The following is a 57671-nucleotide window of genomic DNA, read 5'->3' as shown; positions in this document are numbered from 1 at the left end:
CCACCTACGGCGGGTCTGAACCGCTGACGTGGCGCGGGTAGGTCGGCTGCGGCGTGTATGTCGAATCCGTGGAGGTTTTCGGTCGCGCCGAAGGGCGGCCCGGCGGTGGTCCGGCCACCGCCGCGGGCGCGTTGCTGTGGCTGGGGCGATGCGGTCGGCTCGGCGGCTGGTTCCGCAGCTGTTCCTGCCCGTGTCTCGGCGTCGCCGAGTAATAGGGCGGCAAGTCGCTGGATGCCCTTGTAGAAGGTATTTCTGTGGTCCGGCCCCAGTATCCGCGCGACCTCACGCATTGGTTGGTTCTGCAAGAGCCGCAGCTCGATCGCTGTCTGCTGTTGTTCACTGAGTTCAGCGAAGTGGTGGTCGAATTCCGCTCTATTGTTGCGCAAGGCATTCTCGACCACCTGCAACGGTTGGTTCCCCGCGTCCGCTTCCAACAATTGAGCAAGGCGGAGAAGGGCAGCCCGTTGCATCACCTTGACCGCACTTACGTTGCTGTACAACGCCTCCGCAGTGGTCTTGAGGCTCTCCTCGCGCCGGAATCGGTGATCGAGGCAGGCCCGCTGAGTCTCGGTGAGCTCATCGATGCACCTTTCCAACGCGGGCCGATTGTTGTCCAACGCTTCTCGCACGATCGGCGGCAGCCGGTCGAGGATGAGACTGCGAGCCAACGCGGTCGCGATTTCGGCGGCGGGTACCTCGTGGACCACCGGCGGTTGGGCCGGGCGCGGTTTCTTCGCCGTAGCGGGCGGCTCGTCGTCACCGATGATGTGTCTTTGCTTGGCCACCGCGACAAGCGCCGCCCGATCGCCAGGGGTATCGAGCTTGCTCCGGATGCGTTCGGTGTAGGTGTACACGACGCGGGGCTTTATTTCATGCGCTTGCGCGATCTCAGCGGTTGTCCAGCCCGCCGCGATCATACGGAGTATTTCGGTCTCGACTTCGTTCAGGTCTCCTTGCCTCGGAGTACGTTCCCGGTGTGCCCCCGGCGCTGCGGGTGGGGCTGAAACTGTTGTGGAAGTGCGTGTTTCGAACCTGTGAGCAGACTCTTCACGAACCGACAGCGGCGAAGTGGGTAGCTGTGCGCGGATGCCTCCCGCGGCCGCAACCCCGACGGCGAATTCGCAGGCCGCACCCCAGACCACGTGTGGCGGAATCGGCCCGACCGATTTCACGCCGGCCGCAGCCATCACGAATCGAACAATACGACCTCTGCGATCGGATGAAAGGGCGTTGAGGCAGCGCCGGACGTCCGATGTGGACGCTTCGGCCCAGACCTGGATCAGTGGATCGGACTCCGCCAGACCGGCGCCCTGGATGACGAGATCCTGGATCCGCTGCCAGATCGCGGCGGCCTGGCGGTGCTGTCCCACAACATTTCCGGCGACGATCGAAACGACCCATTCCTCGATCCCCGTGTTGTTGTCGACCTGGGAGAACCGCTTGATCGCAGTCGCGCATACTTCTTCGGCGATCTCTTGCGCCGATGAGCGCCCGACGGCCCGATCAGCCAGCTGGAACACCTGCGCGCCGAATTGTGCACGAATGAGGTCGACCGCCTGCTCCGGATGACCTTGCGCGACATGCTGTTCGACCAACTGCCTGAGTTGCTCCGGTGTGACGTTGTCGGTCGCGGGCTGGTCGGCCCGCGCAGTCCACGGGGTGGTGCCATTGTCCGATTCCCTGCCGTGCGCGGCGCCAGATGGTTCGGGAGTGTTGGGGTCGGAGTCGCCGGGTGGCTTCGGCAGGGGGGATCCGATCCATTTATCGGAATAGCCGTATCCCGGATCGCCCGGGACGGGCGCGAGCGGATCGAACGCGGTGACCGGCAGCATGTCGCTTCCGAATATCGCTACGAATATCTCTTCTCCGTCGGGCCCGTCGGTTCCCCGAACGTATTCGTGCCATTCCTCCTTGCGGTCTGCCCGATCCAGCCGTTTCTTGTTCGCGTCGTAGCCGACGAGATCGCCTTCGTGGACACAAAGGTTCTGGTCGACCTCCATCACGGTCGCGTGCGCGCCCCAGAGATCGGGATGCTGGACCACCAGCACGGCTCGGGCATCAGCGCCGTGGGCTTTCACCAGATCGGCGGCCTTGTCGCGAGCTGTGCGCCGCTCTTCGGGGGCGAGTCCACTGTGCTCGTCATCCGACGTGAGCCGGTGCGGATGCCAACCGGCATTGGTCAATTCGGAGAATTGCCTGGGCAGGGCACCTTTGGGAGAGAGTGGTCTGTCCGGCATTGTCACCGGGACGCCTGCGAGCAACAGTTGGGACAGCACCCACATGAGACAATCTCGGGCGCCTTCCATCAGTGTTGCCAGCTCCGGGTCGTACCAGGACAGCTCGCGGTCGTCCGGGGTGTGCGATTCGGTGGAGCCGTCATGGATCCGAGGCGCTGTCGGCGACTGCGGTGTGGCCAGGTGACGCGTCAGATCCTGGTCCAACTCGGCCAGCGCGACCACTCTGGCGTCGTCCGGGGTACCGCTCGAATCGAGATGAATCCCGCCGAGCGTCGGTCGGCCACCGGGCTGCGCGGCGTAGTACTCGCGCATTCGGCGCAGCCCGATTACCAGGGATTTCAATCTCGTGACAGCGTCCTCAAGGTCGGAGTGCCCGATCCACATTCCCCGGGCGACTGGGCGGCCGGGGTTGATCCGCGCAGATGTTTCTATTCCTGCGGCCAGCCCGGTGATCCCCGCTGTTGCCGATTCCAAGGTCAGGTCACGGCCGGTCACTGTCAGGTGTACCTCGTCGGCGGCATCGACGTCACCGATGATCAATACGAACTCACCGGGACCGAACCGCAAGATCTGAACGGGCGGTTCCCCGGGCAGTCCGGCGGCGACCTCCTCGGCCATCATGATCGCGGCCACAGCGGCGTCGAGCCGCGCGTTGAGCAGATGAAGTGCGCGCACGGCGTCTTCTCCGGCGCCCTGCAGCGCTTCGATATTTCTGGCCGCGATGCGCTTCATGTCGGCGATGACCGCGCGCGCGTCTCGGTCCAGCCACCGGCCTGGCACATGGTTGAGGTCGACCCGCCCGGCCATCCGTCCGACCATATTCCACCGTTGGTCCCGGTTCAGGAAATGGAAGGCCTCCGTACCGAGAAGGTCGGAGTCCCAGTCGGATTCGCTCAGCAACTGATCCATTTCCAACATCTCGCGGACATTGGACACCTGTTCGGCCGTCGCGGCCGCGTCTCGGGCCCGAGACGTGCTGCCACCCGGCACTTGCGTCGGCAACACTTGCCGGGGCTGTGGTGCGGCGGTGAGTAGCTGATCGGCGATCTTATCGAGCCGGGCATCGAGATCGCGTATTTCCGCGCAGATCTGACGGAGCTCGACCGAGCTCGGTTCGAACGGCGGGTGCGGCTCGACCGGATCGAACAAGCCGAGTGCGGCGATGTCTGCCACCGTGCCGAGTCGGGCGCGTAGCCGCTCGCGCCGCGCGACCGCCGCGCCCCGCTGCCCGAGGAGCCGTTCGAGTTCGCCGAGCCCCGCGTTCAGCCCGGTGAGCTCGGCAGCCAGCGAGGTAAGCGTGGCGAGCTCGCCGTACCGTCGTGCGACCCGATGCCAGGGATCCTCCAACGGCACCCCGCAGAAATCGAAGAAGTCCACCATCCACATGCCCAATGCCGTTGGGGCCACGCCCAAGTGGTCTGCCAGCAGATCCCCGATCCGGTTCCGTTCGGTCTGCAGCGCGGCCGGATCATCGGGATCGAGATCGTATTTCTCGGCCAGCTCGTCAACGGTGCCCCACACCTGCATGCCGCGTGCCTCACCTTCGCGATCCGCCGCGGCGAACTTGCCGAGATGGCGGACTTCGGTCTGGAGTTCGATGACTCGTTCGGCTGCGGCCAGCAGATTCCTGGCATTGCGGAATTGGTCCAGAAAACCCTGCGCGATGATGTTGAGGGATTGCGATGGATCGGTGCCGAGTTGTATGGCCACCATTTCCGCGGCCAGATTGCACCTGGCGCGCAGCTGCTTCAAGTTTTCGGCGCCCGGCGCGAAGAATACTGCTGGATCGATTTGCAACTGCTCGGCCAGCTCGTTACGCCGGGCCACAGCTTGCTCGAGTGACGACACCAGATCGACGGTGCGGGGTGCATCGCCGTTGCCCTGGGGTGTCGCCTGTGCTTCGTGGGCGGCGGGTTCGTCCCATAGCTGGGCATAGGCCGCCGCATCGCCCTCGGACCGCGACTCTGTTGGAGTGTTGGGGCTCTCGGGCGCATGCCGGGCCGCGTCTGTGGGCTCCGGTGTGTTTTCGGGTTGGTTTCCCCGCGCCGCACCACCGCCGTCGATATGGACCTGTGCGCGCTCTTGCATCTGCTTCCACCGCGGCTGGCGCTTCTGCATTCCATCCCAGGGGTTGCCGTCGCGTCCGTCCCAGGCGGGGACGGCGTCTCCAGCTCCGATGAGGGGGGCACGCCGTGGTCTTTGCCTCGGTTCGGGTGTGGGGGATGTTTCAGTTGTGGCCGAACCGCTTTCGCCGTCTTCGGACGGGTTCTCCGGGCTTGTGGCCGCGGCTATCGTCGCGTCCCGTCCCTTGGTGCCCAGCTTTTTGGCGGCGCCAGCTAGATGGTGCTCTGCCGTGTGCGGCGCGATTGTCAGCTGCTGCCCGATAGCACGGGTTGATAGTCCACGTGCTGCCAGACCGACAACTTCGGCTTCACGGCGCGAAAGTTTTTCGATGGCTATTGAATTCAACTGAGCAGGCGTTTCGACCGGATCAGCCGATCCAGCAGACGAAGCGACCTGCGGATCAGTCGGTGCCTCTTGCTCGGGGGTCGTCGATCCGAGCTCTTCGGTGAGGAGACCCCGGCTTCGCGCTGCCGCGAGTATCTCGGCTCTGTCACCGGTTCCGAACTCGCGTGCGATTTTGGCTTGTCGCGCCTGCATCGCACCTAAGGAAATTCCGAGCTCCGCAGCGATTTGCCGATAGGTCATGCCCGTGGCGAGCAAACTGAGGATCTTCATCTGTTCTTCGGGCACCTTCGGGGCAACCGACGGTTGTTTGATCGGTTTATCCGCCGGGTCGTTGCCCAGAAGACCCAATGCGGGCCACTCCGAGTCCGCTGCTGGGGGGGTCGGCGTCGGCGTGGGCTGACTTGCGACGATGGCCCTTACCATGCGGCGGGCCAAGGCCGCGAGCCTCCCCACTTCGGCTGGCGTCGACCCGAGCTGCTCCGCCGCCTGTTCGCGGGTACGGCCGTCGACTGCGGTGAGCCACAGGACTGTTCGTAGATTTTCCGGCAGTGCCTTGAACGCGAGATCGATTGCGGAATCCCCCGAAAGCTCACTCGCCGGATTGCCCGCAGACTGGTCTGTCCAATGTTGAAAGCCACCCATGAGGAGCGGTTGGTCGGGACGATGGCGGAATGCGATTGCGGCACGGTGGACCGACACTGCCAAATATGCGCCGACGCTTCCCGTCGGCCCGCCACCCCGACGGATGGCGGCGAACAAGGCGGCGAAGCGATCGGCGACCACATCCTCGACGTCGGTCGGGTTACTGAGAATTTCCGCGGCGACGCTGGTGGCGAGTCCGCAGTAGTTCCTGTACAACTCATCGAAGGCCGCGACATCGCCCGATTGAACCGCAGCGATGCGCTCCCGGTCACGATCACGCTCCGCTAGCCATCGCTTGGGAATATTGGTGCCGGCCTCGTTCTCGGCCTGGCTGCTATCCGACTCACCAGCTCGGGCCAGCGCGTGCTCGGGATCTGTTGGCAGCGCCGCTGGCTCGGCGGGCGCGTGCATTTCGGTTGGGTGCGGTGTTTTCTGACGCTTATTCCATGGTGTCGCCGGTACTCGACACGCTGGTTCCCCTCCGCTCGATGGGGATACCGCCGATGGCGCGGCATCCGTATCGCCGTGCTTGCTCGGCGAGTCGACGGCCGCGTCCAGTACGGGTTGTTGGGAAGCAGCTGTGGTCTCGCTGGAATCGGTTGCGACGGACCCCGCCGACTCAGCCGCGGCGGCTCCTCGTGATTCCGAATTCTGTTGGTCTGCAACGGTGCCCGGTTCGGTGCTGGTGGGGTTGGTTTCCGATCGCTCGCTCGGCAGATCGCTCGAATAGGAGATACCGCCGTCGGACGCGAGCATTTCGGCGAGCGCGTCGATGTCTGTGACTGGTCCGGCCGTGCCCGTGCCGCTCGAGTCGGATCCACCGCCGTTGCCTCCGCCCCCACCAGTGCCCCCGCCTGCGGCCAGCGGCATCGCGTCCGAGAGCCCGGAGGGATCCGGATCCGACGATCCGACGGCAACATGCTCGGGCGCGGAATCCTCCGGCTCGGTGCTAGCGGGGGTGGTCGTTTGCCCATGCTCTGGCTCGGCACCACCTAGCGGCGTGTGGTCGGCAAACGGCTCAGTGGATGCCCGGTCGCTGGTATCCGCTGGGCCCGGATCGACTTCGCCCGGATATTTGTTCATGAAGACCCCGATGTAATGGGATCTCCAATAGTCGCCATATGACTGGTTCGTGCCGCTTCCGACTTCGTTCAGATCGTGCAGCTGGCCGATCTGCGCGCGGGCCTCATCTCTTGTTAGGACACCCTCCATGAGTTGTTCGTAAATAGCTTCGTAGTTACTGAAATTCGCGCCGCCGACTCGGATGTAGGGTCCGCCGTTGCGCTCGATTTCCCACAGGACTTCTATACCGAAAAGTTTGGCCTCACCTTCATCCAGCAGATGCAGAGCGACATTGCTCTCAACCCATTCTTCGACCGATCCGCCTTCGTAGGGAAGCTCGCGGGGCGGATTGTCGTAGGTGGCGTGGCCCACCTCTTCGGCGATGATCGATATCTTTGTTTTGCAGTAGTGCCCAGGCCGGTATTTTCCGTCTACGACGATCTGCTTGTTATCTCGATCCGCGTAGCTTCCTTCCCCGGCCGGGCCGTATTCGATCGTCCACCCTGCTTGGCGGAGATCGACCGTCCGCGCCGTGAGCGTGGGGGATTTCGCGGCCAGCTCGCAGACCTCGTCGCCGAGTTCGGGGAGGATCCTTCCTTGCGCCAAGAGTCTGTCGGAGTCGGAATTTTGTACGCCGGTATCCCGCCTATCCTTCCAATCCTCAGGGCGCTGAGCCTTCGCACCGCGAGCCCCGCCCACAGGCGGTGCCCCCTCCGTGTCTGTGCCATTCGGAGCCGGGTCGGCCGCCGAGTGGTCGGCAGTGCCGCCCAGGTAGCGACGGTAAGCGGTGCCATCGGTTGCGATAAACAATGCGTGCTGGCTACTGCGCAAGTTCAAGGGGAATGCGGACTCGGCGAGCATGCCTGCGGTGTCCTCGGGCACCCAGGTCGTTGTGTTCCCAGCGCCCTTCGGAGGCGCGGGGTTTTCGGGCGCGGGCGTCGTGGCGTCGTGTCGTGGATTCGATTGTGTGCCTTGGGGTGTGGCCTCGGCAACGGCCTGCTCGGCCATGAAGAGGTTCTCGATCGCATCGGCTAGTCGCCGGAGTTCCAGGTCGCTAGTCGCATCGGCCACCGCACGCAACTCCGTCAGCGGCTCCTCGACGGAGAGGTTTGCGGTCGGGCCCGGTTCCGATAGTCCGAGTAAGTCCGCCAGATGGCGATCCAGTTCTTCGCCCTCAGCAGCGTGTTGCTGCAGTACCGCAGGGTCCGCCCCCGCGGCGGTCGCGGCTTCGATTGCCTGAAGCTGTCGGAGCCGCAGTTCCATCCAGTCGACCAGGTGGTTCAGCTCTCCGGCCGCGACCACCGCCGCCAGGCCGTCTTCGTCGAGCCCGCGAATCCACTGTTGGGCGATGGCCACTACCCGCCGTACCCGCCCTGGTTCTACGAGATCTGTATCTGCGAGCACCGAGAGCGGATCTGCATCTGGGATCACCGCGACCACCGCGATCAGTTCGGTGAGCGCCGCGTCCAGGCGGGTATGCAGTTCGCGCAGGCCGGCGTTCGGATCGTCGGTCGGCCTGTCCGCAGGTGCCTCGGTCCCGGTGAGAGTTGCTCCGGACGCGGTCAGCCACGGATCGACCACTCTGGTGTGGAATTCCTCCATCGCGGCGGCGACCCGCTCCCCATCCTCACCGAGGACGACATCGGTGTATTTGGCTGTGATTACGTCGTTTTCGCGTGTGAGTACCAAGGTGATCCGGCCCGGCTTGCCGAAAATCGGGTTGATCGAAAACACGATCGATAGCGAGTCGTCCGCCGGAAGAACGGACGTGACGTGTACCCAGAACTGGGCGGTGGCCCCGGGAAACATTGTCCTAGCACCGAGAACAGTCGCGCTGGCGCTTTCGCCTCGATTATCGATCAGCGCACCGGCGTCGGGCGCGCCGACCGGGATCTGCTTTCGCCACAGCGCTCCCAGGATTGTGTCGGAGAATTCGAAAGGGATCCCGCTCTTGGTCATTTCGAATAGGCCCTGGGTGACGTACTTCATGTCCTCCGTTGCCTCCGGCAGTATCCCACTGCCGAAGTAGATGTGTACATCTCGGCCATTTACCGCGACCAACTCCCCGAATGCGTACAAGTGTATTTCGGGATCGTCAAATGTGCTCAATAGATCGATATGCCGCGCCGGCATCGTCCATTTGCCGTTTGCCGTGAAAAAGAAGACCTCGCCATCAGACCGCGTGGTATAGGCTGCGCCTTTGTCGTCGGTCAAGCCTTCAGCAGTGGTATGCACTCTGCTGCGCAGGTGCCGTATGGCCGCTTTCGGTCGGTGCAGGCGCCCTGGTATTTGCACAGTGTCGTATTCCGTGCGGTCTTCGGTTTCTGCGGTGGTTTTGGCACCGGTTGTCTTCTCCGCGGGATGGGTCGTATCGCTACCCGCACCGGTCTGGTGAGTAGCGGAACCAGGTGCCACGTCCGTATGAGCGGAGCCGGAAGCGGCGGTAGCCGGGGGGCGGTGAATGCGCGCCTGCTCCCGCAGCGCCGCTGGGTGCTCTCCGGCTCCGACGCCGAATGGTTTTGAATTCGGTTGGCCCGTAGCCTTTCTCGGTTCGGAACCGGCGGCGTTCGCGCTTGCCTGGTCACTCGGCGTGTTGTCGGATGTCGACTGGGCGGGCTCGCGGGGATCGGCTGGGTCCTGCGGACTGTCGGGGCGCCCAAGGAGCTTGGGTGGATGTTTGATGTGCAGGAACCTGGGCAACGGTCGGCGAGCAGGCGTGGGAGTGTCCTCATCGCGGGTGAACGCGGCGTAGAAGCTGTCTTCGAAGGAGTCGTAGGAAGGTTGCCATTTGTTGTCGCCGTTCTCGTCCCCATCGACGTTGCGCACGTGCAGGGTGTCGTTGTCGGGGTCGTGGATGTTGGTGTCGAAAACAAGGATTTCGCCCTCGACGTCGATGACGTAGTGGATATGTGTGCCGACGCTGACCGCGACCCTGTCAATGTTGTTGCCTTTGTCGCGGATGATTTCGACGGCCTTGGCAACCGGGTCGGTACCCTTGGTTTTCATTGGGCGGAGTTGGGCGCCAAGGGTTTTCTCGATCATTCGCCAGTTGTCTTCGGCGTCCCATCTCGGGTCTTTGTCCTTGGGTTCCGGTGCGGTGTCGTCGCCGAGTGCTCGGTGTACGCGGCTGATTTGGATGGCGCAGTTGCGGATGACGGTGGGGTCGGGGGTTTGTGTGTTCGGCGTAGCGTGCTCGGCCGAACCCACTGGTTTCTGAGTGTGCACCTGAGCCGGTGCTTTTGGCGGCAGTGGCTTGTGTGAGGGCCGTCCGAACCAGCCTCGGCCCCGAGTAACGATTCTGGCGAAGACATGGCCCTTTCTGACGAAGAAGACAATGCTGTAGCCAGCCGCGGCGGCGGCGCTGATGGTCGCTGCCAACGCGGCGAGAGTGTCGCCACTGTGCGTGGTCGCCGCGGCGCTGCCCACAAGGGCGCTGCTCGCAGCCAATCCGACGGCGGGGCTGACTCCCACGAACAGGCCTTTCACGCCCCCAGCTCGGCCTCGGATGTCGTCGGGGAAGACACTGGCCTCGTAGGAGGCGACCCGACTGTTCATGGTCCACATCACCAGCGAGTCCGCGAATGTCGAGACGGCTATCACGGCAGGGTTGGTGGTCGCTGCCTGGAGCGCGAAGAATCCGGCCATATTGGCGAGCGCTACCGGGTAGAAGGTGGTCGGCTCTAGCTTGCGAGTCATCTTCGATAGAACGCCGCTCATAATCCCACCGAGCGCGGGTGCGGCAACCACCGCGCCGGTGGCCCAGCCCGGCAGGTCGGAGGCTTCCAGCACTGTGGCGGTGCGGAACCCCATCATCGCCCATGCGGCGTTGTTGATCGAGGCGATCGCGGTGTATTCGCGGAGGAATTTCTCCTTCCACAGCGCCTGCGCGCCTTTAGCGATATCAGGGAATATGCGGCGTTGTTTCCCGGGCTCCCGATTCTGGGGCGGAAGCGGCAATTTCCAAATATTCGTGAGATTCGAGATTGTGGAGTATGTGTTCAGGAAGAACGGCACCGTGGGGAAGATGCCCGCAATACCGGCGCCGAATGCTTGTCCGGCGGCCTCCGCTGACCCGCTGGTGACATTTCTCAGGTCATTTCCGGTGTGTAGTTGGTCCAAGGTGAGCAGAGCAGCGGCGCCTGTTTGGAAGGCACGGAAATAGAGGCCCGCGCCGATAGATTCGCCCAGTGCCGCTGCGGCCAGTATGGTTCCGAGATTGGACGGTTCGAATAGGACCGCCCCAGTGGCGGTGGCTGCGGCTACCGCGCTCGCCGATAACCCGTAGAGCATTGCTTTTCGCCGATTGCGGTCGGCGGCTACGCCGAACAGCGGGTCGAGGATTTTCGGGCCCCACGCCGCGGCTGCCACGATTGCGGCGAGGGAGGGTGGCACCCCTGCGTTCATCGCTACGTATGGCGTGGCGCTCGCGGCAGCGACGGAGCCGAACTTGTTGAGGGCCTGCCCGCCCGGTTTGTAAACCGTGCCCAGCAACAGATGCGCGAAGGGCTTGTTGACGGCGAGCAGTTCTCGTGTCGTCAACGGGGCTTTGGTTGCCGGATCGGTGGGTTCTTTGGAACTACTTGGGCCCGTCGGGTTTTGGCTCTTACCCGCAGGAGCGGACTGCTCCGCGCCGGTTTCCTCTGGTTCGTCCGGGTTTTCGGGGGTTGGTGGTTGGCCGGGGAGATTGTGGAAGAAGACGCCGCCGTGCTGGAGGTGGGCGGGGGCTTTCGGTTTTCCGGGTACGGGTTTGTTGCCGAAGACCGCATCGAGTTGTGCCATTGCAATTCGATGTTCGGCCACGACGTTGTCGATGATCTCGAGCAGTCGTTGTGCCGCGGAGTCAGTTTCGGTGGGTAGTGGTTCCTGTGCTGCGCGTGCGTGGACCCTGGCGGCGAGATTTCGTGCTATCAGTGGGTTGCCGACCTGGGCCATCAGGAGGTCGTAGACCAGGCTGTCTTCAGCAGCTGCTGCGGGCTGGTCGGAAACGACGGCGGGATCGCCGGAAACTGTTGCGGTGTGCGTTGATTCGTGGTCGATGTTCGGATCGTGAGTCGGTGCGGCGACCCCGCTCGCGGCCGGAGGCTCGATGTCAGGGTGGGCGGCGGTCTCGGAAGATTCGGAAGTCGTTGGGTTCGTCTGGGTTTCACCGCTGGAGTGCGGATGACTCGCGTCCCGCTGCTGGCCGTTCGGTACATCCGTCGCTGGCAGTGTTTCCGTTTCAGCATGCTCGCGCAGGGCGGCGTCGGCGTCGGCAATGACGTCCTCCGCGCCGCGACGGCGCGGCGCCGCGGTGACTTCGTTCGCGGCGGCCGGGGATCTGGGCGCCTCGCCGAGAGCGTCGGCGATGGTATCCAGGACGTCGAGTGGGGTGGCGGTGCCAGGTCCACTCGTATCTCCGCTGCCCGAGCCGGATCCACCCCCATTGCCCCCGCCAACGCCCCCACCTGCGGGCAATGCCATCTCATCCACGATCTCGGGCGCACCAGGATCGGTTGTCGCCGAGTCGTTGTCGGCGCCCGCGTGCGGCGGCTGATGCGGTTCGGGCCATTGGGCGTGGTTCGCCACCTTGGTGCCGCGGCGGTCGCGCCTTTCGAGATAACCTTCGGCGGCCAGTGCGTTATATGTCGGCAGCAGCGCTGGCGGTGACAAGTTGAGCTGGCTGGCGAGTGCTTTGGCTGTGGGCAGCCGCGTGCCCTCCGCTATCGCGCCTGATCGGATCGCCTCGCGCAGTAGTATTTTCACGGTCTCGCGCCAACCGAGCCGCCGTGCGATTTCGGTCAACGCCTCGGTTGGCGATTGCGCGGCGAGTTTGTCCAGCAGTCGCTGCGGGGTCATCGGCACGGCGAGGGCGGATGCCGGTTCGCTCGGCCATTGATCGTGGTTGGCCACCGTGGTGCCGCGGGCGGTCGGGAGTTCGACGTAGCCTTCTGCGGCCAGGGCGTTGTATACCGGCAGCAGCGCTGGCGGTGACAAGTTCAGCTGGCTGGCAAGTGCTTTGGCTGTGGGCAACAAGGCGCCCTCCGGTATCGCGCCTGACCGGATCGCCTGGCGCAATAGCGTTTCCATGGTCTCGCGCCAACCGAGCCGCCGTGCGATTTCGGTCAACGCCTTGGCTGGCGATTGCGCGGCGAGTTTGTCCAGCAGCTGTTGTGGGGTCATCGGCACGGCGAGGGTGGGTGCCGGTTCGCTCGGCCATTGATCGTGGTCGGCCACCGTCGTGCCGTGCGTGGTTCTCGCCAGATAGCCTTCGGCGGCCAGGTCCTGGTAAGCCATGTCCACAGTCGATGTCGACAAATCGAGCAGTGTGGCGACCGGACCGGCGGCGGGCAGTCGTGTTTCCAGTGGGATTCGGCCCGACCGGATCGCCTGGCGCAAAGCCATTTTCACGGTTTCGCGCCAGCCGTAGGCTTGCGCGATATCTGTCAGCTCCTGTGCCGAGGACTCCGCCGGGAACAACTCCAGCAGTAACTCTGCCCGCTCCGTCGACGGCTGTTCGGTTCGACCACCGCCACGTTCGCCGCCGTCGTCACTGTTGCCGCTCCCAGAACCATGCGCCACGCTGCTGTCCCGCGCGCCGTCCGGATCGCCAACTGCGCCTTCGCCTTCGGACTTGCCTTCGCGATTATCAGCCTGAGCGGCGAGCTCCTCCTGCGGGCCAGTAGGGATGCTGTCCGCGGACGGATCTTGCGCGGTCGGCGTCTGCGGCGTGGACTCGACTGCCACCGTCTCGGCAGGGTGCGTGGCCACGCCCGAGGGCAACTGCGGATCGGACTGCTCGCCGCCGCTGTCCGGATTCACGCCGGAATGGTCGACCTGTTCTGCACTGGGCACAGCATGAGCAGAGCCGGAAGCGGCGGTAGCCGGGGGCTCGACGGTTGGCGTGGTCTCTTCGGAACTGTTTGCGGCCGAAGTGGTTTCACGGGGTGGGGCGTTGTCGAAAGCTGGACTGCCCCACTCTTGGCCATCACCTTTCGGATGGTGGTGGTTCAAGACGAGGGGATCGAGTCCGAGCCCGTCTCTTAATCCCAGGCGCCCTCTCTTTGCGGGGCGTTCGGGGGCGAAGACATCCTGGAAGGCCACCACCGGGCCGGGGGACTGCCCGCCCCCGCCACCAGGTTTGTGCTGATCCTGCGGGGATGCGGGCAGAGAGCCATGATCGGCTACCGCAGGCGCGGACGCCGCACCACCGTTGGCACCAGTGGCGTCCTGCGGCGCGTCGTTCGCATTCTGCGCGCCAGGCACGGGCTGGGCTGTCTCGGGCCACGCGACTTGTTCCGAGGCCAGCACTTCGGACTGCGTTTTCGGTGCGGGTTCGGGCGCACCGGCTGGTGCCTGTGTCGGCGTGGCGACATCGATCGCGCTGTCGGTCAGTGGAGCGGGTTGGCTGTCCCGTTCCTTCGACGTGTTCGTGGATTGTGCGGCGGGGGTTGGGCGAGGGGACTGGCAGCCGATCGTTACTGCGGTGACATTGTCGTATTCACCCGCATCGATGGCGGACTCCACAAACGCCCGTGTCGTATCGAGTAGATTTCCTCCGGATTGCTCCAGCTTCTGTCTGAACGAGTCGGCGATTCTCTGTTCGGGAGTCTCCGTACTCGACTCGTCCTCGTAATGGATGTTCGCGGCGCCGTCCGAGACCAAGGCCACAAAACCGCTTTCGGCGATGTGGTGGACGTTGGGCTGCAACTCGCCCAGTTCGGTGTCCTTACTGAGGTAGCTGTTCAGACCTGAAGCGAGCCAGGAATGGCGCAGCGCGTGAACGGTCATTTTGAGGCTCTTCGCCATTTCGACGATGGCTGGGTCGTCGTTGGTCAACTGGATGGCGGGACCGCCGTCGGCTGGGATCCAAAAGGCGGGGGAGTCGCCGCACGACAGGGTGATGAGCTGCGTCGGAGTAGCGATGGTCAGTACCAGCGTGGTCGCGGGCGGATGGTTGGATGCGGGGTATTTCGCCGTGATCAGATCCTGAATGGCGCTGTGGGCGGCCTTGAATGCACGCTTCGCGGTCTCGACAGGGTCGGGCCTGCCGCCGAGCGCAACGTCGGCCGCCGCCTCATGAAGAACAGCGGCGGCTGCTGTGGTGGCCGCAGCTGATACCTCTTCGCTGTGGTCTTGGCTGGATATGCCGTCGGCCACCGCTGCCAAGGTCCACTGCTCGTCGCCGACATCGGCTGTCGTGAGCGCGAAGAAATCCTCGTTCACATTATGTTGCCGGCCGTCGGGCTGTCCGCCCCGGTCGGTCACACCGGCAGCGGAGAGCAGATTGACCTCATAGTGATCTCGCCATCTGGGCGAGCCGTCCGGCAGCCACGGGTGATCTGGATCCACGCCGGTGTCGACCAAGGCAGCGATGGCTTCGTAGTGGAATGTCGCGAAGTCGCCACCGGCCGCCAGAGTCGATCGCAAGGCCGCGAAGATGGGCGATGACCGAAGGTCACCGAAGCTGCTCCCATCCGCTGAGTCGGAGCCGATTCCAACGCCCGCCATAACCTGGTGCGTCATGGCGGGAACGGCCCACAAGAAGGCGTCCTGGTGTTGCTCCTGATATCTGCGTAGCCACGGCATGATCCGCAGGGCGTCTTCGAGTTCGTCCACATAGATGACGATGCTGTCGCTCGACCACTTACCTGGTCCGGCGATTTTTGCGCTCTCGACACCGGCATAGTGATCCGGCTGGTCGACGATCTCGTGCACGATATCGTGCATCAGTGCGGGCGCCGCGTCTGGATGTGCGTGGACATAGACACGGAAATTGTGGCCGGTGGCCGCGCGGTCTCGGTAGTAACGGATGAATTTGATGTTGTCAGGGAGGCCGACCACATATTTGGCCTCGTCGACACCGAAATTCATGGGCCCGTTCGAGTAGGTGTCGGTCGTCGCATTCTGTAGTTCGGTGGGCCGCCCTTCGAGAATGCCTACCAGTGCTCGGAGATGGGATCCGGGGTCGCTGACCGTGTCCGCTTCGGTCTCGGACGGTGCGTTCTGAATTTTGTAGACATCCCTGGCTGTCCTGATTTTCTCTCGATCTTCCCATATTTTCCGGAGTAGAATTTCGAGACTTTCACGGGAGCGACCCGGCGCATTCATTCCATTCTTTTGATACGAGATTTCCGACAAGGCGACTATATCGTCGAATGGTATATCCGGAAATATTTCGTGAAGCTCTTCGGGTGTTCGCGTCCGGTCGAATATCTGTAGGAGATTCGCAAGGGCATTCTGGACTACTGATGTACCTGCCGCCGACTCAGGCACGCCTGGACTGTTGGGCTGGGCCGCGTTCAACTCGTTGCCGAGCGCGGTGACGCGATCGTCGGCCATTCGGAAACGATTGACAGCCGCCGTGACCAACTGCTCCCGAGCACGAACGTAGACCTGTCGGACGCTCGTCGCATCGACGTTGTTCGCGTCCTTGAATGCCAACCACTCGGCGGCGGCATGGAAGTGGTGGACCAGCGATCGCAGTCGGTCCTGTGCGATCTCCGCATCCTGATCATCCACTACGTCCAGCAGTTCAGTGATCCGACGGAGCATTCCGCGCAGCTTCTGATAACGTGCCACCTCCGCAGGCGCCGCGATGCGCGGATCCACAAACGCGGCAGCGCATTCCGCCTCGAGCGTCGTATGAACCGTCCGGATCAGGCCGGTATCGATAGCCTCCAGCAGGCCCCTGTCCGGGGTGCCAGTCGGCTCGCCGCTCGGGGGCGCGTCCAACTTCGCCGCGAGCTGATCGACGCGGGCGTCGGCGGCCTGGTGGCGACGTACCGCCTCGGCCGCCCGCCGGTCCCGATCACGAAGGTCGTAGACCTGCTGGACCCCGGCTGCGGGGAGGCGGTTTTCGTCCGTGATGTTGTCGGCGTCGGTCATTGCCGCCAGCCGCTCCGCTACCGCATGGAAGTGGTGGACCAGCGTCCGGAACCGGTCCGGTTGCACATCCGATCGATTCATTGCTTCGCGCAACTCGCGCAGCCCGGCCAGCATGCTATCGAGCCGCTCGACCGGCTCCACATCCGAAGCAGGCCCCGCCGATGCGGCATCGCGTTCCGCCTCGACCCCGACGATCACCAACTCCAGTAGTCCGATGTCGACTGCGGCGCCCAGCTGCGCAACGGCAGCATCTGTATCGGACCTGCCAGGTCCGACGCCGCTCGGGGTGGCATGGGGTGAGGGGACGTCGGCCTGGCTCGTCAGGCCGCCAGGATCTTGGTCCGGGTGTGTTGCGGTGCCGTCAGGTTCGCGATTCCCTGCGCCCGATTGGCGTCGGCGGCGTCCATGGGGGCCAAGTGCGCCATCGCTGTGATGGTTCCGCATGAATGGGTCGAATTCGTCGGGTCCGATCCCGCCGCTGAATCGCTGGCGCGGCTTGCCCGCGTGGTGGTGCGGCCTGCCTGGACCGGCTGGGCGTTGACGTGCGGGTCCGGGCCGTTGCCTCGGTGTAGCGATGGGTTCGTCGTTCGGTTCGTCGGTGTACGCCGAGCGGAGGCTTTCGGCGGCCTGTGCGATGAGGTTGCGAGCCGCTTCCGGCTCGATATCCAGTTCTGTGCACATCTCGGCAAGCGAGATTTCTTCGATGAGGTAGTTGAGCACAACACGCCGCTGTTTGTCGGAGAGATTCGGCAGGGCTTCTCGAATCTTCGGCATGTTCGAAAACGTTTCATCCACCGGCCCGGCGGCGGTGGCAATGGGAGCGGCCGCGTCCTCTACCGACGGGTTATCGTCCTCGTTCGGGTCGGAATTTTCCTCGTCGGAGACCTGCGACTCCAGAAACACCGGTTTTCGCTGGGGGATCCGCTGTCTTGCCTCGCTGACTTTGGTGAGGTCTAGTCCAAGCGCCTGACTTATTTCGATATTATCGGGTTCTGAATCGCCAGTTTTGGTGCGATTCCTGATATATGCGTCGACGGCGACAATCCGTTGGAGATCTTTCCTCCCGAAATTCGGGTACAGATGATCGTAGTACGCAAACTTCATGGCGAAACGAGCATCCGACAGAGCAGCGCGAATGAAACTTCCCGGCGGGACAAATGTTCTGGTGGCGGCACCGATTGCTTCGATAGCGTAATGGAGAAGATCTTGACGTTCCGTTCCCGGGACTGTCCAATACGCAATAGCTGCCTCTGCGATCCACGCGTACTTCTCCAAAATCTGGCGTCTGATTTCGCGCTCCTCGGAGGACCCGGGGCGAGTCGCGATCAGATTCCAGATCAGTCGATTATCCTCTTCGTCTCCCGATCCAACGTCCGTGCCCGCGTAAAATTGTTGCAATGCTTTCATCAAAGTGTCATTTGTGAAAGCTGCACCCGGAACCGGCACGTCGGCAGCTTGGAGAATGTCCCGCAGCTCGCGAAGGGCCACGACAGAAGGCCTGGTCCTGGTCTCTCTTCGGCTGATCGTCTGCTTCGGTAGTCCGATCAGGGAGGCGAACTCAGACTGGTTCATACCATAGTACAGCCGAATTGCCGTCAACCAGTCGTGTACCGTCTCGTAGAAGGCTGCATCGGGGATTGTTTCACCTGCCGGATCCATTCGGTAGCGATAACCCCATGCCTCGGCCAGTTCGTTCCATGTGCCAACACTCTGGTCCCGCAGGACGTCGCGATAGATTCCCAGCATGGCAAGTTCGTCAAGTTCTTGGCCCTTCTTGTAGCGGCCTACCTTTACCCTGGTAATCCCGAATGCTCGTGCCGCATCCGCGTCATTGACATTGTTCAGCCTAAGGAAGTATCGCAGATATTCGCCGAGCGATTCGACTGCACGGGGATCGGGAAATACAAGGTTCTTCCTCGGCAAGTAGGTAAAGCATTCGGCGAGCTCGTCATTTGACGCATTATGTGCGAACGGTGCAACTTCGCTGATCATCTCGACTGCCGATCGAGGAGGCCAAGTCGTTCCTAACTCCCAGTTTATTACTGTGCTCCGCGACTTGCTTATCAGAGCGCCGAGTTCCTCTTCCGAAAGATCTGATTCGTTACGCAGCGAGCGAATGTACTGTGCGATATCGGAATAACCCTCGGGGTATGCCGGGACCCCATTCCGTGTTAATAGTTCCGGATAATAGGAGGCGGCATCCACGTACATTCTTCGGGCGTAGGGAACGCGGCGTAAAAGCGACCGGACCTGGTCGATCTCGAGATCCGGGCCTCCCTGTTCGACCGCCTCCCAGGTCCCCTGCGGCGCATCGATCAATTCGTCCATTCGCGCTGGTGCCACCCCGAGGTATCGGCGCAATCCGGACAGCCACGTCGTCTTGTCGCCGTCTCCTGGCCACGGGAGCTGTGCTATCGGCTCTACCGATTGGTCACTCGCTGCGAGCCCCGACCGCGCCAGCCATCGCTGCACCTGCCCGACTTCCAGGTGATGCATCTCGACATACTCCGCAAGGCTCTGTCGCGGCAGCCCAGATTGATCCGCCAGCCGCCCTCGGTACCACTCGAGAAAGCGCAGTTCTTCTGGAGACTGCCGCGGGCGGGGCTCCTCCGGCTGCTCGGTTTCAGCGGGCGAAGCCAATCCGTCGGACGAGTCAGCGTGCGGTGCGGTGGGCACTGCCCCGGGAACACCCGGTTCAGGAGGTGACGGCGGGGTCGCGGTGTCGGAACCGGAGTCGTCGTTGTCCGGAGCGACGTCGGCAGGATCTGTCGTCCCGAAGTCGAACCAAATCGTCTTGCCCCCAGCACGTTCCAGGCTGACGCCCCATGTGTTGGCAAGCTGACCCACCATCTCCCGGAAGAAGCGGCCATGGGTGCCGGGCAACAACACGCCCAGTGCCCACTCATCGGCTTCCTCATCGGCGAACGGGTCGGTATCACTGTCTTCCTGCGGCCGCGGCAAATTTTGGCTGTCGTCGCCGATCTCGACCCGCCCGGTTCGCCAAACCCGTACTCGTGCATCCGAGTCGGGCACGTATCGAGCGACGTTCTGCATTGCGTCCGAAACCACCGACAGCACGTCATCGATTCGCTCGTCCGGTAAACCAGCTTGCCGCAACAGTTCGCGGACCTCCCGCCGGGCTTGCGATGCGCCGCGCTCGACGGTGCCCGGGGGGAAAATCAGGTCGACATCCGGATCGGACGTCGCCTGGGATGGATCACCGTCGCCCGCGGCTTCGAAGAGCTTGAACCACACCGTCTTTCCCGCACCCCGCGGCAACTCGTAGCCCGACGCCTCCGTTTTCTCGATCATCGAGTCGATGGCAGGCCACCCAGGTTTGCCGTCCTGGGAGCGCACAGGCATCTCGCCGTTTCCATCTGCCACCTCGATGATCGCCCACCGATTGCCCGGTTCTCCATGAATCGATGCCGACACTCGCGGATCGCGATCCCTCCCGGGATCGAAATCAGGCCGGGTGAGCGCCTGCTGAACCAACGCCGCCGCTATCCGCTCGGCGGTGTCGACCTGTTCGGCATGCGGCCAATCTCGCAGTGCCGTGCGAACGGCTCGGTCTGCCGCCTGCGCGTTCGACTGATTGCGCTTGGGCCGCTTGGGTGTGGGCGGTCCCGGCGTCGGTACGGCGGGCGCAGCCGCGTTCTCTTGGGACTCCTGCGGCGGAGGGGGTGGTGGTGGCTGGGGTGGTTCGGGTGGCTTTTGCGGTTTGCGTTTGGGTTTGCGTTTTTTGGGGTCGCTGGCCGACGCCTGAGCCGTTGGGATCGGGCGGGCGGGGACGACTGGCTGTGGCAGGGGTCCGGCGGGTGTGGTTGGGGGGACGCCGCCGCGGGTGGGTTCGGTGGTTAGGGGTGGGTTGTAGTCGGTGCTGTGACGGTCGAGTTGGGGGGTGGTGGGTTCGGTTGGGGCGCCGGGGGTTCCGGGGTTGGGTGTCGTGGCGTAGTGGGATGGTGGGTTGAGTTCGGTGGGGTGGTCGGCGGGTTGGGCTGGCAGGTGTGGTGCCGGGTTGTTCAAGTGGCGGGGCAGGGGCGGTTCGGAGTCGTGTACGCGTGGCTTCTGCCGGTCCTGGTCGTCTTCGGCGGGTGCGCCGGGGATGGCGGTGTCGGGGATCGGGACTTGTGGTCGGTCGGTGAGGGGGATGGCGGATCCGGTGTTGGGGATCGCCGGTGTGGTCGGGTGCGGGATGATCGGAATCGCGTTGGGGGGTGGGCCGTCTGGTGGGTTGGGTTGGCCGGGGATGTTGTAGGTGGTGCCGGGTGGTTTGGTGTATTCGTCGGGTGCGTTGTTGGGGTATTCGTCGACCTGCGGTTGTGCGGGGACGTAGCTGGGCATCGGAGGTTTTACGACGGTCCCGATCTCGTCCTGGTCGGGGAATTCTTTGGGATCGCTGGAGGTTTGGTCGTTGTCGGTAGGTTGTCCGCTGGTCATCGCGGGTGCCGGTGTCGAGAGTCCCGCGGCGATATTCGACGGTCCAAGTCCCCCTGGTATGACACCGGCGATTGCCGCTGGCGGGAGCGCCTGCGCGCCGGGGTTGTTCGCTGCCGCGCCGGAGGCGGGTGGGGGTTGCTGCGGTGAGTTGGCCGCCGGTGTGGGCGTTGCTGGTCCGGAGGGAGGACCGGGCGGTGCGCCCTCGGATGCGGCTGGGTTCTTCGTCTCCGTCGCGGTACCCGATGTGGTGTTGTCTTCGACAGCCGTCTCGTTATCGAAGAAGTGGAGATCGAGGACGCTGGGCTCGTGACCGGAGATGGTCGAACTCGAGGTGTGTCCGCTGTTGGACGACGAATCCGTGTGTGAGACAGGCGGTTTCGCCGTGACTCCTGTCCTGTTGTCACTGCTGGTGCCGCCGAAATCCTCCGCAGTGCCGAAGTGGGTGCTCCCGGTAGGGGAGTCAGCACTGATCGTCAGCGGCGTTACCGATTGGTCTTCGGCGGCGATGGTTCCGGCGAGGCCCGGCTGTGGCTTTTCGGGTCGATCGCTGTGGAATTGGGTGTTTTTCGGGAGGTCGGTTGATGACGGGCTCGCCGATGTCGTGCTGGGTTCGGTCGGTGCGGGTGCGTTGTACGTGCTCTTGATGAGTTGTTGCAGGGCCGTGTCCCAGGAACTCCAGCCGTAACCGGGCGCGGGCGCGTTGGCCGAGGAGGTCGGCGCTTGGGTCGAGTTCGAGAGTGAGGGGGTGTCGCCGTCGTCGGGTAGGCCGAGTTCGTGGAGGAGGGCACGGCTGATCTCGTTGATGTCAGCGATGGTCTGCTCATCGATCTCGGCGATGGACTGCTCGAGAGGTCGCGGTGTGTGCCCGTCGGTGCTGCGTCGACCCGAGGATTCGGCTTCCGGCGCGAGCAAGAGTCCGTCGCTCCAGCTGTCCGCGAGTGATCGCTCGAGCTCGGTGATAGCCGCCTCGAGGGGGCGGACCAGTGTGGCCGTGCCTTGGGTGGGGCGGACCGCCGTGGCGAGGCCGCCGCTGATCATCTGCTCGGCGAGGTTCCGGCCGTGCGGCTCGGGTCGGGTGAGCGCGGGCACAGTCAGCGCACGGGTGGGGTCGGCGAGGGTGATGGCCAGGTCGCGTCCGGTCGTGCGTGCCGACTGTTTGGTCGCGTTCGTGCGAATCGGTGGTGTGGAAGGTTGTGTGTGCTTACGGCGCTCGGGTCGTGGGATCGGTATCGGCGCAGGTGGTTTCGCCGTCGGCTTGGGTGGTTCGGGTGGCTGTGTCTTCGGTGTGCGCTTCTTGGGCTTGACCGCCGAGGCTTGGGCCATCATGGGGACCGGACGTGCCGGAGCCACCGGTTGTGGCAAGGGTCCCGCGGGCGTGGTCGGCGGGACGCCGCCGCGGGTGGGTTCGGTTGTGAGGGGCGGGATGTAGTTCGTGCCGTGGCGGTCGAGCTGCGGAGCTCCGGTGGGATCGGTTGGTGCGCCCGGGGTTTCGGGGTTTGGTGGCGTGGCGTAGCGGGCGGGTGGGTTGAGTTCGGTGGGGTGGTCGGCGGGTTGGGCGGGCAGGTGTGGTGCCGGGTTGTTGGAGTGGCGGGGCAGGGGTGGTTCGGAGTCGTGTACGAGCGGCTTCTGACCGTCCCGATTCCCTTCGGCGGGAGCGCCAGGGACAGCCGTATCCGGGATCGGGACCTGTGGTCGATCGGTTAGAGGTATGGCAGATCCGGTATCGGGGATCGCCGGTGTGGTCGGGTGCGGGATGATCGGAATCGCGTTGGGGGGTGGGCCGTCTGGTGGGTTGGGTTGGCCGGGGATGTTGTAGGTGGTGCCGGGTGGTTTGGTGTATTCGTCGGGTGCGTTGTTGGGGTATTCGTCGACCTGCGGTTGTGCGGGGACGTAGCTGGGCATCGGAGGTTTTACGACGGTCCCGATCTCGTCCTGGTCGGGGAATTCTTTGGGATCGCCGGAAGTCTGGTCGTTGTCGGAAGGCTGCCCGCCGGACAATGCGGGTAGCGATGCCGAGTGTTCTGCGGTGGTATCGGGATTCGACGGCCCATGCCCGGCCAGTGCTGCCGCGCCGGCCAGTGCTGTCGGTGGGATCGTCTGGGCTGCAAGGTCGTTTGCGGGTGCGCCGGGTGTCGGTGTGGCGGCGTGCGGCGGTTGTGGCGAGTTGGCTTGTGCACCTTGCGGGTTGGCTTGGTGCGGTGCATTGCCCCGCGCGGCGTGTGGTGTGGGCTGGGGTTGGGGTGTGTTGGCTTGTGCGGCGTGTGGTGTGGGCTGGGGCTGAGGTGCGTTGGGTTGCCCGGATTGTTGGTTGGTGTGGGGCGGATTGGCCACAGGTGTGGCAGCCGGTGCACCGCTGGGACTGGGTGTCGCACCCGCATGCGCGGTAGGGTTTTTCGCCTCCGTCGGGGTGGCCGATGGCGTTGAGCCGGACCCACTGCCCGGTCCTGATTCGACCACTGTGGTGCCCGCAGCGTGCGGCGGCGCCGCGGGTGAGTCACCGCTTGGTGTGACCGGCTCATTGGGAACCGGTTCGGGATCGAAGTCGAGTTTGAGGAGGATGGCCTCGTCGGAGTCGGGCGGCGGTTCGCCCGGCCCGTGCCCGGATTTGGGCGAACCCGAGCCAGGACCGCCTCCGGTCGGTGAATCCCCGTGTGCGACAGGTGGTCCCGCGGTAACACCAGGTCCGTTGCCGCCGCCGCTGCCGCCGAAATCCTTGGCAGTGGCGACGTGGGTGTTGTTCTCGACGGGGGTGTCGGCACTCATCGTCATTACCGATCCCCGCGTGGCGCCGGGCTGGCCCTCGGCGGCGACGACGGTTCCGGCCAGGCTCATCTGCGGAGTATCGGGTCGGCTGCTGTGGAATTGAGCGGTGCCGGGAAGGTTGGTCGACGACGAGCCTCCCGGTGCGGCCATGGGATCGGCCGGCGCCTCTCCGAAGCCGCCCTCGGTGAGTTGCCGCAGCGCTGCATCCCAGGAACTCCAGCCGTGGCTGGGTTCGGGTGTGCCGCCGGGCGATGTCGGCGATGCGGGCGGGGTCTGCGGGGTACCCGATGACGGTTGGTCGGTACCCGGAGACGGCGGGGTGCCGCCCTCATCGAGTTTGCGGAAGGCATCTTCTAATGACCCGCCGCTCTCGTCGTCGCGCAACTTGCCCAGCTCGTTGATATCGGCGACGGCCTCCTTGGGCGGCTCCCAGGGTGCTTGGCCTTCGCCGGTGGTTTCTCGGACCGGGACACCGTCACGCGAGCTGTCGTCCCGGGATCCGCCGATCTCAGGGATGGTCTCCTCGCGTGGCCGAGGCGTGTCGGCGCTGCCGCGTGCTCTGGCCCAGTCGGGCGCTGATCGGACCGGGAGGCCGTCGCGCCCGCTGTCGTCGCGACTGCCTCGGGATCCGCCGATCTCGGGGACGGTCCCCTCAGGGGCGCGGGCGGTGCTCATAGCGCGGGTGACGCGCACCGCCGCGCCGATGCCCGCGATAGCGCCACCGCTGGCACCCATCAGGATCATTTGGGTGAGCTTTCGGCCGGTGAGTTCGGTGTCGGTGAGCTTGGCTACGACCACCGCCGCGCCGGCCCCGCCCGCGGCTCCGCCGCCGGCGCTGGCGAGCACGACGGCCACGACGCGTCCTGTCGTGCGTCCCATCGGTGTCGCGGCGTTGGCCGCGACGCGAGTGAGCGCAGGCAGCATTGTGCGGGTAGCCAGTGAGCCGACCAGGCCACCGGCACCACCGGCGGTCGCCGCCACCCAGACTTGGCTCCAATCCATGCTGGTACGGCGACCGGGCTTGCCGCGGCCCTGGAGGATTTGGACGTATTCGGCACCGGCGACGACACCGCCCATGGAAACCGCGCCCATGATGGTCGCGCGAATGGCGAGCGCCATGTGCGGGAATCGCTCCATGAAGCCAGCGGCGCGTTGGAATAGGAAGGCGAGGGTGTCGCGACGGGCGGCTGTGGCGGCAACATCGGCGGCGATGCGGTCGCTGGCGGCCTTCATCGGTACGGCGGTATCGATGAGCAGGTTGGCGAGGAGGACGGCCCCGATACCGATGACGATGTACTGCTCGAGTTCGATCGAGTTGGCCGAGTCGTAGAGCAGGCCGGCCATGCCGTCGGCGAATTCGATTTGATTGCGCGTGTTCGCGATCTCGGTTTTCAGCTGTTTCTGGATCGCCTCGCCGGCCTCGCCCTGGATTGCCGCGGCCACTTCGCGTTCGAGTCGTTCCAGGTGCCCCAATGTGACTTTGAGGCGTTCGGCCGAGTGTGCCCAAGCCTCGGCGGCGTCGCGGATGTCGTTGGGCTTACCGACGGGGAAGTGGCCGATCACCCAGCGCGTCAGCCAGTCCGGGAAGTGGGGTGGGATAGAGACACTCACAGAGGCGTCGACCGCCCTCTCGCGCCCTCCACCAGCAACCGATACAGCACCCGCGCCGGACCGCACGCGTCCTCGCCGCGCAACTCCACCTCGGCGAATGCCGCAACCAACGCCGCGCGCGGCTGGAACCGGCCGTCGAGGATGCTGTTGCCGCCCAATTGGTCTCGCCATCGCCGGTAACTGCCCACGATGCGGGCCAGGGTATCCCCGGCGCCCCACGGGCCGTTGATGCGGCGATATTCGGTGATCAGGGACCGCTGCGCCAACCTCCGGATGGGCTGACCCGCCTGATCCTCCATGATCCGGCCGAGGTCGCCGACGATCGTCGAATACATCGGTCGCTCCTCTGATCCGGCTATAGCGTTCCCGGATTGTATTGCGGCGTAGACCTTTTCGCTGAACTGCGCCGGATTCGCGACGAGGGCGCGGTCGAGCATGATCCACGACCCGGTATTCGCCGATTCCGACCCTTCATCGCCTCGATCCCGGGTCACCTGGGAGATCCGGCCTTCGAGTTCGGTGATCTCGATTCCGCCGAGCTCGATGAACGGATATTTGCCGAGAATGTCGTCGATGGCCGCGGCCAGTTGAGCGACCATCTCCTGTCCGATACCCGAGGTGTCGAAGCCGACGATCCGCAGTTCGTGTCGATCGGCGAGCTCATGCGCCGCGGCCAGCGCCGCCGCATCGGTCGGCGCCCGGACGAGCTCCGCCGCGGTCGAATCGCGCTTCTTCTTACGTCGCTTGTCCTCTCGTTTCCGATCGCTGGGCGGCGCCGGGCCGACGCCGGTCGGGGGCGGTGCGAAGACCTGTGCCGGTGGGCGAGCGCCGCTACGGGCCCAGGGGGTACCCGACGGTATCGCCGGGAAGGCCGTTCCTGGCGTTCTCGACCATGGCGTGCCCGCGGGCTTCTCGGCGACCCCGGGATCGCCGGTCCGGGGTGGCGCCGTGGCGGCGGATGGCGTCGCGCCGGGCACAGCTGGGGCCGAATCGTCCGCGACCTGTGGTGATGTGGCATTCTCGCCGTCTCCAGGCGAGGTTTGCGCGGTAGGTTGGGGCGCGGAGTCCGGTTCGTTCAGCGGTGTGCTCGAATCCGGGTACACGGGCTGCGGACCGAATGGTGTGGGCTGGCCGATCGGGTTGTAGCCGTTGGCCTCCGGTTGTGGGTAGGCGCTCGGAGTGGAACTCGGCTGGGTGGACGAGGTGGGAGACGATCCGCCAGTATGTGTCGGCGTCGCGTTCGCGTTGTCGGTATTCGCCCCGGAATCGGTTGCGGGCGAACTGGTTCGGGGTGCGTTGGTGCCGGACCACGTCGTATCCGGCACGACGGACACCGGCTGATTCGACCCGGTATTGCGGATCTGTTGCCCGCTGTCTTGGTCCTGGTCGTGGAGTGCGTCGGCGACCTCGCTGACGCCCTTGCTCAACCCGTGCAGATTGTCGACTAGGTTCTGGTATCCCTCGAGCCCCTTCTGCGCCTGCGGCTCGTAGGCATCGCCGACCATTCGCCCGGGCTCGTCATCACCCCAGGGCTTGCCCTCGCGAGCCAGGGCCTCCTTCAGTTCGGTCAGATCTTGGTGCGCGGATGCGGCGACTGCGGCGAGTTCGGTGACGAGCGCATGGACGCGGTCAGGATCGATATGCAACGACTGGCCCATACCCGGTCACCCTTCAACCCTCACCAGCGAACCGAGCAGGTGATTGCCTGGCGAAAAATCTTACTGCGGCCGCACCATGACTTCTCATTGTCGGGAATAGGTGCGGGGCTACTCGTCGCGCCGCTCCGGCTCGCGCAGGCTCGGGGCCCCGAGCACCAGATCGGGCAGGTCGGGCAGGTCGTGGATGGCTGCGGCAACCGGGGCCAGGATCTGTGTCGCCTGCTCCCGCACACGACGAGCCGCCTCGCGCCCGGCCTCGGTGACCGACCGGCCCAACTGTTCGGCGGTACTATGCGCGGCATCCGCAGTGAACCGCACGTCGATGAGGACACCGGAGTTGTCGACGGTGACCTCCACCAGGCCATCCGCCGAAGGTATGGTGCACCGTGCGGTATCCAACTTCCGCTGGACCTCGGCCCGGTGGGCCTGCTGCTCGGTGAGTACGCCGAGAATGTTCTCGACCTGATTGCGTATCCCGAAATTGGCCGAGCGCAACCCTTCTCGTTCCCAACGGTCCATGACTTCCTCTTCGGATCTCAGCCGTGGCGTTCGGCGTATCGGCGTTCGAAGTCGGCGATGTAGACCGGCGGATCGATGGACGTCGACGACTGCTCGAACAGACCGTCGTCGCCGAGATAGAAGATCGCCCGATCGGTCGCGACCATCCCGGCGGATACGGGCACATGCACCATCCAGCCGACGCTGAATCGTTCGGCGGCCAACTGTTCGAGCGGATATCCCGTGGTGTCCAGTACGCGCCCGGTGATGTAATCGCGCACCCGGGAGATCGCCTCCGCGGCGGGCATCGGCTCCGGCGTTGGCGGCGCCAATCCGGCCAGCGAGTACTGATAGAGCGCACCGTCGATGTCGAACCGGCGGTCCTCGCCGAACACCGCGACCAACTCTCGACGCGTGACCCTACCGCCCTCAGCCGCCACCAGCAGTGCGGGAATCGCTTCGCGTGCACCAGGATTCGGCTCTGTGCCGAGCAGGTCGGCGACGATCCCCAGCGCCGTTTCCCTGGTCCACACCCCGGGGACCGCCACGGCGCACTCCTCCGCCGACGGCGAGGCCCCGCGGTACCAGCGCCCGGCCTCCCACCAGTAGCAGAACGACAGCAGACCAGATGCGGCGCGCGGGTCGAGCACCGGATCGGCGACCCAATCCGGTGCGCCCGCATAGAGATCCGGCATCGGCTCGCCGCCGTTGTAGACCGCGTCCAGCGTCGGGGCATTCCACACTCCGCCCGAGAGCACGGCCCGCCCAGCCGGGAGCGCGTGCAGCGTCGACCCGTGCAATGCCGCCCCCTCGAACACTCCCGTCCACGGCTCCATCCGCGGACCGTGCTCCGACCGAGCGGCGACGAAGGCCGCGGCGATCGTCGCCCAGCGCGCCCACATCTGCGGGAACGGGGGAAATTCGTATTCCGCCAGCGTCGCCCATACCTGGCCGGATCGATTTGCGCGGGCCTGGGAAGCTGCCTGTTGCGGTGTGCGACGTTGGCGGTCGCCGTGGCCGATGTAAGCGCCCATCCACACCGGGACCTGGGCACGCGGATACGCCTCGAGGTCGGCGCGATACGCCTCCGGAGCGAACAGCTGCCCGGGCGGGAACGGCTGCTCGCCATAGTCGTAATCGATATCTATCTCGCCGGACTCGGCCAGTACAACCAGCATGCGCCACCACGGTCCGCCATTGGATCGAGCCGCGAGCGTGCGCAGTTCCCGGACCAGCGCGAGGACCGACTCCGGGGGTGATAGCGGAACCACCTGATCGCCGACGGAGTACGCGAGCTGCCCGACTTCCCCCGCCACCGTGACCGCGAACACCGCGTCCGCCTGCTGCCAGCCGGTTGGTCCGAGCGCTTTCAGCGCATCGGCGAGCCGCTGCTCGGCGGCTGGTTCGCGTGGTTCGTCCGCCAAACAGTCCTCCTCATGCGAGCGCGGTACATCCGGCCCCTAATTTTGGGGTCTTCCCATAGCTGGGACGGCGCTCGATTCAGTCGGCCGAAACCTCGCTGCGATCGCCGCTCCACAGCGTGTGGTACTTGCCCGGCGCATCGATCCGCTCGTAGGTGTGCGCGCCGAAGAAGTCGCGCTGCCCCTGGGTGAGGGCGGCGGGCAGGCGTTCGGCGCGCAGGGCGTCGTAGTAGGAGAGCGAGGAGGCGAACGCGGGCACCGGGATGCCGAGCAGGGTGGCCGTCGCGACCACGCGGCGCCAGCTGTCGATGGCCGTCTCGATCGCCTCACGGAAATACGGCGCGAGGATCAGGCTGGGCAGTTCCGGGTTCTGGTCGTAGGCCTCTTTGATCCGGTTCAGGAAGCGGGCCCGGATGATGCAGCCGCCGCGCCAGATGGTGGCCATGTCGCCGGGACGCAAGTCCCAATTGTATTCGGCACTGCCCGCCGCGATCTGATCGAAGCCCTGAGCATACGCGACGATCTTCGACGCGTAGAGCGCCTGCCGGATGTCCTCGGTGAATTGCGCGACATCGGTAGGCTTTTCGCCGAGCTTGCCCGCGGCGAGACCGACCGCGGCCTTGCGCTGCGCACGCGAGCCCGACAGCGCCCGCGCGAAGACCGCCTCGGCGATGCCGGTGACCGGGATGCCCAGATCGAGTGCGGACTTCACGGTCCAGCGACCGGTGCCCTTCTGCTCGGCCGCGTCGACGATGACATCGACCAGCGGCTGCCCCGTCTTGGCGTCGACCTGGTTCAGCACCTCTGCGGTGATCTCGACCAGGTAGCTCTCGAGTTCGCCGGAGTTCCACTGCGTGAAAACATCGGCGATCTGCTTGGCGTCGAAGCCAAGCGCGTCGCGGAACAGGTGGTAGGCCTCACCGATCAGCTGCATATCGGCGTATTCGATGCCGTTGTGCACCATCTTGACGAAGTGTCCGGAGCCGTCGGGGCCGATATGCGTGCAGCACGGTGTGCCGTCCACCTGCGCGGCAATCGATTCCAGCAGCGGGCCGAGGGATTCGTAGGACTCCTTGGGGCCACCCGGCATGATCGCCGGACCGTTGAGCGCGCCCTCCTCACCACCGGAGATGCCCGCGCCGACGAAGTTCAGCCCGCGTGCCTTCATGGCTGCCTCGCGGCGGATGGTGTCGGTGTAGAGCGCGTTGCCGCCGTCGATGATGATGTCGCCGGGCTCCATCGCCGCGGCGAGCTCCTCGATGACGGCGTCGGTCGGATCGCCCGCCTTGACCATGATCAGCACCCGGCGCGGCTTCTCCAGCGCGGCGACGAACTCCTCGATCGTTTCGGTGCGCACGAAGTTGCCGTCGCCGCCGTGTTCGGCGAGCAGTGCGTCGGTCTTGGCGATGCTGCGGTTGTGCAGTGCCACCGTGTAGCCGTGCTTGGCGAAGTTCCGGGCGATATTGCTACCCATGACCGCCAGGCCGGTAACCCCGATCTGTGCGGATGCTGTTGCGGACGCCATATATCAGCCCTCTCCGTTCGGTGTCGTCACCTTCGGTGGAAGCCTAGTCCAAGCCCCGTTTCGCCTTTTCCGGTGTTCGCGTCAGCGCCTCGAGATCCAGATCTGAGGACTCGGCTGATTCCGAGCAAACGGCCATACTTGCCTGTCATGGACCCAGGTTGGATCGCTCTGGCGGGTGCCGCCGTCGGCGCCGTAGGGGATCGCGCCGTAGGGGATCAGCCTGATGCCTCCGTTCCCCAAGACGCGGCCCTACGGCATCGGGCATTGCTCGCGACGCAGTTTCATCCGCGACCTGATCCCGGCGCGACCGTCGGTGATGCACCTGGCAACTGGGTGTGCAGGATCCGCACCATGGTGTGATGTGCAAAGGTCTCCAGCCTAGAGTTCCGGCCGCCATATCCACTGTGCTTTGCGTGTGCTGTCAGATCTGCTCTGCGTGATTCCGGCTGCGCGGGGGTGGCGATCTGTTCCAAGCGGCCGATGGGGTGGTCTGGTATCGGTGTGACAGGTTTGCAGTGGCCGGAAGACTCTCGTCACCGGATTCCCGTCTGGTCGATCGATGCTCGCGCCCACCGGCGACTCGGTTCCAAATACCGTCGTCGAGCCTCGGCGAACAGTTGCACGGCGGCTGGTCCCGGCCAATTGTGGGGCAGCATTTCGTCGGGCAATCCCGGATCTATGTAGGGAATGATCCGCCACTCGTCGAGCATCAGCGTGAAGTGTGCGAAGGCATTTCGGTCGCTGGTGTCGTCCAGGTCGAGGATTCCGCAGTGATTTCCGTAGAAGGTTCGGTGTCTGGCCGCGAGATCGTCGAGATTCCACCATTGCGCGGCGGCCTCGCGCAGGGTGCCGGGCACGGTGGGGTCGGTCGCGCGGAACGAGGTCACATAGCCGTCGAGATCCAGGGCCGTGACGATGGCGGCTGCCTCGGCCGCGAGGTACTCCGGACAGATCCACAGCCCCGCCGAGACGGTGCCGCAGCCGTTCGCGGACAGTCGTCGCCGAAGCTGGTGGCGCGCGGCGCGTTCGGACTCCGGGATGGCGTAGGACAGCAGCCGCCAGGCATCGCCCGAGGCCATCTGGCGGAACCCGAAGATCCGTGGGTCGCCGCGGGCGAACATGGCCAGGGCGGCATCGGTCAGTGCGTAACCCGCACGCCTGCTGCGGGTTTCGGCGTACAGCACGCCTTTGCTCTTCAGGCGTGTGATCGCGGTGCGCGTGCTCGGTGCCGGAATGCCGAGCACGGCAAGTAGTTCGGTGAAATCGGCCACCGCGATCCAGCCTCCGAGGTCGCGGATATAAGCGCCGAGCACTGTGCGGGTGAGCGAGGTCGCGCTGCCCGGCCGTGCATCGAAGTCGTCGAGCACTGCGGCTGCGAGCGGCTGTTGGGCATTGGTCATCGCGTGTCGGGTATCCCTTCGAGGTCGAGGTCGAGGTCGAGGTCGAGGTCGAGGTCGGGTGTCGAGTGGCGATTCGACTCGGCTCGTTCGGGATATCCGCCGATTCGCTCAGTGTCCCGTCCAGGTGCGGACGGCGAACAGCTCCGGGAAGTAGCTGTGCTCGAGTGCGCGTTGTAGAAATCCGGCCCCGCTGGATCCGCCTGTCCCGCTACGTCTTCCGATGACGCGCAGCACCGTGCGCAGATGACGGAACCGCCACAACTGGAAATTCTCCTCCAGGTCCACCAGCTCCTCGAACGTCTCGTACATCGACCAATGTTCTTCCGGCGCTTCGTAAATCGACTGCACCAGGGCGAGCAATTCGGGGTCGAGCGTGTGGGCCTCGCTGACATCGCGTTCCAGCGTCGAGCGCGGCACCTCCAGTCCGGTGCGGGCGAGATGACGCCAGAATGCGTCGTACAGGGTCGGTTCCGGCAAGAGCGTGGCCAGCGTTTCGTGTGCCTCGGGCTCGGATTCGAACACCCGAAGTACGGCCGCGTTCTTGTTGCCGAGAATGAACTCGATCGCACGGTACTGGTAGGACTGGAATCCGGACGAGTTCCCGAGAAAATCGCGGAACTGCGCGTATTCGGAGGGTGTCAGCGTCGCGAGCACAGACCATTGTTCGGTGAGTGTCTTCTGGATATGTTTCACCCGCGCAATGCATTTGAGTGCGACGCCGATGTCGTCTGCATCGAAAGCCGCACGCGCGGCGCGCAATTCGTGCAATACCAGCTTCAGCCACAGCTCGGTGGTCTGGTGCTGAATGATGAACAGCAGCTCATCGTGTTGCTCGGGTCGGCTGAGCGGATGCTGCGCGCTCAGCAAGGTGTCGAGGTCCAGGTACGCGCCATAGCTCATGCGAGAGCTGAAATCGGTGACGATGTCGCGTTCGAGTGCGTCGCGTCGGATGGTCATCAGCGGCTCGTTCTCCTATGGCCCCCGATTCACCGTATTACACGAATATGACGCTCGTTAGGGTTGTGTCATATGGCGGTCGGGCATAGCTCCGGCATCCGTGGCACCGAGGCTGGCCAGCAGGCGCAGGTTGTCATGGGATTCGGTGCGGGGTTCGGCGGACAGGACGACGAGTTCGGTGCCGGTTTCCTCGGGTAGGGCGAAGTTTTCCTGGTGTAGGTCCAGGGTGCCGACCAGGGGATGGACGAAGGATTTGCGGCCGTGGGTGCGGGAGCGGACATCGGCGCGGGCCCACAGCTTGCGGAAGCGATCGCTGTGCACGGCGAGTTCGCCGATCAGGGCCGACAGTTTGGGATCGTCCGGATACTTGCCCGCAGCCAGGCGCAGGTGGCCGACGGTATCGCGGGTACACAGATCCCATTCGGCGTAGAGCGAGCGGCCGTCTTCGTGCAAGAAGATTTGCCGGGCGATATTCAAACCCTTCATCGGGCTGTGTCCGTACAGCAGTTCCGCGAGACGGTTGCCCGCGACCACGTCGAGACGATGATCGAGGATGAGGGCGGGCGCATCGGGGATCAGATCCAGCACCCGCCGCAACTCCGGGCGGATGCGGACATTCGGTGCCGACTTCGCCGGACGCTGTGGGCGGCGGGCCAGCCGGTGCAGGTGCTCGCACTCCACCTCGTCGAGGCCGAGCACGCGAGCCAGTGCATCGAGGACCTGTGCGGACGGCTGCCGAGCTCGCCCCTGCTCCAAACGCACGTAGTAGTCGACGCTCACCCCGGACAGATGCGCGACCTCCTCGCGACGCAATCCGGCCACTCGACGGCGCGAATCGGTAGGGATGCCGACGGATCCGGGATCCACCCGGGACCGCCGCGTGCGCAGGAAGTCGCTGAGCTCGTCCATCCCTCCAGTATTGCCACGGCTTCGCGGGGGAGGGTGGTCCTGTCAATACCAGGAAGTGCCGTCCGATGGAAGAAGCGTCCCTGAACAGCAGCCGATTCGAGTGGCGAAGATCGAACACATCCGATCCGAAGGAGCAGCAAATGCGGACACTCATCGTCCACGCCCACCCCGAAACGCGCTCGCTCAACGGCGCACTGAAGGACATCGCGGTGACCACTCTGCGCGAAGCCGGGCACGAGGTACAGGTCAGCGACCTGTACCCGATGCGATGGAAGTCGACGGTCGACGCCGACGATTTCGGCGGGACGAGCGGCCCACTGCGGGTCGCCGCGGAATCCGGCCGCGCGTACGACACCGGAACGCTCACCGCCGATATCGTGGCGGAGCAGGAGAAACTGCGCTGGGCCGATACCGTGATCTTCCAATTCCCACTGTGGTGGTACTCGATGCCCGCAATTCTCAAGGGTTGGTTCGACCGGGTCTTCACATTCCACTTCGCCTATGGCGTAGGCGAACACAGCGACACCCGCTATGGCGACCGCTACGGCGAGGGCACTCTCGCGGGCAAGCGGGCCATGCTGTCGGTGACGATCGGAGGCCGCGAACCGCATTACACCGACCGCGGTATCAACGGCCCCATAGATGACCTGCTCTTCCCGATCCAGCACGGCATCCTCTACTACCCCGGCATGGACGTCCTGCCGCCGTTCGTGACCTACGGCGTGGATCGCTTCTCGCCTGAGGACTTCAGCGACACCGCCAAGGCGTGGGAGCAGCGCCTACTGTCGATCGAACAGACCGATCCGATCGCCTTCCGCACCCAGAACGGCGGCGACTACGAAATGCCCGCCCTGCGCCTGCGCGAAGGTCTGGAACCCAAGGGCCGCACGGGATTCGGACTGCACGTTCGTGCCTGATCCGAGGGGCAATGCTGAGTTCACGCCGCGCACGTAATCGAAGCGAAAACGTGCGCGGTGCCGTTGCGCGGTGTCGCATGACACGACGCGATGCAATCTCCTGACCCAGGGCTGGACAACCGATCACCATGTATCGGTGGCGGCAAATGTCGAGAGTGCCCCTCCACCAGCGCATTCTCGTCAGGTGGTCACGCAGTTGCAGGCGCGGGGTCGCGGGAGTGACGGCTCGGGCGCCGTTCCGTAGCGGTCTATGGGCCGACGGGGAGCGTGCTGGCCGCATGGGTTCAGAGCTTGCGGCCGGCTGCTGGGATCAGGAGGGGGTGGGCGAAGTGGTAGATCTGTTCTGCGGCATCGAATTCGGTGGTTACGGCCGCGCCGGGGGAGTCGGCCCATTCGGCGGGGACGGGTGTGCCCGGCCAGGTGTGGCCGCCGGCGAATACTGTCCATGCCGTGACCTGTGTCCCGCCGACGCCGCCGGTCATCGTGTGTCGGCCCGAGTGCTCGGTCGTGATCGTGCCACCGTCGTGCCAGCAGCGATCGAGTGCCTGCCAGTGACGAGCGGTTTCGATCAATCCCAGTGTGCGGCCGCGAGGTTCGCCGTTCACTCCGTGGCGGCGCGAGTGGCCGCCGGTGATCGGTTGAATCGGGTCGGCGTCACCATTGATGAGCATTGCCGATACCGCATGGGTGGGCCGCATATCCAGCAATGCCGCCGGGAAGCCGCCGGCGACCGCAGCGAATACCGGGACTCGATCGGCGGCTTCCAATGCGAATCGGTGAGACATGAATGCGCCGTTGGATATCCCGGCGACAAGTGTCCGATCCGGTGCGGTGCCGAACTGGTCGGCGCACCAATCGATTACCGCGTGCAGAAACGACACGTCGTCCACCCCGGCCTCGTCGGCCGCTGTGACACCGCGCCCATCGGCCCAGCAGCCACCGTGACCGTCTGGATACGCGACGGCGATGCCCCATTCGTCGGCATGGGCGGCAAAACTGGTCCAGTCGTACATGATCGGCCTGGTGTACTTCCGCGCACTATCCGAGTGATTGCCGTGCAGCACCAACACCAGCGGCGCATTCCGTTCACGCGGCGGACGCACGGCGAAGCTGCGTGCAAGCCCGTCAACGGCCAACTCACCGGTCACCAACTCATCGCTCACCAGCCGAGGTATACCACCGCCCTCACCTCGGCCAGGTGAGAAGTTTGTCCCGGAGCCGTATTCAGTTCGATGGATGCCGCTGCGTCCGCGCATCATCGGCTGCGGCGGCACCTGTAGCCACCGATCGCGCCACGGCAGCCATTCGCCGTGCTGGGCGGTACAGGTTGCACTGCTCGGTTTCATGCATCGACAAGATGTGCGGCGCTGCGCTGCGCCCAGCGCGCGATCGGTCCAATGCAGAGTCCAGCGGTCAGGAATATGCCGCCGAGCAGAACCCATCCTGCCTGGCCTCGGTCGATGCAGAGCACACTGAGCAGAGCTGGGGCAGCGGCGATGAAGACGCCGGTTCCCATGCCGAAGATCCCCTGATAGCGGCCTTGTGCATGTTCCGGTGCCAGCGCGAAACCGAGTTCGAATTCGCCTGCGGCGTGGGCGATCTCGCCCAATGTGTGCACTATTACCGCGAGCGTCAACACCAGCATGGCGAATACCGGCGAGCCTGTGGCGCTGACGCAGAACAGCAGGCAGCCCAGCGTCAGCAGGACGGCAGCCTGGCGGGTGATCGTGATTGCGTCGGCGATGGAATCGACGCGACGGCCCGCTCGGACCTGGAGGCCGACGACGAGCAGTGTGTTCGTCAGCAGCAGCGGCGAGACCAGCCAGGCCGAAGCGGCGGTGTGGGTGAGGATCCACAGCGGCAGCGCGACGGTGAGCACCGCATACTGCAGCGACAGCACGCCGTATAACCCGGTGACGGCCAGGAACGGCAGGTCCAACCTGCCGGGGCGCACAGTATGGTCGCGGTCGGGCCGAGGCAGCGGGGGCTGTCGTGGCATACGAGCGATGACCAGCGCGGTGAGCAGGAAACTGGCGGCATCGACCAGGATCAGCGCCGAATACGCTGTGCGCGTATCGGATCGAATGGCCAGACCCGCACCGGCGGCACCCAGAGCCACGCCGATATTGGTGACGGATCGCAGATAGCCGCGCAACCGCGCTCGCGCATCCCCGCCGATCCGTGCGATCAGCGCACCACGCACCGCTCGGCTGCCCTGCTCGGCGATCCCGACCGCGGCCGCGACGAGCACGAACACCGCGAAACTATGAACCAGGACAAGACTTCCGGTGGCCAGGGCCTCGGCAGTCAACGTGACCAGATAGATCTCGCGCGCACCCAAGCGGTCGGCGAGATGACCCACCAGCGGCCCGGCGCCCAATCCGGTTACGCCCGCGATCGTCAGTCCGATTCCAACGTCGGTGCCGCTCAGCCCGACCGAGCGGGTCAGAAAGAGCACCGTACCGGCAAGATACAGACCGTTGCCGATGGCGGTGATCAGCACCGCGCAGGCCAGTGCCCGAGCGGCCCCGCTCACCACAGGATCATGGCTTCCGCAGGTCTGGGACAGGGCAGATCCGCCCATGCCCCGAGCGGAATATCGCCGAGCGCGCCGATGAGCGCCAACGCCGTATTCGCATGGGTGACCACGACGAGCCGCCCGGTGGTACGTGGCTGCTCGGCGCAATGGTCGAGCACTACCGGGACGGCCCGCCGCGCCACCGCCGCCAGTCCTTCCCGGCCGTCGAACGCGCCGATGTCACCGGCCAGCCAGCGCGCGTAGCCATCCCGGTTGGTACCGGCGATTCGGCCGCGCGTACGGCCTTCCCATGATCCGAGTGATTCTTCGCGCAGCCCGCTGTCGATCGTGATGCCGTGTGGGTCGAGTTCGGCGGCAAGCGCGATCGCCGCGGCGGTTTGTCGTGCCCGGGTCAGGTCGCTGCTCAGGATGCGTTCGGGGGGCGGTCGCCGCAGTGCCCTGCCGAGTTCGGCCGCACGGGTCCGCCCCTCCGCAGACAGGGGGATGTCGGTGTGACCGCTGAATCGCCCCGCTCGTGACCATTCGGTCGGGCCGTGCCTGGCAATGACGATCTGCCAATCAGGTGCGGCCACCGGAGCCGCCCGAGACATCGATGGAACTGCCGGTCACATAGGAGCAGATCGGCGAAAGTAGCAGTGCCGCAACGGGAGCCACCTCCCGCGGTGTTCCGAAGCGTCCCAGCAGTATGCCCCGGCGGCCTGCCTCGCCCGCGGACCAGTCCGCGAACGGCTCGGCCGAGTTGGCGGCCAGGTAGCGGGCGTGCTGGCGGTCGGTCGTGATCGCGCCGAGGCTGATCGCATTGACCAGAATGCCGGACGGTGCCAATTCGACGGCGAGCGAACGGGTCAGGTTGGCCACGGCCGCGCGCGTGGCGCTGACGGCGGCCATGCCCGGATCGGGCGCGTGCGCGGTGACACCGTTGACGACCACCACCCGTCCGGCGTCCGACTCGCGCAACGCGGGCAGCGCCGAGGTGACCAAGTTCAGCACCGATCCCACCTTCACCTGGAATTGGTTGTGCCACTCCGACTCCGGTGTGCTCAGCACGCCGCCGGAGATTCCGGCTCCGGCATTGGCCAGCACACCGTCGAGCCGTCCGAATCGTTCGAGCGCCCGTGCGACGGCCTGTTGGAGGGCATCCGCATCGCGGACGTCGGCGGTATGCGTCAGCAGCCGGTCGGCGTGCGCAGGTGGTAGTGCGGCCCGCATCTGCTCGAGCACCGCCGTGTCTCTGGCGCAGGTCGCGACAACGGCGCCCTCGGCGAGCAGCAGTGACACCACCGCTCGTCCGATGCCGCGGCTGCCGCCCGTGACGTAATAGGCGCGTCCGGCCAGTCCGAGATCCATTGCGGGTCAGCACCCTACCGTCGCGGACTCGGACAGCATGTGCTCGTCCAGCCACGCGATGACCGAGTCGTACACCCGTCGCACACCGATATGGTCGTCGTCCGCCAGCAGCGCATCGATCACATAATCGGATACCTTCGCGGCCCGTCCAGGGCGATCATCCCGGTGGAAGCGCACGACACCGGGCAAATCGCAGCGCAGGCCAGGGGGAAGCGATCGCGGGGACCGCGGCACCACGATATCCCCATAGCAGCGGCCGGATTCGGGCATTGCGCGTTCGATCGGCACGTCGATGCCAGCCTGCCCGAGACAGGAGGCCCGGTTCAGATCGATACCGAGTGCTTCGCCAGCGATCAGGTTCAGATTGCCGCCACCGGTGCGGCAGGCGATCTCGCAGAGCATCGGGCCGTGGCGGGGATGATCGAAGAGCTCGCAATGAAAACTCATGGTCTCCTCCGGGGCGGGCAGTGCGCGCAACAGCCGGGAGAGGTACTCGCGGGCGGCCGCGACGCGCGGATCGTCGGCGTCGAGTAGCAGAATGCCATGCGGCGCCAGCTCGACCAGCGAGTGCAGGCAGGTCCGGGTGTATGCCCCGACCATGACGGCCTGGAGCTGTCCGGCTCGCATCAATCCGTCCACCGAAAGCATCGGCGCCGCAACCCATTCCTCGACGAGATAGTCGGTGGGATCGTCACATGAGAGCGCGCGGGCTTGCACCCAGGACTCGATCTCGGTCCGGTCGCGCAACACGACGACGCCGACCGAACCAGACCCGTCGACCGGTTTGACCACGACACCGTCTGGGTGGCCGTCCGCGAAGTCCATCAAGGTGGAAACGGAGTCGACGAGCCGGTGCTCCGGAACGCGCAGCCCGGCCCCGCCTGCCAGTGATTTCATGACGGACTTGTTCCGAAACGCGGTGGCCGATGCCAGTCTCTGCCCCGGAATATCGAGGTGGTCGCGAAGTTCGGCGGCTCGGACGAGATCGCATTCGCTCAGCGCGATGATCCGGTCGAAGGGCTCTTCGGCATGTGCGGCCGCCACCGCTTGATCGACAGCTCGGTTGCGCTTCCAAGCCGGAAAGAGACGCGAGGTCGAGTATTGGTGTGCCCCAGCGAGAAATGTGCGACTCGCGGCGGTGTCCTCGGCGAAAAGTGTTGTCTGGATGCCGAATTCCGATAGCCAGCCATCGTAGCGATGTGTGGTCAGCGGTTTCTTCGACAGCACCGCCACCCGATGCGAACGCTGCCGGGTCAATTCAGCCACCGAACCTTCTCGGCCCACCAGTGCGTCGTCTCCCGGATTCGCTCCCGCACCTGTTCGGCGGTGTCGGCATGCACCGCGACCGCCGCCGCCGAATGCGCGGCGTACTCGGGACCGTGTGCGAAAGTGCCTGCGGGCATGTGCAATTCGATCTCGGTCCCGGGAATCGGACAGACACCCGTTGGCGGCTCGAATCGGCCGTGTCCGGGTGGAAAAAGTACCCAGCCGGCCGCGCGCCTGGGTGCGGTGGGTTGATGCCTCAGTTCGAGGCCGAGCCCGCACTGCCCGCGCAGATTCTCCCGGGACAGATGCACACCGAACGCTTCCCGATAGGTGCGGGCAATGAGGGCGCCACCGGTTCGGGAGGCGACCTCACAAAGCACCGGCCTTCCGTGCGCCGGTATCCACGCCTCCAGGTGGAAGCTCGTCGGGAATGCGGGCGTCGGCAGGGCGCGGTGAACATCTGCGGCAAAGCGTTGCAGCAGAGTGGTTCTCGGGTCATTGCGGGCGAGCAGCACGCTGGACAGCTCCGACTCCCTCTGTGCGGCTTCGGCATTGCCGCTGTTGTACTGGCTAGGCCAGCAGTGCACGACCGCCGCGTCGGCCATGACGCCGTCCACATGGAAAAAGTCGCCGTCGACGTATTCCTCGGCAATCCACCGCCCGCAACGCTGTGGTGCCGCGGGCAATTCGCCCGATGCCAGGAATGCGGTGACATCGCCGCCGTTGCGCAGGATGCGCACCCCGATGGACGCGGAGCCGCGACGCGGCTTCACCACGACCGGCAACCCGGCCTCCTCGACGAACTCGATCAGGTCGGTAGGCCGATCGATGGCCCGCCGCCGGGGGACAGCCACTCCGGCCCGCACCGCCGTATCCTTCATGATCAGCTTGTCGCGGTAGGCGTGTGCGGATTCCAGTGTCTGCCCTGGCAATCCGAGCCGACCACGCAGCCGTGCACTGCGCAGCACATCGTCCTCACTCGAACTGGCGACGAGACCGATTCGGTGTTCGCGCGCTGCACATTCGGCCGTCCACTCCGTAAACCACGATTGGTAATCCGGTACGGTCCGGCATTCACGAAACCGGTCGCGCACGTCCGCGCCGATATCCGCCAACGCCCCGGGCACGGTGACGAGAACGGTGTCGGTCACGACCTCCGCGAGCCACTCGTGCAGCGGGCGCTCGATGAGCGGTTTGCGCGAGAGCAGCAAGATCCGCTGCGGCGCAGACTCATTCGGCATTGACGACAGCCAGTGGTAACAGTGTCGCCGGTTTCCACTCGGGCGCGGGGTTCACCACCCCGGTCGGGGACGACCAGTTCAGCCGGGCCGGGCACGACGCGACACCGTGGGTGTCCATAATCCGCGGATACAACTCGCGGCGACGCTGCACGCACGCGAGCAGGCCACCGTCCTCGGGAAACCAGCTGCCCAGGTATTCGTCGGAGAAATTGCATACGAGCGCATGGCCGCAGGGCTCACAGTAGATCTTGGCCACATTGGCGCAATCCTTGACCGTGAATCCGAGGTTCCGTGCGGGCGGATAGCAGGAGACGGTCACCTCCGGACCGCCAGGCTGCTGGATTTCGTCGTAGAGCTCTTCCATGATGCCGGTGAACCGATCGAACAGTACCGAGGGGCTCAGGCTCAGCTCGGTCTGATTGGTCGCCGCTAGTCCGGACGGAATCCAGGGCTTGATCTGCACGACATCGACGCCGATCTCGCGCATGATGCGATAGATCTTCGGTGCCTCGTCGAAGTTGTGCTTGCCGAGCCCGATTCGGATGAACACCCACAGACCGGCCGCCTTGGCCAGCCGGATATTGCGCAGGATCAGCTCGGCGTCATCGGATTTCGAACCCTTCATCAGGGTCGCGAGCCGCGCGGCATCGGCCGTGTTGTAGGTGACCTTCACCCCGGACAACTTCATATCGACCAGTCGGGCGATCCGCTTCTCGTTCAGCAACGTGCCGTTGGTTACCAGGCGCGTGGTGATGCCGCGTTCGCCCAGCGGGCGAAAGACCTCCTCGACCAGATCCAGTGCCATCAAGGGCTCACCGCCGGTGCCGTAGACCGCCTCGGGCCGTTCCGGCTCGGTGGGCGAATCGATCCAGTCGAACAGCGACCGCGCGAAGCGCCCAGCGTCCAACGGATTCAACCGTTTCCCGATGTAATCCTCGTTCACACAGAAGATGCACGACCGATTGCAGCCGTCGAGAAATTTGACTTCGACGCCGTCGACGGGAAGGTAACCGGCCAAGTCGGTCTGCGGGAAGTTCTCGACCCGGAACTTGCGGTATCTATCCGGAAGCGGGTCCCGCTCGCTGGCCATCACGATATCTCCTCTGCTGGAGTCGATTTCGCAGTCGCTGCGCCCCACAGACGGCCGCCCACTCGTCGCATTGACTCGCAAAGGCATTGGGGTGCAAGGAAAGCAGGCCCACTTCGAGCCAGAAGAGATTGTCCGTCATCGGCCCGATGACGGATCTTCCCCGCACTGAGAAATCGGGTACAGAGGGTGTCGCGATTCGGTGTGGTCGATCGACCTACTGCGGAGTCTCTTCGGCGTTCATGGGAAGTCGCGGATCGATCGCCATATCGGTCCAGGTGCCGCGCAGCCACGTCTGCGCCGGGTCGTCGCTGATCCGCCAAGCCCGCTCCGGTCCGGGACCGGCCATGATGTTCAGGTAGTACATGTGATAGCCGGGTGCGGCGATGGACGGGCCGTGGTAGCCGTGCGGCACCAGCACCACATCGCCGTCGCGGACCTCTTCCAGCACATCGATCGGTCGCTCAGGGGTCCCGTACACGCGGTGATAGCCGAAGCCCGGCGAATCGTCTGCGCCACGGGCGAATTCGAAATAGTAGATCTCCTCGAGCGGCGTCTCGGTATCGGAGAGCTCGTCGTGTTTGTGCGCCGGATACGACGACCAGTTCCCGCCCGGGGTGATCACCTCGCAGGCGATGATCGAATCGGCCTCGAAGGTGTCCGCGGTCGCGAAATTGTGCACTTGGCGACTGCAATTGCCCGCACCGCGCAACTCCACGGCCACCTCGGCGGCGGGCACATAGCGGAACGGCAGTTGCTGCTGGGCACGTGCGCCACCGAGCGCGAACCGCCCACCGTCGGTACTGGTCACGGTGTAGGCGCTATCGCGTCCGATGTAGGCGAAATCGGTCGGGCCGTCGAAAACGTCGTCACGCCCAGCTAATTCGAACGACTCGCCGGCACTGGCCACGGTGCACGAACCGGACAGCGGAACCACCACGATCTCATCGGCACGGCTGTGCGTGCGATGCGATTGCCCCGGCGCGAGCTCGATGACGTGCAGGCTGGCGTGATCCCACTCGGCCGCCTCCTGGGTGAGCGCCACCGTGTACGGCGCGCGATAGGTGCGGGCGGCGGGCACGTAATGCTTGCTGTGCATTGCGATCACCGCACCAGCGATACGGCAGTATCGACCGCGCCCGCGACATCGTCATCCGGCGGATAGAGCAGCGCACGGCCCACAATGAGGCCCCGAACACCGGGCAGCGCAAGGGCTTTCGACCAGCGCGCGAAGGTTTCGTCCAGGCCGGTCTGCGGATCGCCGCCGAGCAGCAGGGTGGGCAGGGTGGTGGCGTCCATGACTCGCTCCATCTCCGCGACGACGGGCAGCTTCAGCCAGGTATAGGCCGAAGTGGAGCCCAATCCCTGCGCCAGGTGCACGCTCTTGATGACCGCATCCGGTGACAGATCGTTGACCACCTTGGTCCCCGGCCCGTCGGGCCGATGCGATATGAACGGCTCGAGCATCGCGGCCAAACCGAGGGCGGCGAGCTCATCGATGGCGGTGGCGCTCGCGGTCATCATCGACAGCGTGCCCGGATCGGTGAGATCGAACCGGTTGAGCATCTTCGCGCCGTTGAGTCCGGCCGCGGCGGTCGCCCGCGCGGTATATCCGGTCATCCGGTCGTCGAGTTCGAAATCCGCGCCCGCGATGCCACCGCGGTTCATGGAGCTGAAGACGACCTTGTCCTCGAGTGCGCCGAGCAGCAGCAGATCCTCGATGATGTCCGCGGTGCCGAGCACACCGTCCACGCCCGGCCGGGCCAATGCCGTGACCAGTCGGTCCAACAGTTCCCTGCGGCTGTTCATGGCGTAGGGGTTGCCGGACGCCGCCAGCGCGCCGCGGGCCGGGTGGTCGGCGGCGATGATCATCAACCGGCCGTCGCCGCGCACCAGACCGCGACGGGTCCGCGTGGCGAAGGCTCTGGCGATGGCGCCGGGATCGGCCGCACGCAACTCGGTCAACTCGGCATAGGACCGCACTCCTTCGCCACCCCTCGTCGAATCGCCGCGCGACGCCACTTTCATTTCCGGGCCTTTCCAATCAATGACAGCGCGACGAGATCGTCGATTTCGGCGCTGGTCGGCATGGCGGTGGAGCATTCGAGCCGGGCGGCCACAATGGCCCCGGCGGCATTGGCGCGGCGCAGGACGGTCTCCAGCTCCCATCCGGCCAGCAGGCCGTGACACAGGCTGCCGCCGAAAGCATCGCCCGCGCCGAGGCCGTTGCGCACCTCGACGGTTGCCGGGGGCACCGCGACGGATTCGTGGCGGGTCTTGCCGAGCACCCCATCCGGCCCCTGTTTGACGATGGCCAGTTCGACACCCAGATCCAACAGTGCGTCGGCGGCGCGATGCGGATCGGTCTCGTCGACCGCGATGCGGCACTCCTCGCGGTTGCCGACCGCCACCGTGACCTGGGTCAGAGCCTCGCGTACCTGTGTGCGGGCCTGTTCCTCGTCGGCCCAGAACATCGGCCGGTAGTCCAGATCGAGTACGGTGAGCGGCCGCCGTTCCCGGATCGACCACGCATCGAAATGTGCTGCACGAGAAGGCTCTTGGGACAGACCGGTGACAGTCGACCAGTACACGCCCGCACCGCGGATGATGTCGGGATCGACTTGGCCGCCGGTGATCTGCAGGTCCGGCGCGCTGGGTTCGCGGTAGAAGTACAGCGGGAAATCGTCAGGCGGGAAGATCTCGCAGAAGGTCACCGGGGTCGGCAGGCGATCGGTGGTCTGCACGAGGCCATCTGATACGCCGAGCCGGACCAGTTCGCGCCGCACGTATCGACCGAAGGGATCGGCGCCGACGCCGGACCACAGCGCGGTGCGCCGACCGAGTCGCGCCGCCGCGACGGCGACATTGGCGGCACTGCCACCGAGGAACTTGCCGAAAGTCTCGACATCTTCCAGGCCCACTCCGGATTGGAGCGGATAGATGTCGACGCCGACCCGACCGGTCGACACGACCTCGAATTGAGCGTTCACAGGCTGACTCCAGGGTTCGGGCCTCGGGGGACGGGCATAGCCGCGTATCCAGACTTTGCGCCCGTCATACCCGCTTGTCAAGACTTTGTCAGGACATACTTACTTACGGACATATTCAACAAGAACTGCTCGTTGTGATTTACAGTGGAAGAAACCGGCGCTCACCTGCGCCCGCTCGCCCCGAGGAGCCGACGATGCCCGCGCCACTGGATGTCGCGATCGACCGCTCGAGCCCGGTCCCGCTGTATTTCCAACTGGCACAAGGCATCGAGAACGCGATCCTGAAAGGTCGGCTCGCCCCGGGGGATCGCCTCGAGAACGAGCTCGACCTTGCCAAACGGCTGAATCTGTCGCGGCCGACCGCGCGGCAGGCAATCCAGGCGCTGGTCGACAAAGGGCTGCTGATGCGCAGGCGCGGGGTGGGCACCCAGGTGGTGCAGAACCAGGTGCGTCGGCCGGTCGAATTGACCAGTCTGTACGACGATCTGCTCACCGCAGGTCAGGAACCGACCACAGAATTGCTCGACTATCAGCTCGGCGCTCCGGATCCGGATATCGCCAGCGAACTCGGCGTGCCCGAGGACGCTCGCTTCGTGACCTTCCGCAGGCTGCGCCGTGCCGGGAGTGAGCCGCTGGCGGTCATGACCAATTACGTGCCCGCTGAATTCGCACCCGCGCCCGATCAGCTCGAACTGCACGGATTCTATGAATGCCTGCGGGCCAAGGGAATTCACATCGCACTGGCGCGCCAGCGGATCGGTGCGCGCGGTGCCACCAGGGCCGAGGCGCAACTGCTGGACGAGCGCACGAACGCGCCGCTGCTGACCATGCAGCGGGTCGCCTTCGATGATTCCGGGCGTCCCATCGAAATGGGCAGGCATGTCTACCGGGCCTCGCGCCATTTCTTCGATACCACGGTGCTGAGTCGCTGACCTGCTGAGCAGGCAACTTCGGTAACGTAATTCCCAGCACTGGAAAGTCGACCTGCTGGTATCGGAGCATAAACTCTGACCATATGACGATGGCGATGGATGCTTCGTGGCGGAACTGGCTAGCCGAAAACCTCGCACGGGGTTGTTCAGTCGAATCGGTAGTCGAATCGATGATCAGGGGTGGTTTCGACAAGGATGTGGCCGCCGCGGCGGTGCGCACTTTGCTGGCGGGAGAGATTCCAGGCTCCTCGGGCTACGAATACGACACCTGTCCCGTTTCGCCTGATCGAATTATTCATGCTCACGACCGCTCGATCTACCCGATGTTGCGGCTGGAACGGCCGCAGCTGATTCTGTTCGGCAATGTGCTCTCCGTCGAGGAATGTGATCAGGTGATCGAGTTGTCCGAAGGTAAATTGCAGCGGTCCACGATCGTCGATCCCGACACCGGGCGTTTGGAGACAATTAGGAATCGCTCCAGCGAAGGCACGTATTTTCAGTTGTCCGAGAACCCTTTGATCGACCGGCTCGATCGGCGGATCTCCGCCCTGATGAACTGGCCGATGGAAAACGGTGAGGGGCTGCAAATTCTGCGGTACGGGGTCGGCGGCGAGTATCGTCCCCATTTCGATTACTTTCCGCCGGACCAACCCGGCCACGCCGCTCATATCGCTCGCGGTGGTCAGCGGACGGCCACTCTCGTGGTCTATCTCAATGACGTCGAAGGCGGCGGTGACACCGTCTTTCCGGAGGCAGGTATTTCGATTTTCCCGCGCAAAGGCCAAGCAGTCTATTTCCGATACTTCAATAACCTCGGACAAGTCGACCCGAAGACAAGGCACGCCGGAGCACCGGTCCTCGCCGGCGAAAAATGGATCATGACCAAGTGGATGCGCCGCTACCCTTACTCTGGCTGAGGTGCGAAACGCTGACTGCGTTCCGCACGACTCACCGAGCAGCACGTGCACATCTGAACCTGGGATGAAACGTCTTCTGTTACGGCTGCTCTCGGGTTTCGGAGCGGCTCGCCATGTGCACGAGGATGAGTCCGACGGCGGCGAGGAGGAAGTTCTGCAGCGCCGCCGATGTGGCGTTCACTTGTTTGTTCGCCCACATCCGGAACCACTCACCGCCGATGGTGAGGAAGCCGCCCGCGAACAGCAGCACGGCCATGGTCCAGCCGAGGCTCGACAACTTCGCTGCCAGTGCGGTTCTGGCGGAATTCCGGCCGATCAGTGCCCACCAGCCGGTCACTGCCCCCGCGAGCAGCACGAAGCCGGTCAGATACTCCCAGGTCACGATAAGGATGTAGGCGATAAGGACGACCGTGCTGTTGGTGATGGCATGCCAGTCGACGCCGGAATGGTGGATCGTGGCTTGCATCGACAGCACCGCCTGCACGCCGCGCCGGTTGGTATCGGTGTCGATGCAGTTGGTCACCGCGACGATCAGGTAGTACAGCGCGGTGATCGATGCCAGCACCGTCACGGCCGTATCCCGGCTCCCGGCCACATCCAGGAACCGCTTACCACTCAGACCCATATCCGCCACCTCGGTTGATCTGGCACAAGATTCGAGACCGCCGCATGCTACGCCGAACCGACAGCCCGGGCCATCATACTTCAATATGCGTGATTCGAAATGCTTTGCTTCGCAAGGGGGTTCGCCACCTCGTCGATTGCCCGCGGCGGAGAATCTCGCAACCGTTGCGGATCCGGTGATCACGGTGTGGTTGCTGCGTTTCGGCATGCGGCAGACTTCTCGCAGCGTGCCCCGACGAAGTGCGGCGGTGGACTATCGAGTCCACCGCCGCGCTCATGTTATCGGGATGTGTTGGGCCGCAGCGGATTACTGACCGGGCTGGCACTGCGGCGGCGGGCCGTGCGGATGATCGCCGGGCGGCGGGCCGTCCGGGTGGTCGCCAGGAAGGCTGGCACTGCTGTCCGGGCACCGGCGCCTGGGGTCCGTCGGCGCTCGTCGCACCGGCTCCGATGCCGAGCATGCCGCACGCGACGGCATCGGCCGCCGTGCGCCGGTTGGTCGGTCCCTGCCAGCTTCGATTTGAATCCTCCCCCGCCTGAAGGCGGGGGATTCCTGGCTCATGCTGCCGGTGGTTCGGCGAACGACCTGGTCTTGCGCAATCAACACCAGCAGGGAGGAAACCAGCCCTGTTCAGCATCACACCCGCGGAGTTCTTATCCCTGGGGGATTTGTATCCGCAGTGCTCGCACCAGAAGGTGCGTTCAGACAGCAGGAGGCGATGCTTGGCTCTCGCCCCGCACATCCGGCAATCCATGGTCGTATGTGCGGGGTTCACCAGCCGCACATCCCGGCAGTGCTTTCGGCCCATCTCTAGCATCGCTGTTTTCGTCGCACCGATCGCAGCGTCCGCTGCTTTCCGCGCCATCGTCGTCTTGGCGAGGAACTTCGGTTTGAAGTCCTCCACAGCGACCCGGTCGAAATCCTGCACAATGGCTTTCGCCCACTTGCGGGCGGTGTCCTGCCGCTGCCGCGCCACCTTCTTATGCAGCTTCGCCGCCAGCTGTTTAGCTTTCCGATAGCGGCGTGAGCCCTGCTGTCCGCGTTTCGGTTTCCGCCGCGCCATCATCCGCTGGTAACGGGCAAGCTTCACTGCCGCTTTCTTCCCGAACGCCGGGTGTGGCAGGTCGTGGGAGTCGCTGGTCGTGGTGGCGATCTCCTTTACGCCCCAGTCGATCCCGATCGCTTGCCCTTTCGCGGGTAGCGGCTGGGCCTGGGCGGGGACAACGAAGCTGGCGTACCAGTGGCCGATGCTGTCGCGGTAGACACGGACACTGGACGGCGCGGCCGGTAGCTCCCGCGACCACACCGGACGCACAACCAGACCTCCAGCCAGATGAAGACCGCCGTCCACGAGACGGAAACCACGCAGCGTGTAGTTCAGGGTCGGATCAGCGACATCCTTCTTCTTGAACCCTGGCATCCCCGCCCGTCGGCGTTGCGGCACACGGTCTTTGATGTCTTTCACCGCTTTCGCGCGGGAGCGGCCGAAGTCGCGGATGGTCTGTTGTTGCGGAACCGATGCCCCGTCGCGGAGCCAGTCGTGTTCACCACGCCAACCGGTGAGCTTCTTGTCGAGGGCCGCGGGGCCAATTTTCTCTCCTCCAGTGCGTCGCCGGGATTCGGCGACGCACTGGTTCCATACCCACCTGCAACGGTCCCACTCGGCGATCAGGGTGCGGCAGGCGGTGGTGGAGAGCCTTAGCCGGTACGTATACCGTGCGTGCCCGGCCTCGCCCCCATCGCTCATATGTTCGATTGTAGCGGTTGTCGGTGCATGAGCGCAGTTCGATGGCGACCTAACCACATCCACCTGTAGATCAACTGGATCGGCTGGGTGCGCGCTCACAGCCGACACATAGTTTCGGCACAGTTACCCCCCCCAGCGTTCGCGGTCATGGTAGGACGATGTCCGCGATGAGCGCCGGGAACGGGCCGGCCGAACGAGTTGTCATGCGCCGCGCCGAAGGCAGCGCCATCACCGTGCTGGTCGTCGACGACGAGCCCGTGCTGGCCGACATGATGTCGATGGCCCTGCGGTACGAGGGGTGGGAGGTCAGCACCGCGGGCGATGGTCGAACGGCCGTCGCGAAGGCGCGCGAGGCCCGCCCGGATGTGGTGGTGCTCGATGTGATGCTGCCGGATATGACCGGACTCGAGGTGCTGCGCAAGCTGCGCGTACAGCTGCCGTACCTGCCGGTGCTCTTACTGACCGCAAAGGATTCGGTCGAGGACCGCATCGCCGGGCTGACCGCGGGCGGCGACGACTACGTCACCAAACCCTTCAGCATCGAAGAGGTGGTGCTGCGGCTGCGTTCGCTGCTGCGCCGCACCGGCGTTGCCACCGAGGACAGCGGCGCACAGCTGGTGGTCGGCGATCTGGTACTCGACGAGGACAGTCACGAGGTCACCCGGGCCGGTGAGCTGATCGTGCTGACCTCCACCGAATTCGAATTGCTACGTTTCTTCATGCGCAATCCCAAGCGGGTGCTGAGCAAGGCGCAGATCCTGGGCCGGGTGTGGAGTTACGACTTCGGCGGCCGGTCCAACATCGTCGAGCTTTATGTCTCGTATCTGCGCAAGAAGATCGACAGTGGACGGGCACCGATGATCCACACCCTGCGCGGTGCCGGATATGTCCTCAAGCCCGCGAACTGAAGTGGCGCGCCGGGTGCTGAAGCCGCGGCGCTGGTCGCTGCGGGCCCGCCTGTTGGTCGGTCAGGTGCTGTTGCTGGTGATCGTGGTCGTCGGTATCGGTGCCGCGACCGAATTCGCATTACAGCAGTTCCTGGTGCATCAGCTGGACACCGAACTGGTCGATGTGCAGAAGCGTTCACTCGGTGATGTCGGCGGCGGTCCGAGTCTCGGGCCACGACCCAGCGGCCAGCCGTCGATGCCGCCTCCGCTGCCTCCGCCGCCATCGGGTTCCGGTCCGGGACCGGATTTTCTGGACCGGCGTGGCATCCAGCCCGACACGATCGGCGCCATCGTCCATGAGGGGAGCGTCACCAAGGCGGGCCGAATCGGTGCCGACGGGGCGCAGCGTGCCCTGACCCATACCGCACAACAGCAGCTTGCCGCGGTGCCGGCCAATGGGAAGCCGGTCGATGTCGCGCTCGACGGTCAGGGTCGCTATCGAGTGGTCGCGGATACGGCTTGGTCGGGCGAGATCGTTGTCACCGGTATGCCGTTGACGGCGGTCGACGCCACCCTGCTGCGCGTCCTGCTGATCCTCGGGATCGTGACGGCGATCGTGTCGATCATCGCGATCACGTTCGGTATCTGGCTGATCCGGCACGCGCTGGCACCACTGGATCGAGTCGCGGCGACGGCCGCGCGGGTGGCCGATCTGGAACTGGATCGCGGCGAAGTCGTACTGCCCGTGCGGGTTCCGGCCGCGGACGCCGATCCGCGCACCGAGGTCGGGCAGCTCGGTTCGGCGGTGAACCGCATGCTCGATCACATCACCAGCGCGTTGTCGGCGCGCCACGACAGCGAGACCCGGGTCCGGCAATTCCTCGCCGATGCCAGTCACGAACTGCGTACCCCGCTGGCCGCCATTCGTGGCTATGCCGAACTGGCGCAACGTAAACGGGCCGAGGTGCCCGGCGAGGTCGCCTATGCGATGGGACGGGTGGACTCCGAATCCCGGCGCATGACGGGTCTGGTCGAGGACATGCTGTTGCTCGCGCGATTGGATTCCGGACGTGGGCTCGAGCATGAGCCGGTGGATCTGACCCAGCTGACGGTGGACGCGGTGAGCGACGCGCATATCGCCGGTCCCGAACACCGCTGGGATCTGGAACTGCCCGACGAGCCGGTGGTGGCCACCGGTGACGCGGCCAGGTTGCATCAGGTGCTCACCAATCTGCTCACCAACGCGCGGGTCCACACCAGTCCGGCACCACGGTGCTCACTTCGCTGGAATTCAACGGCGCCGGGGGAGCGGTGTGGCGGGTAACCGACGACGGTCCTGGCATCCCGGAAGCCTTGCAGCCGATGGTCTTTCAGCGTTTTGCGCGCGGTGACTCGTCGCGCTCGCGGCGGGCGGGCAGTACCGGTCTCGGGCTGGCGATCGTCGCGGCCGTCGTCAAGGCGCACGGCGGTGATATCTCCGTGGACAGTGCGCCCGGCCGAACCGAATTCACCGTGCGCCTGCCCGGTGCCACCGCCGCGAACTGAGCGCTGCGCCACACAGCGAACTCACAGTTACAGCAGAGCTGGCAACTACGTCAGGCCGCGACGATCGAAGCATGACGACAACATTGCTGGGAGCTCCTGCCGCCGCGGCGGTCGAGCCATCGGATGCGCGGCCATCCGGGCGCGGCCCGCTGCGGCGGCGGGTATCGCTCGCGGTGCTACTCATCGCGACAGCACTGCTGTATCTGTGGAATCTCGGTGCCAGCGGCTGGGCCAACGACTTCTACGCCGCCGCGGTGCAGGCCGGTTCGCAGAGCTGGAAGGCGATGGTGTTCGGTTCCAGCGATGCGGCCAACGCGATCACCGTCGACAAGACCCCCGCAGCGCTTTGGGTGATGGATATTTCGGCACGGCTGTTCGGCTTCAACTCCTGGAGTCTGCTGGTGCCGCAGGCGCTCGAGGGCGTTGCGGTGGTCGCGGTGCTGTACGCGGCGGTGCGCCGCGTCAGCGGTCACTGGGCCGGGATGCTGGCCGGTGCGGTGCTGGCGCTGACACCGGCGGCGACGCTGATGTTCCGATTCGACAATCCGGACGCACTGCTGGTGCTGCTGCTGACCGTCGCGGCCTACTGCGCGCTATGGGCCATCGAAAAGGACAGCGGTGCTTGGTGGTTGCCGCTGGCCGGTGTCGCGGTCGGCTTCGGCTTCCTGGCGAAGATGATGCAGGCATTCCTGGTGCTGCCCGCCTTCGCGCTGGTGTATCTGCTCGCCGCGCCTGCGCCGCTGCGCACCCGGATCGTTCGATCGCTCGCGGCGGTGCTCGCGATGGTGGTGTCCGCGGGCTGGTATCTGGCGCTTGTCACGCTGTGGCCCGCGTCTTCGCGGCCCTATATCGGTGGCTCCCAGCACAACAGCGTGCTCGAACTCGCGTTGGGCTACAACGGTTTCGGCCGATTGACCGGTAACGAGACCGGCGGCCTCGGGAACCTGAACTTCGATGTCGGCTGGGCCCGTTTGTTCGGCGCGGAAATGGGCGGCCAGATCGCCTGGGTGCTGCCCGCCGCATTGATCCTCGGCGTTGCCGGACTGTGGCTCACCCGTCGGGCCCCGAGCACCGATCGGACCAGGGCGGCGCTATTGCTGTGGCTGGGCTGGCTGATCGTCACCGGCGTGGTGTTCAGCTACGCCAATGGCATCCTGCACCCGTACTACACGGTGGCGCTGGCACCGGCGATCGCGGTCGGTGCTGGCCTATTGTGGCAGCGCCGCAACGATATTCGGTCGACGGCAGTACTGTCCGGTGCACTGGTGGTGACCGTCGTGCTGGCCTGCGTCCTGCTCGCACGGACCCGCGACTGGCTGCCGTGGCTGGGACCGGTGGTCGCGATCGCCGGTCTCGGAGCGGCGGCATTGCTGCTGGTAGTCGGTCGGTTGCCGAAGGCCGTTGCGACTGGTGTCCTCGCGGTCGCGGTGGCTGTCGGCCTGGCCGCACCCGGTGCTTATTCACTTGCCACTGCGGCGACTACACACAGCGGTGCGATTCCGTCCGCAGGACCGGCCGGTGCGGGCCGGTCCTTCCTGGGCGGCGGGCGACCGAGCGGCACCGATGGCGGCGCGGGCGCGCTGGGCGGTGGGGCGGCTGCGCCGGGCGGAGGAGCGGGCGCGCCGACCGGCACCGATGGTGGTACGAGTGTGCCAAGCGGCACCAGCGTTGGGGCGGGTGCGCTGGGCGGAGGAGCGGGCGCGCCGACCGGCACCGGCAGTGGGGCTGCTGCGCTGGGCGGTACCGGTGGTGGCGCGGGTGCGCTGGGCGGAACCGGCGGTGGCGCGGGCGCGCGAGGCGGCACCGGTGGGGGTACAGGTGGCGGCGCACCGATGGGCGGAATGTTCGGCGGCATATCTCGCCGCGCGCTCGTCATGCGATCATCCAGCTACGTAAGTGGGCGACGATGTCCGCGGGCTTGACGGTGATCGGCCGATGGCGCCGACCCAGGCGGTCGGTCAGAACGACTCTAATCGTGCCGTCTTCAGCGATCTTCGGACTTCCTTGTAGTCGGCGTGTTATTGCTCCCTGTTTCGCCAGGTCTGCGCGAATCATCAGTGCGGCCATGGCGAGGGCATCGCGGCGGCTACGGTGCATTGGTGCCACGCTGACACGAGTCAGCTGCGGCGTGAAGGTCAGTCTGGTGTAGCCGCAGTGCAGTTCGAATCTAATTTCGGTTTGCGCGGCGGCGTGTTGGGAGTCGGCGATCGGACGTGGCTGCCCTGTTTCGTCCATCGGGTTGCTCACGGTACCTCCCCTTGCGCCCATGTGAGCTGCTGGCATCGTCGTCAGCGAACGACGTTCCGGCAACTCCAGGGTATGTCAATGGCTTACGTCATTGGATCGTAACTAGACAGTTCAAGTCTGTCTATGTCTCGAGATGTCTAATCTGCCTACTGACCTCGCGTCATGCCTGACCAAAGGCTGGCCCGCCGGTCCCCGAATGGATAAAGCAGGAAAGCGCCCGCAACGTGGGCTTTCCCCCGCAAGAACTCCTCGACCTGCAGGTGCGGGCCCGCACCGAGCAACAGAGCGCGGCCTGGCGCACACGGTATGCGGTCCGCTCCGGCATCGAGGGCACCATCTGCGAATTCGCTCACGGCCACGGCATGAGAAGATGCCGCTACCGCGGCCAGACCAAAACCCACCTGCAGCACGTGTTCACCGCCATCGCCGTGAACATCGAACGCCTCAGCGCAGGACCGCTACCAGACGAACCATCCCCGCCGCGCCCGCCAACAGCCTTCCGAAACTACCTAGACCACAAGGGAGTTCCCCGACCACGGTCCTGGTGGGCGGTCAGCAGTTGATCTCGCAACTCACAAGATCACCGACAGAGTCAAGTTAGGGCTTGTTTCATTAGTGCTCGGCGGCGCTGAGGTTCTCGCTCGGCTGGTGTGAGTTGAAAGATGTTGTGCGCGTTGGTGTGTTGGTGCCCTGATGTGAGAGAGGTCTCCGGTAAGGGGTTTAGCGACCAAGCAAAACCCTGAAATACCGGAGAAATCGTGACCAGCGTATCGGTCGCGGGGCGCGCGGATCTGACCGATGCCCAATGGGCACGGCTGGAACCGGTGCTGCCCCGTGGTGTGAAGGCGGGCCGTCCGCCGAAGTGGACGAAACGGCAGCTCATCGAACGGGATTCGGTGGCAGACCCGCACCGGCACGCCATGGCGGGACGTGCCCATCCGGTACGGGCAGTGGCAGACGGTCTACGGACTGTTCCGGCGCTGGCAGCGTGGCGGGAGGTGGGCGTTGATCCTGAAAATGTTGCAGGCCTTCGCCGATGCCGTCGGTGCGATCATCTGGCAGATCAGTGGACTCCACCATCATGCGGGCCCACCAGCACGCCGCTGGCGCCCGCCGCGACGGTGATGGGCAGAAGCATCCGCCCGGCGGGGTCGAGGTCGAACCTGCCGACCACGCGTTGGGTTGCTCGCGTGGCGGCTGGACCACGATACTGCATCTGGCCTGTGAGCAGGGCTTGCGCCCCCTGTTGGACGAACACCAGGTCCGCACCTGGACCTCATGGCGACGCTGGACCCTGCTGTGCCTGCTCGCGCTCGCTGTGCTCACGGCCCTGGCCGTCCGAGCCGCCGCATCCACGACCGATACCGCCGCCCTGAGCCCGCTGACCCGCAACGAGATACGACACCTCCTCGTCATGCAGACCCCACCGATCCACAGCCTGAAATACGCCCTTGCCTGGTCGACCTGGCGAAGACGCCACCAACACCAAGCCCTCCTGGGTTACTACCAGCGCAGAACAGGCCAAGCAGCATGATCACGATCTACCGTTGGAGACTAATGGCCCGCGAGGCGTCCGGTCAGGTAGTGCTGGATTGAGGGCGCGACAATCGCGGTGAGGTCGTCCAGGTCGGTTGTGGCCAGTGGCTCCACGGCCAGGATGTAGCGCGCGATCGCCAGACCGACCAGGTGCGACGCCGCCAATTGCGTACGCAGCGCGACGTCGGCACGTTGATCGGCGGCGAGGATCGGAGCGAGGATCTCCGAGGTGAGAAATTCTCTGAGCAAGGCGGCCGCGTGGCCGTCGGTCACGCCGGAGGCGAGCGTCATGCGCAGCTGGCGGTTGGTCGTCGGGTTCTCCCATAATCCGAGGTAGAACCGCACCACACGCGCGCCGAGGTGGTCGCGGTCGGTATCGAGCAGCAGCAGCGGGAGGGTGCGGACGGCTTCCTCGGGCAGGCGCATCGACGCGGCGAACAAGGCGGCCTTGGTGCCGTGGACGTGATGCACCAGCGCGGCGTCCACGCCGGCCGCCGCAGCGATGCCGCGGATAGTCGCAGCCTTGTAGCCCTTTTGGGCGAACTGTTCGCGGGCGGCGTCGAGGACCTGCTCCTTCGTCGTGCCGGAACCGGTCGGAGTGGTGCCGCGAGGACGGCCTCGCCGCCGTCGTGTCTGCGGAGTCGTGTCGTCATCGGCCATATGGGAAGCATATAGCCGGTAAAATCATTATCTGTTGATTTTCTGGGCCTGAGCACCTAGAGTCCTGGTAGCGCCCGGTGTCGGGCGCTACCGGACGTCACAGATTTCGGACCGCGCGGTCTCTGCATCGGTCCGGGACGGAGTATTTCCATGGCAACGAACTCAGGAGATCGTGTGTCTGCCCGACCGCTCGCCCTGCTTCATCTTGTCAATGCGGTCCTGACGATCGCGGCGTTCGTCTTGGGGAACTTTTTCCCGCCGACGCTGTTCAAGTGGGTGGGTGTCGACATACACCACGACGCGTACCTGGCGCCGTACATGCTCGGCTCGGCCGAGTTGCCGATCGGGTTGATGAGTTTGGCGATTCTTCGAATCACCGATGCCCGCGCCGTTCGCGCGTGGTCGTTGGCGTGTGCCGTGTTTCACTTCGCGTCGGTGGGGTCCGAGTTGCACGCGGAAGCGCTGGGGATCGAAAGTGGCTCCTCTGCGTGGATCAACATAGCGCTGCGCACAACGCTCGGAATTCTGTTCCTGGTTCTGGGCGTGGTCCGAGTCCCTCGAGACCAGTCGGTGCGCTGGTAGCCAGGACTCCGCGTCGACCGCATTATGTGAAGTTGAGGACTGGAGACGACAATGCAGACCGTCGGTGCGCCGCTACCCAAGGCGACCCTGAAACCGCCGAACCCCAATGGATACGTGCTGCTGGCCGCCGTGGTGGACGCGTGGCCGGCGCCGCTTCCTCCGAGCCGGCGCAAGCGCGCCCTGCTGCGAAACATGAAGCGCAGTATCGCCGAGCTACGGCAACTCGCGGATATCCAGGCAGCCAACGTCTTCCAAGCGTTGCTGCGTCCTCCAGGGGAAGGCACGGCGCTGCTGCGTCGAGCAGGTATCAAGCCCGCCCGATATGACGTCGTGGTGTTGATCCGCACCACGGATCTCGTTGCGGCCGAGAACCTTCTCGACGACCGACGATTCGGTCGGTTGGTCAACGAGTTGACCGCGAACGCCCGCGGCGATGTGTACCGCATCGTGGCAGACAACGTGCGGAGAATCGAAGATGTCCCCGAGACAAGTCGAGAAGTCTTCCTGTTCAACTACTTCTATGCGGACGATCCGCGCGAACTCATCCCCGTGTGGGAATACACCGCCGGCTGGTTCATGGCGAACGCACACCTGCTGAACTCCACGGTGCTGCGTCCTGTCCATCCGGGACCGTACGGGATAGTCAATCACGCGAGCTGGCCACACCTGTGGACGTTCTTACCGCACTTGATCTTGCGGAGATCGTTCCGCCGCTACGTCCTGGGCAACTTTGCCGCGAACGGCATAGCGGCCCAGCCGATCGTCTATCGCCGCCTGTCACCGGCCCGGCCCGATCTGTGACGGCCGCTCGTAAGCACCTCCCTTTTCTCAGGTCGGTTCCCTCGAGGACGACCGCCATCACGGTGGCTCCACCCGCCTCGAACGCCTCCGTGTCTATGCTCGCAGCAGCGGCCACCGTGAATTCAGTTGTACTCAACACAAGCCCAACCGAATTACCCGGTGGCCGTGCCCTTTTCAGTCAGCGACACGCGGGCCACCACCACAGCTAGAAGCCCAGCTCAGCCGCACGTCACGATCTACCGCTGGAGTGCTAGTGCTGCGTTCCTCAAAGATCATGTATTTTGTTGTCTGACTTGTTGGTTCGGGTGTGATGGGGTGGGTTCTGCCGAAGGTGTTGGTTGCGCGGCCT

32 protein-coding genes and 1 pseudogene (1 of these 33 running past the window's edge) are annotated in these 57671 nt (G+C 65.1%); 11 read left to right on the top strand and 22 right to left on the bottom strand.

Translation table 11 applies throughout. From position 1 onward, the window contains the following. The 8 genes from ACFYOW_RS44480 to ACFYOW_RS44445 form a co-directional block, all read right to left on the bottom strand. Positions 1-25088, bottom strand: partial view of an MFS transporter gene (locus ACFYOW_RS44480; RefSeq protein ID WP_387297311.1) — the 5' portion only. 6946 nt of this gene lie to the left of the window's left edge; 25088 of the gene's 32034 nt are visible here — the first part of the coding sequence; its start codon is at positions 25086-25088; its stop codon lies beyond the left edge, outside the window. Next, positions 25085-26746: a hypothetical protein gene (locus ACFYOW_RS44475; protein ID WP_387297309.1), complete on the bottom strand. Its 1662-nt coding sequence runs from the start codon at positions 26744-26746 to the stop codon at positions 25085-25087. The genes ACFYOW_RS44480 and ACFYOW_RS44475 overlap by 4 nt, the downstream gene beginning before the upstream one ends. A gap of 108 nt (positions 26747-26854) precedes the next feature. Beyond that, entirely contained in the window at positions 26855-27265 is a 411-nt protein-coding gene (locus tag ACFYOW_RS44470) for a YbaB/EbfC family nucleoid-associated protein (RefSeq protein WP_387297307.1), read from the bottom strand. Positions 27266-27282: 17 nt separating this feature from the next. Next, positions 27283-28668: a hypothetical protein gene (locus ACFYOW_RS44465; protein ID WP_387297305.1), complete on the bottom strand. Its 1386-nt coding sequence runs from the start codon at positions 28666-28668 to the stop codon at positions 27283-27285. A 76-nt stretch (positions 28669-28744) separates the two neighbouring features. Continuing rightward, a complete protein-coding gene (gene gndA / locus ACFYOW_RS44460; RefSeq protein WP_387297303.1) occupies positions 28745-30190 on the bottom strand; it encodes an NADP-dependent phosphogluconate dehydrogenase in 1446 nt (481 codons plus the stop codon). A gap of 533 nt (positions 30191-30723) precedes the next feature. Continuing rightward, positions 30724-31590, bottom strand: a complete 867-nt coding sequence (locus ACFYOW_RS44455) for a PaaX family transcriptional regulator C-terminal domain-containing protein (RefSeq protein WP_387297301.1) — start codon at positions 31588-31590, stop codon at positions 30724-30726. Between the two features lie 108 nt (positions 31591-31698). Continuing rightward, positions 31699-32547 (bottom strand): tryptophan 2,3-dioxygenase, encoded by an 849-nt coding sequence (locus ACFYOW_RS44450; protein ID WP_387297299.1) that lies wholly within the window; start codon positions 32545-32547, stop codon positions 31699-31701. A gap of 57 nt (positions 32548-32604) precedes the next feature. After that, a complete protein-coding gene (locus ACFYOW_RS44445; protein ID WP_387297297.1) occupies positions 32605-33456 on the bottom strand; it encodes a helix-turn-helix transcriptional regulator in 852 nt (283 codons plus the stop codon). 140 nt (positions 33457-33596) lie between these two features. On the opposite strand from ACFYOW_RS44445, the gene ACFYOW_RS44440 reads away from it, so the two are divergent. Continuing rightward, the gene (locus ACFYOW_RS44440) at positions 33597-34373 is read left to right on the top strand and encodes an NAD(P)H-dependent oxidoreductase (protein WP_387297295.1); all 777 of its coding nucleotides are present in this window, start codon (positions 33597-33599) and stop codon (positions 34371-34373) included. A gap of 284 nt (positions 34374-34657) precedes the next feature. Here the strand turns inward: ACFYOW_RS44440 and ACFYOW_RS44435 are convergent, their stop codons facing one another. From ACFYOW_RS44435 to iolC, 10 genes are all read right to left on the bottom strand, one after another. Then, positions 34658-35536 (bottom strand): alpha/beta hydrolase family esterase, encoded by an 879-nt coding sequence (locus ACFYOW_RS44435; RefSeq protein ID WP_387297293.1) that lies wholly within the window; start codon positions 35534-35536, stop codon positions 34658-34660. 179 nt (positions 35537-35715) lie between these two features. Further along, on the bottom strand, positions 35716-36909 hold the full coding sequence (locus tag ACFYOW_RS44430; protein ID WP_387297290.1) for an MFS transporter: 1194 nt from the start codon (positions 36907-36909) through the stop codon (positions 35716-35718). After that, positions 36906-37484: a histidine phosphatase family protein gene (locus ACFYOW_RS44425; protein ID WP_387297288.1), complete on the bottom strand. Its 579-nt coding sequence runs from the start codon at positions 37482-37484 to the stop codon at positions 36906-36908. Before ACFYOW_RS44425 ends, ACFYOW_RS44430 begins: the two co-directional genes overlap by 4 nt. Then, positions 37471-38259 carry an SDR family oxidoreductase gene (locus tag ACFYOW_RS44420; RefSeq protein ID WP_387297286.1) on the bottom strand — a complete coding sequence of 263 codons (789 nt, stop codon included), beginning with the start codon at positions 38257-38259 and terminating at the stop codon, positions 37471-37473. The genes ACFYOW_RS44425 and ACFYOW_RS44420 overlap by 14 nt, the downstream gene beginning before the upstream one ends. A gap of 6 nt (positions 38260-38265) precedes the next feature. Next, entirely contained in the window at positions 38266-39525 is a 1260-nt protein-coding gene (locus ACFYOW_RS44415) for an acetyl-CoA carboxylase biotin carboxylase subunit family protein (RefSeq protein ID WP_387297284.1), read from the bottom strand. Next, entirely contained in the window at positions 39513-40766 is a 1254-nt protein-coding gene (locus ACFYOW_RS44410) for an acetyl-CoA carboxylase biotin carboxylase subunit family protein (protein WP_387297282.1), read from the bottom strand. The genes ACFYOW_RS44415 and ACFYOW_RS44410 overlap by 13 nt, the downstream gene beginning before the upstream one ends. After that, positions 40756-41856 carry a radical SAM protein gene (locus ACFYOW_RS44405; protein ID WP_387297280.1) on the bottom strand — a complete coding sequence of 367 codons (1101 nt, stop codon included), beginning with the start codon at positions 41854-41856 and terminating at the stop codon, positions 40756-40758. The genes ACFYOW_RS44410 and ACFYOW_RS44405 overlap by 11 nt, the downstream gene beginning before the upstream one ends. Positions 41857-42070: 214 nt before the next feature. Next, positions 42071-42952 carry a 5-deoxy-glucuronate isomerase gene (iolB, locus tag ACFYOW_RS44400; RefSeq protein ID WP_387297278.1) on the bottom strand — a complete coding sequence of 294 codons (882 nt, stop codon included), beginning with the start codon at positions 42950-42952 and terminating at the stop codon, positions 42071-42073. Positions 42953-42957: 5 nt separating this feature from the next. After that, complete coding sequence (locus ACFYOW_RS44395; protein WP_387297276.1) at positions 42958-43881, bottom strand: aldolase; 924 nt, start codon at positions 43879-43881, stop codon at positions 42958-42960. Then, the gene (iolC, locus tag ACFYOW_RS44390) at positions 43878-44843 is read right to left on the bottom strand and encodes a 5-dehydro-2-deoxygluconokinase (RefSeq protein WP_387297274.1); all 966 of its coding nucleotides are present in this window, start codon (positions 44841-44843) and stop codon (positions 43878-43880) included. Before iolC ends, ACFYOW_RS44395 begins: the two co-directional genes overlap by 4 nt. 194 nt (positions 44844-45037) lie before the next feature. Here iolC and ACFYOW_RS44385 point away from each other — a divergent pair, with 194 nt between their 5' ends. After that, on the top strand, positions 45038-45775 hold the full coding sequence (locus ACFYOW_RS44385; protein ID WP_387297273.1) for a GntR family transcriptional regulator: 738 nt from the start codon (positions 45038-45040) through the stop codon (positions 45773-45775). Between the two features lie 83 nt (positions 45776-45858). Further along, on the top strand, positions 45859-46692 hold the full coding sequence (locus ACFYOW_RS44380; protein WP_387297271.1) for a 2OG-Fe(II) oxygenase: 834 nt from the start codon (positions 45859-45861) through the stop codon (positions 46690-46692). Between the two features lie 79 nt (positions 46693-46771). Here the strand turns inward: ACFYOW_RS44380 and ACFYOW_RS44375 are convergent, their stop codons facing one another. Both ACFYOW_RS44375 and ACFYOW_RS44370 read right to left on the bottom strand, forming a co-directional pair. Then, positions 46772-47317 (bottom strand): DUF2165 domain-containing protein, encoded by a 546-nt coding sequence (locus tag ACFYOW_RS44375; RefSeq protein ID WP_387297269.1) that lies wholly within the window; start codon positions 47315-47317, stop codon positions 46772-46774. A 73-nt stretch (positions 47318-47390) separates the two neighbouring features. Then, positions 47391-49064 (bottom strand): RNA-guided endonuclease InsQ/TnpB family protein, encoded by a 1674-nt coding sequence (locus ACFYOW_RS44370; protein ID WP_387297267.1) that lies wholly within the window; start codon positions 49062-49064, stop codon positions 47391-47393. Positions 49065-49267: 203 nt separating this feature from the next. On the opposite strand from ACFYOW_RS44370, the gene ACFYOW_RS44365 reads away from it, so the two are divergent. The 3 genes and pseudogenes from ACFYOW_RS44365 to ACFYOW_RS44355 all read left to right on the top strand — a co-directional run bounded on the left by ACFYOW_RS44365 (position 49268) and on the right by ACFYOW_RS44355 (position 53418). Continuing rightward, positions 49268-49972, top strand: a complete 705-nt coding sequence (locus ACFYOW_RS44365) for a response regulator transcription factor (RefSeq protein ID WP_387297352.1) — start codon at positions 49268-49270, stop codon at positions 49970-49972. After that, a pseudogene (locus ACFYOW_RS44360) lies at positions 49950-51496 on the top strand (sensor histidine kinase). Before ACFYOW_RS44365 ends, ACFYOW_RS44360 begins: the two are co-directional and overlap by 23 nt. 71 nt (positions 51497-51567) lie before the next feature. Next, positions 51568-53418, top strand: coding sequence for an ArnT family glycosyltransferase (locus tag ACFYOW_RS44355; RefSeq protein ID WP_387297265.1), 1851 nt, complete (start codon positions 51568-51570; stop codon positions 53416-53418). Here the strand turns inward: ACFYOW_RS44355 and ACFYOW_RS44350 are convergent. Next, positions 53369-53743 carry a hypothetical protein gene (locus ACFYOW_RS44350; protein ID WP_387297263.1) on the bottom strand — a complete coding sequence of 125 codons (375 nt, stop codon included), beginning with the start codon at positions 53741-53743 and terminating at the stop codon, positions 53369-53371. The genes ACFYOW_RS44355 and ACFYOW_RS44350 overlap by 50 nt on opposite strands. Positions 53744-53943: 200 nt before the next feature. Here ACFYOW_RS44350 and ACFYOW_RS44345 point away from each other — a divergent pair, with 200 nt between their 5' ends. The 3 genes from ACFYOW_RS44345 to ACFYOW_RS44335 all read left to right on the top strand — a co-directional run bounded on the left by ACFYOW_RS44345 (position 53944) and on the right by ACFYOW_RS44335 (position 55277). Then, positions 53944-54306, top strand: a complete 363-nt coding sequence (locus ACFYOW_RS44345) for a transposase (RefSeq protein WP_387297350.1) — start codon at positions 53944-53946, stop codon at positions 54304-54306. A 367-nt stretch (positions 54307-54673) separates the two neighbouring features. Then, positions 54674-54868 (top strand): transposase, encoded by a 195-nt coding sequence (locus ACFYOW_RS44340; protein ID WP_387297261.1) that lies wholly within the window; start codon positions 54674-54676, stop codon positions 54866-54868. After that, entirely contained in the window at positions 54825-55277 is a 453-nt protein-coding gene (locus ACFYOW_RS44335) for a hypothetical protein (RefSeq protein WP_387297259.1), read from the top strand. Before ACFYOW_RS44340 ends, ACFYOW_RS44335 begins: the two co-directional genes overlap by 44 nt. 20 nt (positions 55278-55297) lie before the next feature. Here ACFYOW_RS44335 and ACFYOW_RS44330 read toward each other — a convergent pair whose 3' ends face one another. Next, a complete protein-coding gene (locus ACFYOW_RS44330; RefSeq protein WP_387297257.1) occupies positions 55298-55939 on the bottom strand; it encodes a TetR family transcriptional regulator in 642 nt (213 codons plus the stop codon). A gap of 174 nt (positions 55940-56113) precedes the next feature. Here ACFYOW_RS44330 and ACFYOW_RS44325 point away from each other — a divergent pair, with 174 nt between their 5' ends. Next, positions 56114-56521 carry a hypothetical protein gene (locus ACFYOW_RS44325; RefSeq protein WP_387297255.1) on the top strand — a complete coding sequence of 136 codons (408 nt, stop codon included), beginning with the start codon at positions 56114-56116 and terminating at the stop codon, positions 56519-56521. Positions 56522-56572: 51 nt separating this feature from the next. Beyond that, positions 56573-57322, top strand: coding sequence for a hypothetical protein (locus ACFYOW_RS44320; RefSeq protein WP_387297253.1), 750 nt, complete (start codon positions 56573-56575; stop codon positions 57320-57322). The last annotated feature ends 349 nt before the right edge of the window (positions 57323-57671 follow it).

It is taken from the genome of Nocardia sp. NPDC006982 (genome assembly GCF_042869435.1).
In the GTDB taxonomy this organism is placed as follows: domain Bacteria; phylum Actinomycetota; class Actinomycetes; order Mycobacteriales; family Mycobacteriaceae; genus Nocardia.
This window is presented reverse-complemented; position numbering and strand designations above follow the sequence as displayed.

Coding starts and splice junctions, on each gene's coding strand:
- ACFYOW_RS44420 (WP_387297286.1), bottom strand. CDS start 38,259: ATGGATCTCGGACTGGCCGGACGCGCCTATTACGTCACGGGCGGCAGC.
- ACFYOW_RS44395 (WP_387297276.1), bottom strand. CDS start 43,881: ATGAAAGTGGCGTCGCGCGGCGATTCGACGAGGGGTGGCGAAGGAGTG.
- ACFYOW_RS44470 (WP_387297307.1), bottom strand. CDS start 27,265: ATGGACCGTTGGGAACGAGAAGGGTTGCGCTCGGCCAATTTCGGGATA.
- ACFYOW_RS44450 (WP_387297299.1), bottom strand. CDS start 32,547: ATGACCATCCGACGCGACGCACTCGAACGCGACATCGTCACCGATTTC.
- iolB (WP_387297278.1), bottom strand. CDS start 42,952: ATGCACAGCAAGCATTACGTGCCCGCCGCCCGCACCTATCGCGCGCCG.
- ACFYOW_RS44355 (WP_387297265.1), top strand. CDS start 51,568: ATGACGACAACATTGCTGGGAGCTCCTGCCGCCGCGGCGGTCGAGCCA.
- ACFYOW_RS44440 (WP_387297295.1), top strand. CDS start 33,597: ATGCGGACACTCATCGTCCACGCCCACCCCGAAACGCGCTCGCTCAAC.
- ACFYOW_RS44445 (WP_387297297.1), bottom strand. CDS start 33,456: ATGGACGAGCTCAGCGACTTCCTGCGCACGCGGCGGTCCCGGGTGGAT.
- ACFYOW_RS44320 (WP_387297253.1), top strand. CDS start 56,573: ATGCAGACCGTCGGTGCGCCGCTACCCAAGGCGACCCTGAAACCGCCG.
- ACFYOW_RS44330 (WP_387297257.1), bottom strand. CDS start 55,939: ATGGCCGATGACGACACGACTCCGCAGACACGACGGCGGCGAGGCCGT.
- ACFYOW_RS44370 (WP_387297267.1), bottom strand. CDS start 49,064: ATGAGCGATGGGGGCGAGGCCGGGCACGCACGGTATACGTACCGGCTA.
- gndA (WP_387297303.1), bottom strand. CDS start 30,190: ATGGCGTCCGCAACAGCATCCGCACAGATCGGGGTTACCGGCCTGGCG.
- ACFYOW_RS44375 (WP_387297269.1), bottom strand. CDS start 47,317: ATGGGTCTGAGTGGTAAGCGGTTCCTGGATGTGGCCGGGAGCCGGGAT.
- ACFYOW_RS44380 (WP_387297271.1), top strand. CDS start 45,859: ATGACGATGGCGATGGATGCTTCGTGGCGGAACTGGCTAGCCGAAAAC.
- ACFYOW_RS44475 (WP_387297309.1), bottom strand. CDS start 26,746: ATGGGCCAGTCGTTGCATATCGATCCTGACCGCGTCCATGCGCTCGTC.
- ACFYOW_RS44410 (WP_387297282.1), bottom strand. CDS start 40,766: ATGCCGAATGAGTCTGCGCCGCAGCGGATCTTGCTGCTCTCGCGCAAA.
- ACFYOW_RS44365 (WP_387297352.1), top strand. CDS start 49,268: ATGCGCCGCGCCGAAGGCAGCGCCATCACCGTGCTGGTCGTCGACGAC.
- ACFYOW_RS44385 (WP_387297273.1), top strand. CDS start 45,038: ATGCCCGCGCCACTGGATGTCGCGATCGACCGCTCGAGCCCGGTCCCG.
- ACFYOW_RS44335 (WP_387297259.1), top strand. CDS start 54,825: ATGCGGGCCCACCAGCACGCCGCTGGCGCCCGCCGCGACGGTGATGGG.
- ACFYOW_RS44455 (WP_387297301.1), bottom strand. CDS start 31,590: ATGACCAATGCCCAACAGCCGCTCGCAGCCGCAGTGCTCGACGACTTC.
- ACFYOW_RS44405 (WP_387297280.1), bottom strand. CDS start 41,856: ATGGCCAGCGAGCGGGACCCGCTTCCGGATAGATACCGCAAGTTCCGG.